The organism is Chryseobacterium sp. RU33C, assembly GCF_900156015.1.
GTDB lineage: Bacteria > Bacteroidota > Bacteroidia > Flavobacteriales > Weeksellaceae > Chryseobacterium > Chryseobacterium candidae.
Genome location: NZ_FTMT01000006.1, coordinates 1 through 57,671 on the forward strand (window position 1 = coordinate 1; position 57,671 = coordinate 57,671).

The 57,671-nt window shown below is 38.0% G+C and carries 40 protein-coding genes and 1 pseudogene (1 of these 41 running past the window's edge); 19 read left to right on the forward strand and 22 right to left on the reverse strand.

Annotation, left to right across the window (positions count from 1 at the left end):
• Positions 1 to 139: 139 nt before the first annotated feature.
• The 4 genes and pseudogenes from BW946_RS07215 to BW946_RS07230 all read right to left on the reverse strand — a co-directional run.
• Entirely contained in the window at positions 140 to 1,480 is a 1,341-nt protein-coding gene (locus BW946_RS07215) for a restriction endonuclease subunit S (protein WP_076595530.1), read from the reverse strand.
• On the reverse strand, positions 1,480 to 2,940 hold the full coding sequence (locus BW946_RS07220) for a class I SAM-dependent DNA methyltransferase (RefSeq protein WP_076595531.1): 1,461 nt from the start codon (positions 2,938 to 2,940) through the stop codon (positions 1,480 to 1,482). Before BW946_RS07220 ends, BW946_RS07215 begins: the two co-directional genes overlap by 1 nt.
• A 9-nt stretch (positions 2,941 to 2,949) precedes the next feature.
• Positions 2,950 to 6,168 carry a type I restriction-modification system endonuclease gene (hsdR, locus tag BW946_RS07225; RefSeq protein ID WP_076595532.1) on the reverse strand — a complete coding sequence of 1,073 codons (3,219 nt, stop codon included), beginning with the start codon at positions 6,166 to 6,168 and terminating at the stop codon, positions 2,950 to 2,952.
• A gap of 164 nt (positions 6,169 to 6,332) precedes the next feature.
• Positions 6,333 to 6,503, reverse strand: a pseudogene (locus tag BW946_RS07230) (Fic family protein); the annotation flags it as partial.
• A 173-nt stretch (positions 6,504 to 6,676) separates the two neighbouring features.
• On the opposite strand from BW946_RS07230, the gene BW946_RS07235 reads away from it, so the two are divergent.
• Both BW946_RS07235 and BW946_RS07240 read left to right on the forward strand, forming a co-directional pair.
• Complete coding sequence (locus tag BW946_RS07235) at positions 6,677 to 6,934, forward strand: hypothetical protein (RefSeq protein ID WP_076595533.1); 258 nt, start codon at positions 6,677 to 6,679, stop codon at positions 6,932 to 6,934.
• A 2-nt stretch (positions 6,935 to 6,936) separates the two neighbouring features.
• Entirely contained in the window at positions 6,937 to 7,569 is a 633-nt protein-coding gene (locus BW946_RS07240; RefSeq protein WP_076595534.1) for a zeta toxin family protein, read from the forward strand.
• A gap of 133 nt (positions 7,570 to 7,702) precedes the next feature.
• On the opposite strand, the gene BW946_RS07245 is transcribed toward BW946_RS07240, so the two are convergent.
• The 15 genes from BW946_RS07245 to glsA all read right to left on the reverse strand — a co-directional run bounded on the left by BW946_RS07245 (position 7,703) and on the right by glsA (position 34,526).
• Positions 7,703 to 10,459: a COG1470 family protein gene (locus tag BW946_RS07245; protein WP_139325979.1), complete on the reverse strand. Its 2,757-nt coding sequence runs from the start codon at positions 10,457 to 10,459 to the stop codon at positions 7,703 to 7,705.
• A 41-nt stretch (positions 10,460 to 10,500) separates the two neighbouring features.
• Positions 10,501 to 11,529 (reverse strand): hypothetical protein, encoded by a 1,029-nt coding sequence (locus tag BW946_RS07250; RefSeq protein WP_076595536.1) that lies wholly within the window; start codon positions 11,527 to 11,529, stop codon positions 10,501 to 10,503.
• Entirely contained in the window at positions 11,522 to 12,325 is an 804-nt protein-coding gene (locus BW946_RS07255; RefSeq protein WP_076595537.1) for a fimbrial biogenesis chaperone, read from the reverse strand. The genes BW946_RS07250 and BW946_RS07255 overlap by 8 nt, the downstream gene beginning before the upstream one ends.
• A 75-nt stretch (positions 12,326 to 12,400) precedes the next feature.
• Complete coding sequence (locus BW946_RS07260; protein WP_076595538.1) at positions 12,401 to 12,922, reverse strand: hypothetical protein; 522 nt, start codon at positions 12,920 to 12,922, stop codon at positions 12,401 to 12,403.
• 314 nt (positions 12,923 to 13,236) lie between these two features.
• Complete coding sequence (locus tag BW946_RS07265; RefSeq protein WP_076595539.1) at positions 13,237 to 13,653, reverse strand: hypothetical protein; 417 nt, start codon at positions 13,651 to 13,653, stop codon at positions 13,237 to 13,239.
• A gap of 46 nt (positions 13,654 to 13,699) precedes the next feature.
• Positions 13,700 to 14,530: a helix-turn-helix domain-containing protein gene (locus BW946_RS07270; protein WP_076595540.1), complete on the reverse strand. Its 831-nt coding sequence runs from the start codon at positions 14,528 to 14,530 to the stop codon at positions 13,700 to 13,702.
• A gap of 205 nt (positions 14,531 to 14,735) precedes the next feature.
• Positions 14,736 to 15,218: a hypothetical protein gene (locus tag BW946_RS07275; RefSeq protein ID WP_228402478.1), complete on the reverse strand. Its 483-nt coding sequence runs from the start codon at positions 15,216 to 15,218 to the stop codon at positions 14,736 to 14,738.
• Positions 15,219 to 15,280: 62 nt separating this feature from the next.
• Positions 15,281 to 16,534 carry a phthiocerol/phthiodiolone dimycocerosyl transferase family protein gene (locus tag BW946_RS07280; protein ID WP_076595542.1) on the reverse strand — a complete coding sequence of 418 codons (1,254 nt, stop codon included), beginning with the start codon at positions 16,532 to 16,534 and terminating at the stop codon, positions 15,281 to 15,283.
• The gene (locus tag BW946_RS07285) at positions 16,531 to 17,814 is read right to left on the reverse strand and encodes a condensation domain-containing protein (RefSeq protein ID WP_076595543.1); all 1,284 of its coding nucleotides are present in this window, start codon (positions 17,812 to 17,814) and stop codon (positions 16,531 to 16,533) included. Before BW946_RS07285 ends, BW946_RS07280 begins: the two co-directional genes overlap by 4 nt.
• Positions 17,815 to 17,817: 3 nt before the next feature.
• Complete coding sequence (locus tag BW946_RS07290) at positions 17,818 to 20,220, reverse strand: glycosyltransferase (RefSeq protein WP_076595544.1); 2,403 nt, start codon at positions 20,218 to 20,220, stop codon at positions 17,818 to 17,820.
• Positions 20,213 to 20,995, reverse strand: coding sequence for an alpha/beta fold hydrolase (locus BW946_RS07295; RefSeq protein WP_076595545.1), 783 nt, complete (start codon positions 20,993 to 20,995; stop codon positions 20,213 to 20,215). The genes BW946_RS07290 and BW946_RS07295 overlap by 8 nt, the downstream gene beginning before the upstream one ends.
• On the reverse strand, positions 20,986 to 21,285 hold the full coding sequence (locus BW946_RS07300; protein ID WP_034696900.1) for an acyl carrier protein: 300 nt from the start codon (positions 21,283 to 21,285) through the stop codon (positions 20,986 to 20,988). The genes BW946_RS07295 and BW946_RS07300 overlap by 10 nt, the downstream gene beginning before the upstream one ends.
• Positions 21,273 to 25,529, reverse strand: a complete 4,257-nt coding sequence (locus BW946_RS07305; protein WP_076595546.1) for a type I polyketide synthase — start codon at positions 25,527 to 25,529, stop codon at positions 21,273 to 21,275. Before BW946_RS07305 ends, BW946_RS07300 begins: the two co-directional genes overlap by 13 nt.
• Before the next feature lie 19 nt (positions 25,530 to 25,548).
• Positions 25,549 to 32,571, reverse strand: coding sequence for a type I polyketide synthase (locus BW946_RS07310; protein ID WP_076595547.1), 7,023 nt, complete (start codon positions 32,569 to 32,571; stop codon positions 25,549 to 25,551).
• Positions 32,572 to 33,512: 941 nt separating this feature from the next.
• Positions 33,513 to 34,526: a glutaminase A gene (glsA, locus tag BW946_RS07315; RefSeq protein ID WP_139325980.1), complete on the reverse strand. Its 1,014-nt coding sequence runs from the start codon at positions 34,524 to 34,526 to the stop codon at positions 33,513 to 33,515.
• A gap of 521 nt (positions 34,527 to 35,047) precedes the next feature.
• Here glsA and BW946_RS07320 point away from each other — a divergent pair.
• From BW946_RS07320 to BW946_RS07330, 3 genes are all read left to right on the forward strand, one after another.
• Positions 35,048 to 39,916, forward strand: coding sequence for a PKD domain-containing protein (locus tag BW946_RS07320; protein WP_076595548.1), 4,869 nt, complete (start codon positions 35,048 to 35,050; stop codon positions 39,914 to 39,916).
• 70 nt (positions 39,917 to 39,986) lie between these two features.
• On the forward strand, positions 39,987 to 41,852 hold the full coding sequence (locus BW946_RS07325) for a T9SS type A sorting domain-containing protein (protein WP_076595549.1): 1,866 nt from the start codon (positions 39,987 to 39,989) through the stop codon (positions 41,850 to 41,852).
• 150 nt (positions 41,853 to 42,002) lie between these two features.
• Positions 42,003 to 42,701, forward strand: coding sequence for a DUF1826 domain-containing protein (locus BW946_RS07330; RefSeq protein ID WP_076595550.1), 699 nt, complete (start codon positions 42,003 to 42,005; stop codon positions 42,699 to 42,701).
• Between the two features lie 95 nt (positions 42,702 to 42,796).
• On the opposite strand, the gene BW946_RS07335 is transcribed toward BW946_RS07330, so the two are convergent.
• From BW946_RS07335 to BW946_RS07345, 3 genes are all read right to left on the reverse strand, one after another.
• Entirely contained in the window at positions 42,797 to 44,056 is a 1,260-nt protein-coding gene (locus tag BW946_RS07335) for a hypothetical protein (protein ID WP_076595551.1), read from the reverse strand.
• Between the two features lie 166 nt (positions 44,057 to 44,222).
• Entirely contained in the window at positions 44,223 to 45,608 is a 1,386-nt protein-coding gene (gene mnmE / locus BW946_RS07340; RefSeq protein ID WP_076595552.1) for a tRNA uridine-5-carboxymethylaminomethyl(34) synthesis GTPase MnmE, read from the reverse strand.
• 402 nt (positions 45,609 to 46,010) lie between these two features.
• Complete coding sequence (locus tag BW946_RS07345) at positions 46,011 to 46,481, reverse strand: Lrp/AsnC family transcriptional regulator (RefSeq protein ID WP_076595553.1); 471 nt, start codon at positions 46,479 to 46,481, stop codon at positions 46,011 to 46,013.
• 142 nt (positions 46,482 to 46,623) lie between these two features.
• On the opposite strand from BW946_RS07345, the gene BW946_RS07350 reads away from it, so the two are divergent.
• The 14 genes from BW946_RS07350 to BW946_RS07415 form a co-directional block, all read left to right on the forward strand.
• Positions 46,624 to 48,012: an MFS transporter gene (locus BW946_RS07350; RefSeq protein WP_076595554.1), complete on the forward strand. Its 1,389-nt coding sequence runs from the start codon at positions 46,624 to 46,626 to the stop codon at positions 48,010 to 48,012.
• Between the two features lie 121 nt (positions 48,013 to 48,133).
• Complete coding sequence (locus BW946_RS07355; RefSeq protein WP_228402480.1) at positions 48,134 to 48,742, forward strand: metallophosphoesterase; 609 nt, start codon at positions 48,134 to 48,136, stop codon at positions 48,740 to 48,742.
• A 471-nt stretch (positions 48,743 to 49,213) separates the two neighbouring features.
• Positions 49,214 to 51,397 (forward strand): outer membrane beta-barrel protein, encoded by a 2,184-nt coding sequence (locus tag BW946_RS07360; RefSeq protein WP_076595555.1) that lies wholly within the window; start codon positions 49,214 to 49,216, stop codon positions 51,395 to 51,397.
• Positions 51,398 to 51,657: 260 nt separating this feature from the next.
• Positions 51,658 to 53,133 carry a hypothetical protein gene (locus BW946_RS07365; protein WP_076595556.1) on the forward strand — a complete coding sequence of 492 codons (1,476 nt, stop codon included), beginning with the start codon at positions 51,658 to 51,660 and terminating at the stop codon, positions 53,131 to 53,133.
• Between the two features lie 106 nt (positions 53,134 to 53,239).
• A complete protein-coding gene (locus BW946_RS07370) occupies positions 53,240 to 53,548 on the forward strand; it encodes a hypothetical protein (protein ID WP_076595557.1) in 309 nt (102 codons plus the stop codon).
• Positions 53,549 to 53,621: 73 nt separating this feature from the next.
• Complete coding sequence (locus BW946_RS07375) at positions 53,622 to 53,915, forward strand: hypothetical protein (protein ID WP_076595558.1); 294 nt, start codon at positions 53,622 to 53,624, stop codon at positions 53,913 to 53,915.
• 19 nt (positions 53,916 to 53,934) lie between these two features.
• A complete protein-coding gene (locus BW946_RS07380; protein ID WP_076595559.1) occupies positions 53,935 to 54,228 on the forward strand; it encodes a hypothetical protein in 294 nt (97 codons plus the stop codon).
• Between the two features lie 25 nt (positions 54,229 to 54,253).
• Positions 54,254 to 54,547, forward strand: coding sequence for a hypothetical protein (locus BW946_RS07385; protein WP_076595560.1), 294 nt, complete (start codon positions 54,254 to 54,256; stop codon positions 54,545 to 54,547).
• Between the two features lie 68 nt (positions 54,548 to 54,615).
• Positions 54,616 to 54,921, forward strand: coding sequence for a hypothetical protein (locus BW946_RS07390; RefSeq protein WP_076595561.1), 306 nt, complete (start codon positions 54,616 to 54,618; stop codon positions 54,919 to 54,921).
• 8 nt (positions 54,922 to 54,929) lie between these two features.
• On the forward strand, positions 54,930 to 55,313 hold the full coding sequence (locus BW946_RS07395) for a hypothetical protein (RefSeq protein WP_076595562.1): 384 nt from the start codon (positions 54,930 to 54,932) through the stop codon (positions 55,311 to 55,313).
• Positions 55,314 to 55,316: 3 nt separating this feature from the next.
• Complete coding sequence (locus BW946_RS07400) at positions 55,317 to 55,679, forward strand: DCC1-like thiol-disulfide oxidoreductase family protein (protein WP_076595563.1); 363 nt, start codon at positions 55,317 to 55,319, stop codon at positions 55,677 to 55,679.
• A gap of 24 nt (positions 55,680 to 55,703) precedes the next feature.
• Positions 55,704 to 56,360, forward strand: a complete 657-nt coding sequence (locus tag BW946_RS07405) for a hypothetical protein (protein WP_076595564.1) — start codon at positions 55,704 to 55,706, stop codon at positions 56,358 to 56,360.
• Positions 56,320 to 57,255 (forward strand): HTTM domain-containing protein, encoded by a 936-nt coding sequence (locus BW946_RS07410; protein WP_139325981.1) that lies wholly within the window; start codon positions 56,320 to 56,322, stop codon positions 57,253 to 57,255. The genes BW946_RS07405 and BW946_RS07410 overlap by 41 nt, the downstream gene beginning before the upstream one ends.
• A gap of 47 nt (positions 57,256 to 57,302) precedes the next feature.
• Positions 57,303 to 57,671, forward strand: partial view of an outer membrane beta-barrel protein gene (locus tag BW946_RS07415; RefSeq protein WP_076595566.1) — the beginning only. Its footprint extends 1,719 nt past the window's final position; only the first 369 of its 2,088 coding nucleotides appear in the window; its start codon is at positions 57,303 to 57,305; its stop codon lies beyond the right edge, outside the window.

Genomic DNA, 57,671 nt, shown 5'->3' on the forward strand with positions numbered 1-57,671 from the left:
AAAAGTTATTTCCGAAAATTATTTTTGAGCTTTAGAGGGCTCAAAAATTTTTCAGAATAACTTTTTAACTTACACAGTTAGTGAAACACTACCTTAAAATATAAAAAGGTTCAGCATGTGCTGAACCTTTTTTATGTTTTTATTTCTTCTTTACTTCTTTTTTCAGTTTTAGAATTTCTTCTAAAAGGTCTTTTGCATCCCCATCTGTTGGGAGCTGAGGAACTAATTCTCCTTTGAAAGCTTTGTGCAAAATGGCCTGTGGGAGGCTGTCTATTTTTTCTTTTAAAGTTTTATAGCGTTTTTCTATAGTATCTGCTTTGGCAAAGAGACTTTCTACAAGATAAACAATTTCTTGTTGTTCATTAAGACTAGGTAAATTTACTAATTCATCTCTCATTTTTTTTATACCAAATGCTGGTTGAGAGGTAGCTTTAGTTTTTTCCAAAACATTCCTCATAAAAAGAGGACTGTCTAGGTATAAGAAAATAAAGTGAGGATTTATTTCATTTTCATGTGGCTGTATTAATATAACATTTGCAGATAAGCAAAAATCTTGTGTGTCTGGTATTTTTATTGGCTTTCCTATTGTTCCTATTTTACCAAAAATAAAATCACCATTTTTAAGTTTATAACGATTAATGTGTTCTTGTAATACTTTATTATCTACTTTCCTTGCATTAAGAAAATCAATTTTGTGATTAACGTCTATATCTCCAATTCCAATGTAAGGAACCCCATTAATTACTTCTGGTGGTGTCCTGTGACTAGGATGTGGATCCACTATTTTGCAAACTTCTTGAAGTTTTACTAATTTCCATTTAGGTTGCTTATTTGACTCATGGAAATGTTCCGATAGAGTTCCATTTACAGCTTGTTCTAAAATCTGTTGGCGAAAATCTTTAAGTAATTGAGGAATACGCTCCAATGCTTTTTTCATTGCTTCATGTTGTGCAAATAAAGCATCTAACTTTGCTACAATACGTTCTTGTTCTGGTAATGGAGGAAGAGGGAATTTCAGATTTCTAAAATCTGTTTTATTAAATTTTAATTGAGCAGTTCCAGTTACTATATTATTAATCTCACTTTTTCCATGAGGAGATTCTAAATAGTATTTAATGAATTTTACATTTATTTTATTTTTACTTCTTAATCTAATTCCATTTGGACCTAAGCTCATTGGTTTATTTAATTTAGGCACTATATAGCATATTCCAGGATTACCAACATTTGAAATGAATAAATCTCCTGGTTCTATTCTACTTTTATTTAGAAATAAATATGAACTTTCATCAATATATTTTAAATCTTTACTAAAATTAGTATTGAAGTCTTTTAATCTTATAAGTATTGCAAAATTTTCAGAATCAAAAGTTCTTACATTATCACTTAACGTTTTAAAGCTACCATTGGCAACATAATCTGTTATGTCAGAAACTAAATTAGATTCTATTTTAACCCAATTTTTAGGTAGTACTTCCATTAGCTTAGTTCTCTTATCAAATTTTCCAATTCTTTTTGAATTGCATTAAGCTCTTTTAATGCATTATTGGCAATATCCAATGGTTCGCCTATATCAGATGATTTAGTCAAACTTTCATCGGCAATTAATCCTAAATCTAAAGAATCATTTTTCTTTGCAATTTCTTCACGAGAAATGCATTGCCAACGTTCGTCTTTTATCTGCTTCCTTTTTTCTTCATCTATTGCTCCTTCATATTCTTTTACTACGTTTTCAGCAGTTAATCCTCCTGTATAAGCTGTAATAAAATCTTCAAATGCTTTTTCTGTAAAAGGTGTTCTTTTTCCAAAGCTTGGCATATTGGTTCTCATATCATAGAACCATACATTCTTGGTGTTTCCTTCTTCTTTCTTTCCTCTTGTAAAGAATAGAACATTGGTTTTAACCCCTGCGGCATAGAAAATACCTGTTGGTAAACGTAAAATAGTATGCAGATTACATTTTTCCATAAGGTCTTTTCGGATGCGTTGTCCGTCACCATCTTCAAATAGAACGTTATCTGGGAGTACTACCGCAGCACGACCTGTTCCATCTGTAATAAGACTCCTGTAAATATGTTGTAAGAAATTAAGCTGTTTGTTACTGGATATATATTTTAAGTCTGTTCTGGTAGGTTTTTCTCCTCCTTTCTTCGTGCCAAATGGAGGGTTGGCTAGTACACCATTAAAACCTTTTAGATTCTCACCTAAGTTTGTTAATGTATCTCCTAAAATGATTTCACTTTCCATTCCATGTAATCGTGAATTCATTAATGCTAAACGGTGTGCATCGCCAACAAGTTCCACACCTGAAAATGCTTTTTTATATTGAAATTCACGTTTATCACTATCTAAATGAAAATAATTATCTGTTTTTTCTTTCAAATAATGGTCAGCAGAAATCATAAAACCAAAGGTTCCGCAGGCAGGATCATTCCATCTTTCGCCTAATTTTGGAGCCATTAGTTTTACCATTACATTAATTAATGGACGTGGAGTAAAATATTGCCCGGCACCACTTTTCTTCTCACCTGCATTTTTCTCCAACAGACTTTCGTAGATATCTCCCATGACATCACGGTCAGATTCTTCATACCAATCAAGCTTATCAATAGCCTGAACTAGAGTATTAAAGTTTACAGGCTTAGTAAGCGTAGTAGAAGCATTAGTATAGATATCTTTGATAGATGGACTGTCTGTTTTACTGCTTACATTAGCTAGAAAATCACGGTATAATCTAAAAGCTTCTACATTATCTGTTTCCTCTACAAATTTATTCCATCTGTACTCTTCAGGGATTTGATCTGAAAATCCTTTTACCTCAGATAGTTTAAGGAAAAGGATAAATGTAAGTTCATTAAGATATTGGTGGTACGTTACGCCGTCATCGCGCAACACATTACATAAGTTCCAAAGTTTATTGGCTATTTCCTGTGCGCTCATTTTACATCTCTATGCTGAATACAATTCATTATTCAGCTCTGTTATCAATTCTTCTAATTCGTTGTTAAATATCTTATTTAGCCTTGTAAAACCTCCCTCATCTACAAAAGGTCTTAAGTCTAAGTCCTGTTTTGTAAGAATGGTTTCTGCCATCAACTGCTTTTCAAAACGGTCTATCCATCTTAATTGCACAGCAGTCCACTGATGTTTTGATTTTAACTTGCTAATGGCCTTCTGAACACGTTCCTGAGGGGTTATGAGGTCAATTCCCATAGAAAGTGTTCTGATATAAGCTATAATATCGGCCGCAATATCCACATTTTTTGTGGATTTCCAAGCAGTATTCAGAGAAGTTTCATTAAAACCTTTTTCATCCAAAAGTAACTTTAATTCTTTTAATGACTTACGGTCTAGCTCCTGAGGTTTGTTGCAAATGATATTGATTGCTGTAATCGTATTGCTGTTTTCCTGAAGAAATTTTTTGAATCCTTCTATATAATCTTCAGGTTTATCTGCATTTCCATATCCACGGGTAACTTCCATTACAGAATCTTCGTGTGTAGAAACAAATTGAGAATATTTCTTGTATACTTTTGTATCAAGATAATTCCAAAGTGAGCTTAATTGCTCTACTGTATTTTTTATTTCAGAGCTTGTTGTATTTTTCAAAGATTGTATTAATCCTTCAATGGTATTTCCATCTGTATGATAAGAAATATGCTCTTTTTGTTCAGCAGTTAGGTTTCTTGACTTTCTTTGCAATTTTGCAATAATTTGCTCAACCTGTTTATATAAACGCTGCTCATCAGAAATTCTCTCAGTTTCTTCTACCAGTTGTTGGAAGCTATAAGAAGGATTTCCTACTGTTTGTATCTGGGTATAATCTTTTAATGCTTCGTATAACCGAACTGCATCAAATATTTTAAATGATTCTTTTCCTATTTCACGGCAAAGACGTGTGGCTCTTCCCAGCATTTGTTCGTACAATATACGGGAACGTACACGACGCATAAATACAACATTACATATCGAAGGAACATCAATTCCGGTAGTTAATAAATCTACCGTAACTACAATATTAGGATATCTTTCGTTCTTAAAATCTCTGGTTAGTTGTGCATTGTCATAAACACTACCCGTAATTTTCTGAATAGCTTTTTCATGAACATCAACGCCAATTTTTTCAAACTCTTCACCCAGCATATTGATTATGGTATCTGCATGACTGTCTCTTGCTGCGAAGATGATTGTTTTTTCATTACCTTCAGGATCTAAATGTTTAACAAGTTCCTGAAGTACAGTTCTGTTGAAATTATCATTAAGAACTTGTTTATTGAAATGCTCTACATCAAATTTCAATTCATCTTCCAGTTCATCCAAATCTGTTATTTCTCCGGTTTCACCATTATATACCTGAGGTTTTTCTCCCTTTTCCCATGTAATTCCTTCGGTATTAAGAAGAGTTTTAATATTAAATGGTGGTTCATGATCTACCAGGTTACCATCTATCACAGCTCTTCGATAAGAATAATTATAAACAGATTCTCCAAAAATTTCTGTTGTGTGAAGGGCTGGCGTTGCAGTCATACCAATTTTAAAGGCATCAAAATAATCCAGAACTTTGCGGTACTGTGCTACATAGTCATCTTCATTTCGGATTCCAAAATCATCCTCATTCATCTCTTTATCCAATTGATAACCACGGTGTGCTTCATCAACAATAATACAATCATAAGTGTCCACAGTTAATGGCTCTCCTTCATTATAGAAGAGTCTTTTTACCATACTCTGAACGGTGGCAAAATGGAGACGGGATTCTGAGTCCGGAATGGTTGTCCCGAGGTCATCAAACTGATAAATTCCACCAAAAGACTGTTGAGCTTCAACTTTATTTTCTTTAATACTGTCACGTGCCTGAGTTGCCAAAAGCTTTCTATCTGTTAAAAATAGAATTCTTTTAAATCTGTTGGCTTTTATTAGTCTATATATTAAACCATTAATAGTTCTGGTTTTTCCTGTTCCTGTAGCCATGACAAGCAAGGCTCTTTTATCAAAAGGAGATTCAATTATTTTATTCTCCACTGATTGTATGGCTTCTATCTGATAATCACGCAGATTTAAACCACTTGGGGAGGTTAGATATTCATAATCACTTTCTAAAAGTTTTTCGTTTGCTTCTTCAGAATCTCTAGTATATAGTTTTTTTAGACCTTCCGGTGAGTACCATCCTTTTAAAGCATACGGACGATTGGTAGACTTTCTTATATCCTGAAACCAAATTCCACTTTTAGTTTTCAGTTGTTCTAAATATTTTTTCCCGTTTGTAGAATACAGAAATGGAACTTTATAAGTATCCCACTGCCCCAATAAAGTAATTTCAGCTTGCGGATGGATATTTTCTGAGTATACTTTAGACTGCCGAAGGTTGGTAGAAATATCAGTATTATATTTCTTAGCCTCAACTAAACCGTAGAGTTCAGTACCAATAAATAAAGCATAATCTGCATACTTTCCTCCGCATGGCCATTCTGCAATTGCTTTATTTTTTCCTTTTTCGGGTAATGTTTTTTTATTCTTGTAATTAATATTTTCTGTATCACATTCCCATCCGGCAGCTCTCAACTGAACGTCTATCAGTTGGATTCTTGTATCAAGCTCGCTTAGATTAATCTTATCAGCATAAAATTGAGCTTTCTCTCTTCTCTTTTTTATACCACTTTCTGAAACATTCAGTGATTGAATTTTTACTTCATATTTTTTTAATTGAATGGTTAATTCATCAACTTTACCTGTTAACGATGCTATTTCCTCATCAGATTTATTGGGCGGTAATTCATAGACAAGGTTTTCAATGGTATCTTCTTCGTAAGTCTCAAAAAACCATTTAGCCAGGCTAAATATTTTTTTTAAAATAAATAAAGCTTCATCAGATTTATTAGAACCATCATGAGAGGCTCTGTTACCTGATTTTCTAACTACATGGAAGATATCAGTTATTGTATCAGGTAAGATCTCGTGATTATTTAGATACTGTATAGCATCGTGTTGACTTAAATGAGAGATATCTTCTGATTCAAAACCAGCAATTAAACCAATCAATTTTTCACAAAATAATCTTGATTTTGATATTGATGAACTGGCATCTATATGATATAAAGTTTCTGCTAATCTTGCACAATTAAAAAGCTCAGGATAAAGATCCTTTAGAAATAAAAATTTTGATGGCATTAGGTGTCTTTAATAGTATAGGTTATCGTCTTTTAAAAAATCACTTGTAAAAGACAAACTTACTAAAAACCTGCTATAAATAAAACAGTATCCGCTTGATACCCTAAATAGATACTTCTTTTCTAAAATTTATTACAATTAGATTATAAGTATAAATTTTATATGACTGTATTCCCCTCAATTTCCAATGAAGCCTGAATGGTTTTGATTCTGTTCTTTTTCCTTAATTCAGTGACAGGTTTATAAAGATGTGATGCATTGATTTCTCCTATCTTCTCAGAAATAGAAGCCACTAAGAATAAAATGGTGTCTGTAATGGTATAGGGAGGTTTCATATTCTTGATAGTATCATATGATACTATCAAAGATAGGGATTTATATGAGAACCGGATAGATATTTTGAAAATAAACTAGTGATTGAAGTCTAAAAAGACAGTTTGGTTGGTCTACACATTCTTAGAACCATTTATTGTATAATTCAAATTTTATTTGTAAATTCGAGAGTATTATGAAAGTAAAATTCCCACCTAATAACAGTAAAGTTCTTGTAAAAAAATTACGTGAACAAAAACTTCGTGCAGGGCAACCTTTTATGATCAATACAAAGGAATTAGGAACTAAAGAATGTTATCTTGAATATCCTGATGGAACTATCGTAGTAGTTTCAGCTCAACAATCAAAAACGGATATTAATATTCTGAGAAGGCTTTCTGATAATGAAGCAAAAGGTTTGCGAAAAAAATTGAGTTTTGCCGAACTTGTATAAAAATGCCCAATCTATATATTATCACTGGGTCTAATGGAGCAGGAAAGTCGAGTTTAGGTACAGCCTATATTCCTGAATCATTACGAGAAGACGTTTTTGACGGAGATAAGCTATTGATGATAAAGAAGAAGGAGTTTTGGGATAGTGGAATTAAATCATCTAAAGAATGTACCCGGCGGGCTGCAGAAATTGTACACACAACTTTTGAGAACCTAACAGATTCAGCACTTGCTAATCAAGTGAATTTTGCTTATGAGGGGCATTTTACCAACGAAGCAACATGGGATGTTCCAAGAAGATTTAAAAATTTTGGATATAATATTCATCTTATTTTCTTTGGATTAACAGATACAAATATTTCCGAATTAAGAGTAATTACAAGATCAAAGGAAGGTGGGCATTATGTTGATCCGGCGACAATTGCTGCTAATTTTTATGGTAATCTTGAAAAACTAGATATTCATTTTCATATGTTTGATACTGTAGATATTTATGATACCTCAGGACTTGAGCATATTGAATTAGTAAAGATAGAAAATGGCATTCCTGCAATCTCTGTTGAAGTTTCTGATCTTCCGGATTGGTTTACAAATAATTTACCTAACATTACAAACCTAATCAAGGAAACTTTATAATAGTTAAAATCTCTACTCAATTTTTATTGGTATTTAAGTATCCATTTCTTAATCTTTTAGTTAATTTATACATAGATACTGCTGTGAAAGTTCATAATAATGTAAGTAAATGGTGAGTTATATTCCGATTACTTTAACTCCCAAACTTCTTCACCCTGATCACCTTTTCCCTCACCTTAATCACAAAAGGTTCCAGTTTTACTATTTTCCCGGCTTCCACTTTGAAGGTATCTGTAGAGCGTTCGCAATAGGTGTTGGAAGGCAGAGAGTTTTTGTTCAGTTCAATTCTGTAATTTCCGGAGGGCAGGAAGGAGGCAAATTCCCCGTTGTCATCGGTGATGATGTGCTGTACTAACTGTTCGTTGCGGTAAATATTGAAGAGTACCCCTCCGGTTTTGGGTGTGAAATCTACTGCGGTTTTGGAATCAAAATCATAGGTTACTTTTCCTTGGGTAGTTCCGTTTTGATGAAGAGGAATCTCAAAAGAGTAGTGGTGTTTGTCTACCGTAAATTCGGTTTCATCATAATACCAGCCTTGCTGGATCACCTGTTTCAGGGCATACTTTCCGTAAGGAATGGAGCGATAACTGATAGAACCTGAAGGGTCGGTTTTAAATGAAATATTGTTGAGCATAATCAGGTAGCCTGCCGCTTCTTTGTCGCCTTCATCATAGATATTATTTTCATTCAGGTCATAATAAACAAAGGCTTTGATATTGCCTTTTTTACCCGGATCCAGCGTGCTGTTTCTAAGATTGACGGTTACACCGACTTCAACGGTCAACAGATTATTGGTGAAACTTCCAGCAGTATAGCTGAAGTAGGAAGAGTTCAGGTACAGGGCATACTTTTCCCTTGAGTACTTCAGGTTCATAAAGCCGGAAGGTGATTTTCCATACAGAACATCATCCGTATAAGAAACCCCTGAGGTGACATTCAGCTGACGGTTGAAGAAGTTTTTATTCACAAAAGCAGAAAGGGACAGCTTTTCGTAGGGAATGCTTTGGTTCATCATTTTTGAAAAAGCATATTCGGAAAGGAAATAACTTCCGTGCTGATAGATCCCGTTCACGGTAAGCCATTTGTAGCTGTAAGTTCCGCTTACTTTCATCTGGAACTGCTGTTTGTCGTTGTCCGGATGTTGAACCAATCCTGTCTCCATGCTTAAGATGGAGGTATGTTGCTTATCAGGACTCAGCCAGGTAAGGTATTCCGTAAAACGCTGTGCTTTCAGCTGTTTCGTGTTTTCGTAGGGCTGTGCGTTGAAGAAATTATTATAAGAGTTGGAGTTTTCTTCCTGATACTGATAGCCAAGTCCCATCCCGAAATTCCCTTTCTTAGGGAAGTTGATTCCTGTATCCAGTCTTATATTGCTTGAATTCAGGGTGTTGTTGTAAAAGTAAAATTTAGGGGAAAAGTTGGAAGCCATGATGTTGGCATATACATAATGGTCTTTGAAGACCATTGCAGAGAAATTCTGCTGGATCTGCAGGATTCCCCTTCGGTTTCCGGGATAATAATCTGTGCTGTAGAAATAATTTCCGTTCAGATTCACCTTTTTGATCATTCCGGAATATTGTGATTCCAAAGCCAGGGAAGGCTTCGTGGGCTGGTTGTTTTCGTAGAAACTCAGTCCGCCATATAACTTGGTATTCGTTTTCCAGTCTTTGCCGAAGGCATACTGAAGGTCTGTTCCGGCTACATGATGTCTGGCTTTTTCGTAAGGATCATCCCTGAAAATATACGTTCCGGAGATATTACGGGAAGCATTTTGAGCCCCAAGAGTTCCTCTGGTGTAAAATCCATAGCCATACTTCAGAAAAGAATTTCTTTCGATGAGGCTGTACGTCTGGTCTACAAAACCAGCTTCAATTTTCTTGTTTTTATCCGAAGAAGTGTAGGCATATTCCAGTCCTCTTCCAAACATAGAGAGTTCCAGTAATTTATTGATATTTCCGATCGTGAATTCGCTGTTTTCCCTGTGATAGGTAAGATAGGTGTTGTTCACAATAGGATCGCTCTGATTCGTCATGGTATAGATATTTCCCCGGATGAAAATATATCCTGAAGGAAGATTGAAGCCTCCCGAACCTACCAATTGATACATATCCAGGTTTTCTCCGGCATGGCGGTAACTTGCCGTGATGGTATTCCTCGTAAAGTTGGAAAAAGCAGTGGATTCCATATCCTCATAACGCTGTACCGAAGAAACATTCTGGATAGAGACACTGGTATTGCCGAATATTTCTCTGTCCGGCTCTCTGAAGCCTGCAATAGTAACGGAAATCTGAGGACTGCGGGATCTGATTCCGGAAGGCAGAAAACGGAAGACAAACACAGAGTCTTTCTGTACACCAATACTTCCTTTTTTTTCTATAAAAGCATTTCCCTGCTCAGCTTCCGGAATTTTAAAGACTACCGTTACATTCTGCTTTCTGTTCCCAAGGTTGGAAACCCTTGCCCTTACTTCTACTGAATCCGTAGGCTTATTCACATAAATCAGTGGGTTTTCTGCCGTGATGCGCATGGCATTGTTTTCAGTAACCGTGTGCAGTATTTCTTTTTCTGTAGTTGTTTTATTCTGAAGGTCCGAAATACGGAAACCCAGACGGGATTCTCCCGAAACGGCATTATTGCTGACCAGTATTTTTACAGGTAAGAAAAGGTGTTCACCAGGCTTCATTTCAACCTGAAGATTGTTTCCTGAAATATTTCTGAAACCTTGAGGAATCGTGATGTTCAGCTTTCCTTTGAAATCATTTGTGCTTTGATTGTCAAGGACGATGATCAGATCCAGTATCCCTGTTTTATCTGTTCTGGATTCATTCCGGATATCAAGACTTACTCCGGAGCTGCTTTGTGCCGGAATCCATATCTGAAACGAAATCAAAAAAATGAAAAAGATTTTTTTGAACAGGTCTTGAAGCATGGTTATTGGGGGATAATCTCGTATTGAAGGGTGGTGGAATATTCTTCCGATTTGGCATTAATCAGCCTTTCATCATTGGCTTTGGTGGAATATCTGATATCATAATATAGACTGGAATTTCCGGTGGAACCTCCTGTAGCGATAAGCTGGGGAGAAGCACTCAGTAAGATGGGATATACATTGCCTGTGTTCCCTGAAACGGGGGTGAGATTAAGTTTTACGGTTTCCAAAGGAATAAAATTTCCGGCAGGAGAACTGAACTGCCCCTGAAGAGAACGTAATTTGATCTGATAATTGGTATTGCTTTTTACAATCAGTCCATTAGAATAGATGACACTTACTCCGTTAACATAATCAGATATGCTCCTGAATTCCAGTGAACCGTTGACTGCTTTTGCAGAAAACTGAAGCGACATTTCGGGTACATCGGTCGGAGTTCCGCTGAGCGTTCCGATGTGAATCTGAAAATTATGATCAGCTCTGCCAATAATATTGTTGTACTGGTCATACGCCGTAAACTGTACCGGAGCGTTAAATCTGGTCCAGGAAGGGTAGTTTCCCAGATAAGATCCTCCCATAACGGTCAGGCTGTATTTTACCTGCAGGTTATAATAGCCGTTGGGCTGTGGTGGCTGATTGTACAGCGCTGCATTGGATTGTGGAATTAAAAAAACTTCCTGGTTGGCCTGAAGAAAAGTATTTAACGGCATTCCGATCTGAGGAATGGTGGGCACAGGTCCCGGATAAGCCTGTCCTGAAGTGGAAACCGGCTGAAATGATATTTTGTTGGCAGGCATCGTATAATTCCCGTCCGTAGAGGTGATAGGCTGTTTCAGCCTCATGGATATTTTCCAGTAAGGAATATTAAACGCTCCATTACCAGCCAGGGTAAAAGTATAAGCGTCAGGATTGGTATTTCCGCTGTAAGAATTCATCTGCAGGTAACTGTTCACCCATGAGTTGTAATTGATCTGTGAGAAGCAGTTCAGGGAAATCAACAGCAAGAAACAGAAGAATGTTTTACTATTCATAGCTGAAACTTAATTCTCCTAATTCCAGATTGTTGTTGTCTCCGTAATCAATCATTACAGAAGCGGTATACTTTCCTTTTTCAAGGCCTGCCGGAAGCGGGATATCCATTTCCCTTTTGTTTCCGGGCATAGTATAAAAGATAACAGGGTCCAGTGACACTTTTTTTCCGGTTTGGGTATTCACAAAGTCAGTGTATATTTTTCCGTCACCCCATACATCTCCCTGGTTGTCAAAAAAGAGGTTGACTGTATTGGTTGTTTTTCCGTATACCAGATTCTGGATTTCAAGTTTTTTAGTTTTGGCGGCAGGCATCTTGTGGAATAATTTGATTCCTGAACGGATGCTTACTTTGATGTTGGCGCCTTTATGATCCACATCATCTACCGGATTCATCTGGCTTACATACAGAACAGCCGTATGTGCAGCCAATTGGTCTGAAAGCACATTAGGAACTGTAATGGTTACCTCAATATCTTTTTTTTCTCCCGGAGCCAGCGTGAAGTAATTATCTTCTTTTTTTACTGAAACCCAACTTGCGCAGGAAGAGGGAAGGGTATTGGCAGGATATGTTACATTCTCACCTTTGCCGTCATATTCCCAGTCTCCAAGGCTTATGGCAAGATCCAGAGAATTTTTGGCACTTACATTGGTTACCGTTATGGTCTGGGTATTGCTGTTTCCGTTCCCCGATTCAAAATACAGTCTTGGCGGCGAAACCGAAACTCCTGTTTGCGCATATCCGTAAAAAGAGGATAGGAAAAGAAGACTGAAAAGGAGAAGAGAAAGTCTGCTCATGACGGAGATTAGTTTTTAAGTGTTGATAAAGTGTTGTGGTAGGTACAACACTTTATCATTACATAATGATAGCTATTATTGAGAAATAATGGTATACGTAAGTTGAGTAGTGTATACTGTAGGATCCTGTCCGGCAATATAATTGTTCAGGTAAGTGTTACCTCCGGCTCCTGTGTATTCAATGTTAATTTTTTTGTCTACCCCTCCGGCAGAAGAAGTTACCAAAGTTGCTTCGTTAGTTGATAACTGTACATTCTGAGCATATTGAGCACCGTTTACAGCGTCAGAACCTGCGCTTGCTTTAATCTGGATGCTGTTAGCCTGGATGTTTTTACCTCCATACTCTAATACATCATTACCACCTTTTACTTTTACCTGAAATCCTCCTGTACTGTAAATACTTAAGTGATCTGCGTTTACAGAAGTTACACCGTTTGCGTAGTCATCTTTAGTTACGTAGTCTAAGTTAACGATTTTCTGAGCGTTGTTAACGACAAGAGTCTGGATGGGCTTAAGTCTAACATTCAGTGTTACATTTTGTGCTTTTAATGTAGAGAATCCTACGATAGCGAAAGATGCTAAAATAAATTTTTTCATAAGGTTAAAGACGTTTTTTTGTATTAATTATTTTAAAATTGCGGATGCAAAGGTAAATACAAAGAACATCAGGATCTTTGTGAAAAAATACTTATTATTTGTGAATTTTTACAGAGAAATAAGCGCACATGTATAAATTCTTTTTATGAATAATTACATAAAAAGTATCATTTAAATGCTGATAAAATCACCATAAAGTAAAAAAAATGCTTTATTGATATTAAACATTAATTTTACTTAATATAAAGGGAATGAATAAATTACAAGATTGTTATTCAGTGCATAATTATTTTTTTAAGGCTTTGCTTGATTTTTTACTGAGAAATTAGAGTTAGTATTAAAAAATTTTGCTCATAGTTGGTGTTGGAGCTTAAATTTTTTATTGCATCTTCTAACTCATGATCGATAATATATCTCTTTTGCACCACTCCTTTGTGATGGCTGATAAGATGATATTCTTCAGATCTTTCTCTGTTGGTATCGGTATTACCGATTGTACCTAAATATTCATCATACTGTGCATTAAGCTGAAACCCTGACGGACTTGAGATCATTACAGACTGAACCTCCCGGAAGGAAGACTCATTCCCCTCGTCCGAAAATCCTGTACCCACAGCAAGCATCTGCACCGGATAAAGCCTTACATTAAGTCTTAAACCGTCTGCTGCCTGTGCAAAAGATTTTGTAAAAGCAAAATATAACAAAATGAATAAAATGTACTTTGCAAGCATATAACCTATATTTTTCCCCAAAAGGTTACTTATGTAAATATACAAATTATTTCATTTCGGAGGGATTTTTTCCCGTATGTTTTTTTATAAAATTGGTAAAATTTCCTTCATTGCTGAAACCCAGGTCATAAGATATCTCAGAGATTGTGGAGTTTGAGAAACTCAGAGCTTTTTTGCATTCGATAATGATCTTTTCAATGATGATATGTTTGGCTGTTTTGCCAAGTACATACTCTGTCATCTCAGTGAGTTTCCTTGGTGAGATATTAAGTTCTTCTGCATAGTATGCTACTTTCTTTGCCTTTTTGTAGTCTCTTTGCAGCAGAACTTTGAAGCGGTTCACATAATACATATAATCAAATTTGATATCCTTTTTGATTTCTTCAGTGGGAATATGTAAAAGGGCGTCCAGCATCAGTCTTTCTATGGCATTATGGGCAGCAGAGATATACAGGCTTTCATCTTTTTTCCGGAAAGTTTCCATACGTTCCAGGAATATCACTCTCATCTGTTCTGCATCGAGGAAAGGAGCTATAAATATGTCGGAATTATAATTATAAAAAAGCTGGGAATTGATAAAAAGGCTGTCTTTGGTTGATCTTTCATAAAAACTGGATGAAAATGCAATGGAATAGACATCTGATCTTTTGGTTTCCCCGAAAACGATTTTCTTTTGCGGGCCTACGAAGGCAATATTTCCCCCTTTTAATGGGTAGGGAACATTATCTATCGTTAACTGGATATCTTCCAGAATAATATAGATACAAAAATATTCCAAGGTATTGAATTCTCTTTTGTTGTTATTTCTATTGATAAGGTAATCTAAACGATTGATACTGAATCCTATATTTTTTAACTGATCCGTTATTTTGTACATACATTGTGGGTCATTCTGTTCAAGAAAAATTCTTGCAAATTTTCCATATAAATATAAAAAATTTACCAAATATTAAGTTTCAGAGAAAAAAATTAATTAAATCTGTGCATAAAAATGATCTGTAACCTCATGATCATCCGGATATGGTTATTTTTTTTATTTTTAATTAAATGATATCCAGTATTGTAGCAGTTTTTATTTAAAATTATGGGTTTATATCTGCTGGTACTGGTGTTACTTTGCACATCCATCTTCTTAATCTCCATACTGGTAAATACACAAAAATCACAGATAATATTCCCGCCAGTATTCCCACTACCACAGCCATTGCTGTTGCATCCAGTTTATAATCCTTTGAGAAATTATACTGTCCTATATAGAGGATTGATAATACCAATAATCCGGTAATCAAACCGTGTAAAATGCTTAGTTTGGTCATCAGTTTTTTGATATTCAACTGTTCGTCCACCGTAAACTCTATGGCTTCCTGGCTGGCGGCATCCGTTACTCTTTTTATGATATCAATAGTAAGAACTACCGGAAGGAAGACCGCCATCGGCAGGGTAAGGCGGGCCAGGTTTTGAGTTCCCGAAAAGAAATGCGTGTAGCCCAATTCTTTGAAACTGGCATAGGCAATAATGAAATTAAAAAATACATTCGGAAGGACATAGTAAATTGTACGCTTCATGAGAAAGCGTTTGAGGGTGGTTTTCTTTATAGGTCTGGGTTTCGGAGGCTTTATTTTAAATTTCATAGAGAGAGGGTCAATAGCTCGATGGCTTTATCTTTGATCAGATGAGCTTCTTCTTTGGGAAGAAAGTTTTCATTGGACATGAAAGTGAAGTCCATCTGTTGGTTGTATGTACTGGTGACTAAAGTATTTGAATTCAGCCATGGGAAAGCTACGGTAGGACTAAAGACTGTTTCCAGACTGAAATTTTTGTAATCATTAGAGATATTTACCTTTCCCATATTGGATAAGGTGATATCATGTCCGCCTTCACTGGATTTCAGCATATTGATCATACGCCCCACAACAGGATGCATGTGCTCACCCATCCACAGAAGTTCACGGGCTTCCATCTTGTTGATTTTCTCAGTAAGATCCTTTTTGATCTCTTTGGCATTGCTCATAACATCCTTGCTGTTTTTTTTCACAGAAAGTTCTACTGTAGGAGCAAAAGCAAATAAATGATCTTCTTTAATCTCCGGAATAAAATGCCGCACATCTACAGGACTGATCACTTTGCCTTTGGCACGGTCTCCCTGAACTTCACGAAAGGCCTGCATCACCGAGGAGCACAACAAAGCATGCACAGAAATTCCGTTAGCTTTACATTTTTCAGTGATCAGTTTGGTGTCCTCTGAAGTCATTTTCCAGTGAATCGCATAATTTTTTCCCTGGTTTCTCTTTTTACTTTTTCTTTGGATGGAAAAGAATATTTTAGCAAATAGCAGGTAAAGGCTGGCTTTGTATTTTTTTATTCCAGTGTTAAAATCTGAAGGCAGGAAATCATCAACAGATTCAAAAGCAACATAAGGAATTAATGGAGCATATGGATTGTCCAGCAAGCTTAAAAGTTCACGAATTAAGGTTACTCCGGTTGTTCCGTCTGAAATACAGTGGGGGATGATCCAAAGAATTTCAGAAGTATCCTGTCCCTTTACCCATACTACTTCGGCCAATGGCTTTTTGGGCGTTTCAAAAAGTTTAAACCATCCTTTTTCAGATTCTTTAAACCAGTCTTCATCTGTTTTACGCTCAACAATACGAAGGGGAATAGGTTCAATATCTCTTTGTCCCATAAAAAAAGGATAGCATCCAATGTTATGATCAATATTCGTTCTCAGAATAGGATGCTTCTGCTGGATTCTTACTAAAGCAGCTTTAAAATTTTGTTCAGGAATTTTTCCCTTGATTCTTGCCGTGTAAATACAGTTTAAGGGCGTTTCCGGATCTACATACATGATCCTTTCCACCATCATTAAAGGTCTTTTGATCATGATACTGCCATTTGTTTTAGTTGTGAATGAATAGTCTGTATTACCTCATCACGGACAGCTAATGCATCGGTGTAAGGTAAATATCCTTCGCTTCCCATGAATGAAAAATCCATTTCACCACGGTAGGTTGAGGTCACCATCGTAGTTGTATTTCCTAAAGGTCCTATTACTGTAGGGCTGAAAATAGTATCTACACTGAAAGCTTTATACTGATGAGGAATCTTAATACGTCCCAGATTGGAAAACATACAGTCGTTGGAAGATTTCCCGTTCTTTAAAAGCCTGGTGAAATTATTCAGTGCATCGTGCCCGGATTCCATCACCATCATCGTGATATAAGGATTCAGTTTTGAGGTCTTCTGTTCCACAGATTTCTGCATCGCACGAAGGTTATCTGAAAAACTCAGTTTTTCATCGGAAGAAACCACTATCATTAATCCAAAAGCAAAAATATGATCTTCTTTAATCTGCCTGGCGAAACGTCTGATATCTACCGGGCAGGAAACTTTATTGAAAGATTTTTCTCCTCTTACTTTTTTAAATGCCTGCAATACTGCTGCACTCAAAAATGTATTGACGGTTACTTTCTGAGATTTGCAGTAATCAATTAATTGTTTGCTCACGGTTTCATCCAGTTTCCAGTGGATCAGATAGTCATTCTGTCTTTCCACGGCTTTCCTACCTACGGGAATGCATTTGATGGCAGTAGCAGCCAGCCTTCCGATAAATCTGGCTTTCATTTTCTGCCGGCGGCTGTTCAGAATACTGGCCGGAACTACATCTTCGATGCCTAAAATTGGTTTTTCTACCCCGATTTCAGCAGCAGGATTGTCCAGTACCTTCAGGAATTCATGTGAAAAAGCCATGGCAGAGCCACCATCGCATAAACAATGGTGGAACGCAAACAGCATATCAGAAACGTTTTCACCCTTGATCCAGATAAACCGGATCAGGGGCAATTTTTCGTAATTAAAGTTGGTGTTCCATTCTTTTCTGGATTCTTCCTGCCACTGATCTTCACTTTGTCTGGTGATGATTCTTACAGGGATAGAAGCAGGTTTTTCAGGAACATTGAACCAGGGAATATTTTTTTCGTCATAACTGATCAATGCTCTCAGCCATGGATGTTTATTTTGGATTCGTGCCAGAGCCTGCTGGATCTCTTTTAATGTAAAAGAACCTCTCAGCCGGAACGCAATAACAACGTTGAAGGGTTCTGTTCCGTCTCCCAGCAACATGCGCTCACCAAATAACAGTCTTCTTTTTATAGGTGGATTCATAGGCTATACGGAAGCTAATGTTGAATGTTCCTGTACAAAGTTTTCTAACAGTTCTACCGCTTTATCGTTACCTCCTGCAAGGGTAAATGTGTTTCTTACTTCCTGGGCAGCAGCTCTGTATTTCGGATTTTCTAATAATTCAAAAACCGTTTCACGAAGGGCATCTACACGCAGTCTCTTGTATTGGATACTGATTCCGCAGCCTGCCTGTTCGATCAGTTTTGCAATATGGAAATGATCGTAAGCGATAGGAGTGATCAACATCGGTAATCCATTTCTGAAAGTGTCATTAACGGTATTGAAACCACCGTGGCAGATCACCATGTCCATTCGCTGCATCACCGCAGACTGAGGAACGAAGCTGTTCACGATGAAGTTATCCGGCCATTCTTCAAAAATTTCCGGTGGAGTAGCGGCAATTACGGTAACCGGCTGGTCTTTAAATGCAGCGATGATTTTTTCAAAGAACGCTTTTCTGATATCTACCAGCAGTGTTCCCAACGATACAAATATCTTTGGAGTGGTAGAAGCATTCAGTTTATCCCAATCGAATGGAGCATCGTTGGGACGACCTTTTACCGGGCCTACAAATTTCATATGAGGCGGAACGGTTTCAAAACCAGCGAAAGCCTGTGAAGTAAACACCATATTCAGTTTATGAGAATGGATATAAATGCCTTCCTCATGAATGCCCACTTCTTTTTGAAGATCTTTGATTAAGTTCTGTTGCCATTCCCAGATTTTAGGGGCACTTTTTTCCGTGTCTCCCATCACATCCGGAGGAACCGGAGTTGTCGTTACACAAGGAATATGATGTTTATGAGCGAAAAGAGCACCTCCGAAAGTGATACAGTCGTTTACAATCACATCCGGCATCCAGCTTTCAGTAAGTTTCGTTAATCCCGGCATCATCATTTTAGCGAAAGGAACATAGGTTTCTTCCAGTGCCAGTTTCATTACTTCAGGTCCGGAACATGCGGGTCCGTCATCCTGTCTTTTTAAAATCCGGGCGATTTCCTCCTGGTATGGAATAAGATCTTCTTCAGGATAGAAGTAAGAACCTCCTTCGGGAATATGTTTGCTGTCTAAAGGCGTAATTCCAAACCATTTTACTTCGTGTCCACGGGCAATTAAACTGGCTCCTACACTTAAAGTAGGACTCACGTGTCCGAAAAACGGAGGAACTACAAATAAAAATTTAGACGGTTTTTCAGGTTTTGAAGCTCTTGATAAAGCCTGTTCCAATAAATTGGCTGCTGTAGCTGAACCTCCGGCTTCCACAAAAGACTGACCAACTTTTTGGGCGGCTTCGCGGTAGCCTGGAGTATTTAATATCTGTTGTACAGCTTCTCTCAGGTGGTTGGCTTTAAATCGGTTAAAATTAAGACGTTCACCCGCTTCTGTACGCACCACACGTCCTGCAACGTGCGACTGATCATACGCAATCGGAATCACAACCAAAGGAATTCCGTTGGATAATGTTTCAGAAACGGTATTATGACCGCCATGGCAAACTACGCCGTCAAGATGAGGCAGCAAATCCAGTTGCGGAACCTGCTGATACACCATAAAGTTATCCGGCCACTGCTCAAAAAGCTGCGGATCTGAAACGACTACAACAGTCAGATCTTCATCTTTAAAGGCATCAATGACCTTTTGGAAAAATGCTTTTTTATGATCATGATCGAAGGTTGTTCCGATACTTACTAAAATCTTTTTGTTGTCAGCACTTTTTAATCGGTCCCAATCAAAATCACATGAGATACGTCTTTCCGTAAGAACCGGACCTGTGAACTGATATTGAGAAGGCAGATCATCCATTTCCCCAAAGAAATAATTAGAGGTCAGAACAAGTGTCAGCAAGTCTGAAGTTGCCAGGGAACGTTCTTCATGGAAACCCAATTCTTTCTGTAAATCTAGGATCTGATTCACTTCCCATTCGTGTACTTTTGGAAGCTCATTCATAATTTTGATGGCTGCCGGAGCGGTAACAGAAGTGGCATAAGGAATACCAAGAGTTTTGGCTGCAACCGGAGCTGCAAATAACTGATGATCCCCGATAATCAAATCGGGCTGCTCTATTTTTAATAAAGAAACAATTCCATTATAGCAATGTCTGTTCAGCGGGATAAGGACCTCTTCATACAGGAACTTAACGCTGTCTATACCATACACTACTTTTTTGGAGATAATATCGAGATATTGTTCACTTTCTTTCTTTTCTTCGTCGGTCTGATCGTATTGGATCAGTAATAATTTTCCTCCCTCGGGAAGTTTAGCCTCTAAAGTCGGGTCAAGGCTGATCCAGGCTACTTCATGTCCTCTTTCCAGCAGCGTAGCACCGATGCTTAGAGTAGGGTTGACATGTCCTGTCAATGGTGGAACTATAAATGCAAATTTAGCCATGGTTTTGTGTTAAAATTTTAGATAAGAATTGAGTGATCGTTTCAGCGATGAGCTGAGGTTCCTGGATAGGAATATTGTGATCGCCCGGAATTAATTCAAGTTCAGACTGGCTGATTTGAGATTGCAGCCATTCACCTGTAGGTCTGCAGTTGGAATCAGCTCCATAAAGCAATAAAGTGGAAGTTTCCAATCCCTTGAAGTCAGCTTCACCAAGGAAATGTTTTTCCCTGATCATATCTGCTTTAATGGTGGTTTGATTAAACAGAAATTCATACATACGATGGTTCTTTTCCATTTGTCTTTTACCCATCTGTACTTTGGTGGTGTCTGTAAAATTGGCTACGTAATGCTCCAGAAATTCTTTGCTGTATTCATCAATGATGTTACGGGCTTTTTCATCCTGAGGATCCGGAGCTTCCATCACCACGAGCTGATTGACGCGGTAAGGATATTCTAAAGCTGTTTTCAACGCAATAAGACCTCCAAAACTATAGCCTACAAGGTGTACTTTTTCCAGTTGAAGGTGATCTATTAAACCTATCAAATCGGATGACATGTTGTCAAGATCGTACCCATCCGGAAAGCGTTCACTCATACCGTGACTCTTCAGATCGTACATCACCACATGGAAATGCTTTGTCAGCACAGGGGCAATATTAAAATAATAAATGGAAAGGTTGCTGAACATACCGTGGATGAGTACCACGGTTTGTTCAGCTCCTTTATTGAGTTCCTGTATATGAACTTGTCTGTTATTGACAGTGATTATTGGCATTCGTAGATATAATTGATGATCATACTAAGGTCAAGATTAATCAGCTGGTCAAGATCCATAGATGATAACCAACCCGTAAAGTCGATCTGATCGCCAAAATGCGCCTTGATCTTTTCAGAGAAAGAGACAATTTCAATGCTGTCCATTTCAAGATCTCTGGTGAATGAACTTTCAGGAGTAATATCCATCTCTTCTACAAATTCAGCACCTATCACTTCAGTAATAAAACCTTTTAATAAAGTAAAAAGTTCTTCGTGGTTCATTTTTAATGTTGCGTTTACAGTGTCCATCCGATAATATAATTTTTATGTTTAATAGTTTTGATTTCAATGTTGTTGATCCACAGGTGATCGTCTTTTATCATTTCGACTTCGAAGGCTTTAGGATTTCCTTTCAGTCCTGTTCCTAAGAACTTTCCGTAAGCTTCTTTGGCTACCCAGAAACGGGTGGTCCATTCCGCCTGGTCCCTGTCTTTTAATAAGGTTAATTCTTTGTCGGTAAATACCATGTCGTAGAATCCTGAACTGCGTTCTTCCATCAGTTCCATATCGATTCCTACAGATTTTCCATATCTCGCGATTCCCACGGCTTCTTTTCCTTTGTGAGCCAATGAAATATGAATGTCTTCTGTAAAATCACTGATGAGGTAAGGTTTGCCCACTTCATCGGAACGGATTTCAAAGGTGATCGGGAAGCAGGAATGGTTTTTTTTCTGACGAAGGAGATTTCTTACGGCATCTTTCACCGCTACACGGCTTACCATCCAGTTTTTCTTTTTGTTGGGTAGTAACTGCTGATGATGCTGTTTTTCCGTTTGGTTGAAATATCTTTTCAGGATAAAATCCCATGAAGCGACTCTGGTATAGGCCTGATGGAAAAAGAAAACTTCAGGAGCAATTTCTTCCGAAAGACGGTTGTGCAGCGGTGACATGGAAACATTCCATAATGGAGCATCTATTTCCAGTCTTCTGTTTTGCCATCCGGTAATGGCGCACCATACTTTTCCGTCTCTTTTCAGGATGATATCTGCAATGGCGAATTCATCATTAAGCTCGGTCAGCATGCAGGTACATTCAAAAATACCTTCCTGATCATGCATATCTCCGAAGAATTCAATATCTCTGATTTTTACAGGAAATGCAATACGGTCTTTCACTAAAGTAAGCTGAAGCCAAAGTCCGAATAACTGTCCTGCATTGTCCAGTAAAGAACCTTTGCCGCCGTTTCCTTTTATTTTTCCGATGATTCCTTTGTCTCCAACGGCTGAAACTTCAGTGATTCCCTGGTATTTTTCTCCATGGAACATGTGCATGTCATAGATTTCTTCAGGAGTTCTTTCAATAGGCAAAAGATTACCGATGGAAAGATTGAAATCAGGCGTTGGAACAAGAGCTGATTTTAAGACTACTTCTGCGTTCGCAAAGTTTTCAATATCGAGATAAGCGTGATTCGGTGAACGCCATTCTCCTTTTACGGTTTTTTCAAACGGTTTGGCAACGTTCATCCATTGGAATACGCTTACATTCATGATTTTATGAACCTGTGTTCCCGGAATTTCCGCTTCTGCAATTTCTGCAAGCTGTTCAAAGATCATCGTCATCGGAATGACCGGCTCCATATCTGCTACATGAGCCCATCCTTTAGGCTGTCTCAATAAGCTGTGATCGATCAGGTAAGGATGACTTTCCAGCGTTACGTATAAGTCTTTTGAGAAGGTTGTACTTCTTGGTGCTTTTGGAGCAACATGTGTTATTGAAGCTGCCGGACGTTGGATGGTGATCTCCGGACGGTTTTGGAATAAAGTCAATACTTCTTCCTGCATGCGGATCATATCGGCAACGTTATCCTGGAATGCCTGTACGAGCGGGTGGCCGCTTTTTGCAGCAATAGCTGAAGCCGTTGCTGTATATTGTTTTGGCGTATCCAATGACTGAGCCAACGCTTTTACTTCTTTAAAATTCCGGATGATAGGTGAACCTAATTCCAGTTTAATGCCTTTTCCTGATGGTCTTTTCGAATGATTCTGAATCTCTAAAAAGTCAAGGGCGATTGTTTTCCCTTCTACAAACAAGGAAGCCACTACACGTTGTAACTGAGCCAGTGCAGAACGGGTAGGAACGCTGGAAGCGATGGTGCTGAAATCTTTTCCTTTTAAAGTATCATCAATAAATCCAATCAGACCGCCAGTTCCGACTTGAATAAAGACTTTTGCACCTTCTTCGTATAGTTTATCTGTCAGTTCACGGAAACGAACAGGTTCAACCAAGTGTTCGGCACTCAGTTTTCTGATCGCTGCCTGATCTGTAGGATAAGGTTCTAGTGTTGTGGCAGACCACAATGGAATTTTTGTCTGCTGGAACTGTGCTTTTTCCATTCCTGCAAGGATCACATCCAGTTTATCAGCGATAAAAGGAGAGTGGAATCCTGACTGGAACGGCAGTACCTGATGGAAGATCTGTTTTGCTTTTAACAAAGGCACCAATTCATCCAAAGCTGCATTGCTTCCGCAAAGAATCACCTGATTAGGACAGTTGTCATTGGAAACATAAAGGTTTGAAATTTCAGCAATAAAAGGTTTTATCACCTCAATTCCGGCTCCTATGGCAATGAATTTGGAGTCTTTTAATTCAAAAGTTTCAGGGTGAAGGACATCAATTAAGGCTTTTACAGAGTTGGCTTCTGCTAATTCTGAAGAATAACCGGCTAACCATTCTCCTAAACTGTGTCCTGCATTCATATCCGGGATAATTCCCAGTTTTTTCAGTGAATTATCAAGGATACTGCAATTGTTGAAAACGTTTAAAGCATCGGTTAAAAGACCTTCACCTTCCGTTTCAATAGGAGCTGTAAGCCCAAAATAACGGCTTACCGTTTCTACTTCACCTTTTGCCAGTCCATCTAAACCAGGAAATACAAAGGCTACTTTACCGCCATCTTTTAATAACGGAGCAGAGGTGTACCAGATATCCTGTTTGTTTTTCCACGTGATATTTTTGGAAACAATTTTAATGGCTTTTTCTATTCTGGCAGGTATCGGATCGAATATCGCAACCCTAAAATCTCCTTCACCAATAGTTGTTTCATTATTTTGTAATGCTGAAAGCAATTCTTCATGGGTAGGTCTTGCCAAGATTAGTACATGATCTTTTTTCGGCATATCATAGCCTTCCAGAACAACGTGAGCATTGATTCCTCCAAATCCGAAAGCATTCACTGCGGCTACTTTTGGAAGTCCTGTTTTTGACCAGTTTCTGGCTTCCTGTACAGGTTCAAACCTTGTGTTCTGCATCTCCGAGGTTGGATTTTCACAATACAAGGTCGGTGGTAAAGTATCATGATGTAAGGCTAAACAGGTTTTAATTAATCCTGCAATTCCGGCTGCAGGCATAGCATGCCCGATATTGGATTTCACAGATCCGATACCCGCAGCCGGAGCTGCTTCTTCTTTCCCGAAGAATTGGGCTAAGGTCTGAAGTTCTGTTTTATCTCCCAGCGGCGTTCCTGTGCCATGAGCTTCAAGATATCCCACTTTGTTTTTATCTAAACCAGCATTGATCCATGCTTGTTCTAAAGCTTTTAACTGACCTTTTACGGATGGGCTCATCACGCTGGTTCCGGTACCATCACTGCTTACACCAACTCCTTTGATTACCGCATAGATTTTATCCTGATCACGAACGGCATCTTCCAGTCTTTTTAACACGACGAAACCACAGCCTTCACCGATCAATAGGCCGTCAGCATCCATACTGAACGGTTTGATCTGCTGTTGGCGGGACATGGCTCCCAGCTGGGCAAAAATACTCCAGAAAGCAGCATTCTGGCCTGTGTGTACGCCTCCTGCGATCATGATATCGGAACGGCCTCTCTGAAGTTCCTGTACAGCATGATCTACAGCAATCAAAGCAGAGGCACAAGCGGCATCTACAGTGAATGCAGCGCCTCCTAAATTGAAGCGGTTCGCGACAAGAGAGGCTGCAAGATTGGGTATTAATCCCATTGCGGTATCAGCTGCGAAACGTCCTTTACGTTGTTGGAAAGCGTGTTTTACTTTTTCAATATCCACAGAAGAAACCTGAGGCAGCAATTCCTGTAACAACGAAGAAATCTGTTCTCCTGTTCTTACAATTTCGATGGCACGGGTAGCACCCGGACCAGTATAGTTTCCTTTACCAATGATGATTCCCGTTTTTTCAAGGGAAGTATTCTTTTGAAATACGCCTGCATCTTCCAGTGCTTTCTGTACCAGATCAAGGGTAAGCAGATGATCAGGTTCCGTTCCTTCAACGGCTAATGGCAAAATACCAAATGCGGTAGGATCGAAAGTATAGTCAGGGATAAATCCTCCACGCTGACAGTAAAAACGGTCAACGGGACTTGTGGCATCACTGAAATGAACCGGATCTATCCGATCAGCCGGAGCCAGCTCGGTAGAATCGACTTTATTGACAATATTCTGCCAAAAAGTGTTGGCATCCTGTGCCCCGGGAAAGACGCAGGATAGGCCAATTACAGCTACATCTGTTTTTTTCATATTGAATTTATACAGCGTTTTACCAATTATTTCCTGACATGATCAGCACCTGGCTTTCCGTTCCGTATTTGATTTCGTTAAGGAAGATTTCTTTTCCTTCATCCAATGGGATCATAGAAATACCTCTGCGTTCGTATTCCGATTCAAGAGTGGAAGAAACCATTCCGGCTCCTTTCCAGGGTCCCCAGTTGATCGAGATTACTTTTCCTTTTAATCTTTTGTTTAAAGCATTGGCGTAATCATCCAGTACACTGTTGGCCGCAGCATAATCTGTCTGGCCTTTGTTGCCGTATACAGAAGCAATACTTGAGAACAGAACTACAAACTGGCAGTCTGAACGAAGCTGTTCTGCCAATACACGAAGTGGTTTCACTTTGGTGTCAAATACACGTCCGAAAGAGCTTGTTGTCTTTTGTTTGAATAATTTATCTTCTAAAAGACCTGCTCCATGAATCACTCCATCCAGACGGTTGTATTTTTCATAAATACTGCTGATCAGATTGCTTAAACCTTCTTCGTCACAAAGATCCAGTGATTGGTAAATGATGGTATTTCCAAGCTCTTCCATATCACGGATCGTACGCAGGATCTGATTGTTTTTGAAAATCTTCGTTGTTTCTTTTTCTATTTCTGCAGGAGAAGTGAATTGACCTGACTTGATCAGGAAACCTCTGATTTCTTCTTTGGTTTTCATTCCCTCAAAATCTTTCGCAGAAATATCATTTCTTGGATCAGCTGATCTTCCTACCAGAATATAAGTACAAGGATACGCCTGAGACATGTGTTTTACCAATTCGGCAGTGATTCCCTGTGCGCCTCCCAATACCAATACCACAGATTTTTGATCTAATTGGATATGAGCTTCATTCAAGCTTGTTGATAATGGAGAAGGAATGATGTCTACCTGGTGTCTCTGATCGTTTTTATAAATCACCTCAGCAGGTTTATCATTGGTAAGGATTTCTTTCAACGTAATTTCAGCAATCTGATCTACTTCCTGAGGCGTACTAAGGCTGATTAATCTACAAGTTGTATTATCAAATTCTCTTGCTAAACTTTTGAAAAGTCCCGGATATCCCTGATGATGACGTAATATGCTTGCATCTGTAATTTCCTGAAGGTGTGCTGGAATATCTGAAATAAGATATACCCATTTTGCTTTATCAAAATCCAGTTTTTTGATCAGATCTACATGATCAATAATGCTTGGTTTATCAGTTGCTGAGAATAGATCCAGCATAATTAATCCGTCAATATGGGAAAGATCTTTTTCAGTATCTATTAACTCTACAATAGCTCCATGCTTTTCTAATGCATCTTTGATGGCTGAGGTTTGTTGGTTGTCATCTTGTGTAATGGCAAAACGTTTTCCCTGCAATATTTCAGTATTTTGTACTTTAGAAGCATCGGTAGGAGTGATGTCAAAACGAAGACGTGACAATACATTTTGAGTTGGCTCTGCGGTATTTTCTGCTTTCCCTTCCAGAGCTGCTTCGTTGGTTTCCCCATTCATTTCGCTGATCCAGCTTGCCAGACCACGAAGAGTTTTAATGGCCGCCAGTTTTTCCATCACATCATCAGCCTGTTCAAGGTTTTGACCAAATCCGATCTTAGTTTTAAGATCACCGATGATTTCCATCCGTTTAATGGAATCTATGCTTAAATCAGCTTCCAGATCAAGATCAATTCCTAACATTTCTTTTGGATATCCTGTTTTTTCGCTAACGATATTCAGGATTGCATTTTGAAGGTCTTCAAGAGAGAATGCCGGCTGAGTTTGTGATTTTGAAACTGCAGGTTCAGCTGCTGATCCATTTTTTTCTGAGGAAGCGGTAGTATCTGCTCCTGAGAATTCAGTAAGCCATGAAACAAGACCACTTAAAGTTTTTATTCCGGCAAGCTGCTCCATAACGGTGTCTTCACTGGTATTTCCATTGCCCAGAGTTCCCAGTTCGTTACGAAGTGTTCCGATGATCTCAACTCTTTTGATAGAGTCGATACTTAAATCCGCTTCCAGGTCCATTTCCATACCCAGCATTTCCTGAGGGTATCCTGTTTTGTCACTTACTACCTGTAATAATAAGGATTTGATATCTCTTGACGGAGCTTGCTTTACAGGAGCTGCAGCTACGGGTTGCTGATGAACAGGCTGAACCGGAATCGTAGATATAGGCTGGTGTGCAGCAGCTGGTGCTGGTGAATGGTATACAGGAGCAGGGAATGCCTGAGGATTCTGTCCCATAAAGGAAAGCATCACATCACGCTGTGCCTCTATCATTAATTTCATACTGTTTAAATATTCCTGCAGCATACGTTCAGCGGTAGACTGAGCTTCAGTTGCTGGTGTCTGTGGTTGATGGGTAAAATTGTTCATGGGAATAGGGTTTATAAGTGGCAACGCACCATTGGATGGCAGATTACCGGTAGTTGGGTGGGCTGTCTGCCCGTTAACACGCCAGATAGCAGGGCTTTTCTTGTAAAGCTCAGGTTGGTTAAGATCGATAATCGTAACACTTCTGCCGTCAAAAAGTTTATCAATATTAAAGCTTCTGCCAGTTCCTAAATATTGTGCCAGCATGCAAAGCAGATGACTGAATTTATTACGGCTGTTGTCTTCAACATATAGGGTAAGCTGATCTTTTTCAAGACAGGATTTGGTCAATCCGGTAAGTACTTTTCCTGGTCCTACTTCAATGAATATTCTTGCACCGTCGTTATACATGGCCTGAAGCTGTTCTACAAATCTTACAGGCTGTACCAGATGGTCGGTAAGTCTTTCTTTTATTTCTACCGGATTCGTAGGATATACTTCCGCTGTGGTATTGGACCATACAGGAATCTGCATTTCACTGAAAGGAATATCTTTCAATACTTCAGCGTATAATTCTTTGGATTTGGCTAATAACGGACTGTGGAATGCACAGGCAACTTCCAGTTTTTTAGCAGAGATTCCTTCCTGTTTAAGTACTTCCAGTAAGGTATTGATAGCTTTCGTACTTCCGGCAATTACGCATTGAGTCGGAGCGTTGAAATTCACAGGATAGCATCCTTCCACTTTAGCAATAATAGGTTGTAAACGTTCTGCCGTAACACTTGCCGCCAGCATTGATCCCGGATCTCCGCCTTCTACTGAATCTAAAATAGACTGAGCTCTCTGAACGCTTAAGCCAACAAGTTGATCTTCTCCAAACACTCCTGCAAAACATAAAGCTGGTATTTCACCATAGCTATGACCTGCCAGCATATCAGGAACGATGCCCAATGATTCTAAGAATTTTGCCAGTGCAAGGTCTACAATTCCTAAAAGCGGTTGTGCTAAACGCGTATCTTTAATGTTTTCTTTTTGTTGTTTTAAATCAGCTTCATTAAAGGTTTTTGATGGGAAAACTACTTTTTCAAGTTCAGGATACTCATCAATAATCTTACGCATGGCTGGGAAAACAACAAATAAGTCACGGGCCATATTGATTCTCTGACTGCCTTGTCCGGGGAATGTGAATGCTACTTTACCTTCTTTTTTATTCACGGTAAAAGTGTCTTTTGTCTCAATTCCCAGCAATACAAGTTCAAGCTTCATCATCAGGTCTTCGGCAGTGTCTGCAACAATACTGAACTGAATTGGCTTCTCTGAACTGATGCTTAAACTGTAAGCAATATCTTTTAATGGAATACCATCGTTAATTTCTAATAATACTTTAACCTGACTTGCCTGTCCTTTCGCTTCTTTATAGGTATCTCCGCGGAACACAAACAATTCTGAAGGCCACGACTGCATGGCAATGGAATTATCCTGCTTAGGATGGTTGGCAATTACCGTATGAAAATTTGTTCCTCCAAATCCGAAAGCACTGATTCCTGCATAACGGTTTTTCTCCGCCCATAATCCGCTTTCTGCATGAAAGGCAAACGGACTTGTTTCAGCATTATAATAAGCATTAGGCTGCTGAAGATGAAGGGTAGGCGGCTTTACACCGTGATATACCGCAAGCGAAGCTTTGATTAATCCTGCTAATCCTGCCGCACATTTGGTATGCCCGATCTGTGTTTTCACAGAACCTAGATGAGTCTGTCCCGGTAAAGCTCCTGAACGGCTGAACAAATTGGTCAAAGCACTTAATTCGGTTTTGTCACCTACTACTGTTCCTGTACCGTGAGCTTCTACAAGACCAACGGAAGCAGGACTGATCCCAGCCTGGGAATAAGCACGCTCTAAGGCTCTTACCTGGCCTATTTTTCTAGGAGCGGTCAAACCTAACGCTTTTCCGTCACTGGATCCTCCAACTCCTTTGATTACTGAGTAAATACGATCTCCATCCCTTACAGCATCTTCATATCTTTTTAAAACAAGGATGGCAATACCTTCTCCAAGAGCGATACCGTCTGCATCACCATCGAATGTAGCACATCTCCCTTTTCTGGATAAGGCATGCGTGCTGGAGAACATCAGGTAATCATTAATTCCGTTGTGTAAATCTGCACCTCCGGCAAGAACCATATCAGATTTTCCTAATACAAGTTCCTGGCAAGCCAGATCAATAGCGGCCAAAGAAGAAGCACAGGCTGCGTCTACTGTGAAGTTTCTTCCGCCCAAATCCAGACGGTTCGTAATCCTACCTGCGATCACATTGGCCAAAATACCTGGAAAAGAATCCTCGGTGGTATGTGGAAAGGCTTCTTTTACTTCTTCGTGAAGCTCTCCGAAGACCTGTTTATAATATCCTCTGAAACTATAGCTGTTGGCAAGGTCATTACCTCCTTCAGCACCTATAATAACAGAAATGTTTTCTCTGTTGATGTGCTTTTCGCCATAACCGGCATCTTCCATTGCACGTTTTGCAACCAATAAGGTTAAAAGCTGTGTAGGCTCAATAGCAGCAAGCGATTGTGGTGGAATACCAAATGCCAATGGATCGAAATCAATTTTTGGAATGAATCCTCCCCATTTGGAATGAGATACATCCGATTCGTTGGAATCAGGCTTATAATAAAGGTCTTTATTCCATCTTTCATCCGGTACTTCGGTAACACTGTCTTTTCCTAAAATGATATTTCTCCAGTATTCATCAAGGTTTTTAGCACCAGGAAAAATACATTCCATCCCTACGATGGCGATATCAAGAGGTTTTTCCGTAGAAACCGGTTCTTCCGGTAATACTGCATCCTGAATATGTTCGTAATTGTCTACCACACTTTGATGAAGGGCTGCCAATGAGATCACACGATTCTGCATGGTGGCTACCTGTCCGATCATATACATTCCTAAGTCCAGTTGGTCATCTTTAGGAATATTGACCAATTTGTCGCCCTGACGTTCTATTCCTTTAGCGGCAATACGTAAACGGCCTACATTTAATTTTTCAAGCTGTTCCCATACCTGCTTTTTGTCCATTCCGGCGGCAAGCAGTTTTGCTTTTTCTGTATTGAAGTGGTGAGCAAAAGCTGTATTTAAACAACGGGTTTCATGTCCTGGAGCTGTTTCCAGTAAAACGGTATCTTTCGCCTGCATTGCCTGAGCCTGAAATTCTTCCTGAATAGCTCCGGTTTCTACCGCTTCATGTGTATACAGATAGGCAGTACCCATCAATACCCCGATTTTCACTCCTCTTGCGGCCAATGGTGCAGCCATAATAGAAACGAATGCGGTTGAAAAGGCGTTATGAATTCCTCCTGCAAAAAAGACACTGATGTTTTCAGGATGATCTTCTTTTAAAATACGGTCAATTTGTTTTTCCCAGAGAACTGTACTGGACAAAGGACCTACGTGACCTCCACACTCACGTCCTTCAAAAATAAAGTTTTTCGCGCCTTCTTTGAGGAAAATATCCAGAAGGGCAGGGGAAGGAACGTGTAAGAATGATTTTATTCCTGCTTTTTCAAATACTTTAGCCTGTGCGGGTCTTCCTCCGGCAATCAAAACTACAGGAGGTTTTGCTTCTAATATATATGATGTCTGTTCATCTCTTAATTCCTGTGGAGCAAATCCTAAAATTCCTACACCCCATGTTTTTTCACCAGCCAGCTTTTTGGTATCCATTACCAAAGATTTTGCAGATTCTCCTTTCAATAAGGATAAAGCAACAAAGGGTAAGGCTCCGGCATCTGCTACTGCATTGGCAAATGAAGGAACATCACTTACACGGGTCATTGGACCTTGAGCGATAGGGTAGTTCAGACCCAATTCCTGAGCTAAAGAGTTGTTTTTATCAATTACTTTCAGTGCCTTTGCCTGCTTCAGGTGTCCATACATGGCTTCTTTGAAACCGAAAATCAGTTTTCTCAGGGTTTTGAAGTCTTCATACAGATCTGTTGCTAATGAAATATCTTGTCCCATTGGGATGTAACATGTACTGAGGTCTAGACCTGTAAAGTATTGTCTCAGATCTTCGGCAGTTGCATTCTCAGGTAAAACCGGTGAATTGGGTCTTACCAGTACACGATGGTTAGCAATCACTTTAGTTTCTGTACCATTCAGTTTTGAGCAGATTTCTTTCAGGTCCTGAGGGACCGAACTTTCCGGAAACAGAGCCAGTTGGCTGTCCAGTACAATTCCTGTTGCTCCCAAAGCTTTTGCTGCTGCTGCGGTATGGATGCCTATTCCTCCCTGTACCCACACCGGAATGCTCTGGATTTCTTTGATCACACGCTGGAATAATACAAATGTGGATTCATAGCCTACTAATCCACCCGCTTCATTTCCTTTGATAATGATTCCTTCTGCTCCTGACTGTTCAGCCTGTGTGGCCTCTTCCAAACTGGTTACCTGAAAAATAACAGGTATATTGAGTGGCTTAGACATTCCGAACGGAAGGATCGCAAATCTTACTTTTTCAGGAATTTGAAGAGTGGTGAAATCATCGTTAGAAAAATAAATACCATAGGATGGTACGTCTATCTGATCAAGTTGATGTAACGCTTCCTGGGCTTTCGTTAGCTCATTTCCTAAACTTAGTACGGGCAATGCACCTGCCTGGTGCAGTCGGGATACAAGGTTAACGTCCGGCTTTTCAAAAGGCGTCAGTCCAATAATGGTTAATTTTTTCATGGCGTGTTAATTGAATTATTGAATGATAGCAAGAGTTTAATAACAGAATGCAAGGTCTTTGCATAGTAAGACCATTACTTTTTGTTAGGATATAATAAAATTGGTTTTTATCAAATCGCTAAAAATTAATATTGTTTTATGATAATTATTTAATGATCTGTCAGTTACAGATAGATTTTGGGTTATAGTAATTATATCTGGCTTTTCAAAGGATAATAGCCAGATTTTGGTCAGGTTTTTCATAGCATTTACGGTATAGAAATGATTAATGATATCTCATTGCAAAAAAGCTTATATTATATGTATAAATAGCAATTTGAGGTGATGAGAAAATAAAAATAATGAAACTGTAATATATCTTTAATCATAAATGTTATTTGATAACAATTTTTTAATGTAAAAATATCTGTTGTTCAAATGCTATTAAAGTATATTTATTGTTTCCTTATTCTTAGAAACATTGCCGGTACAATCTTATATTTTTTAACTATAAATAGTTATAGTTAAAAAAATGTTAGTCAAATATAGGAATAAAAAATAAAATATTTCAAAAACAAGAGAATTGTTTTCAGGTATATTACAAAAAGATAATATACCCTAGATAAGGTTCAAAAATGTAAAAAATACCTTTGTGAATCTGATAAAATTAAAAAGCTAATTTAATTAAAATTAATCAATATATTGTGATTTAATTTGAATTATTTATGAACTTTTTATATCTTTTTGATAAATAAACAGATAGATATTTTTAATAATAATTTAAATATCTTTCCGAAATTCATAAAAAAAACAGTAAGTATCTGATATGCTTACTGTTTTTGTATGTGTTGATTGTTGATGTTTTTTTTGACTAATAAGCCATTTTACGGATGTATTGTGTCGTTTTTATTGATTTGAATAGCTGATAAACGATCTGCTTACTAATAGGTTTACTGAAAATATTAAAATATAGTTAATCCGTACTGCTTTGCCAGATCTAATATCATATGATACCCGGCCAGAGAATTTCCATGTTGATCTAAAGCAGGGCTGAATACCCCGATTCCTATTTTTCCCGGAACACTTACCGTAATTCCGCCCCCGACACCGGATTTGCTTGGCAAGCCCACTGTTCTTGAATATTCACCGCTGAACTCATACATTCCGGCTGTCAGCATTTGTGATTCTACTAATTTTGCTGTATCTGCGTTTTTATAAGTGGCATCTCCGTCGAATCTAACGCACTGGTTGGCAAAGAAGTAACCTATTTTTGCGAGGTCTTCAGCGGTAAGTTCAATGGAACACTGCTTGAAATAATTGTCCAGCTGGTCTTCGTTTCCGGAAATAAGTCCGCTGTTTTTCATGATGTAAAACATACCACGGTTTCGGTGGCCTGTTGATTTTTCAGATTCGTAAACTGATTTGTTATAATCTAGGGATGGATTTTTGGTAATGTATCTTACCATATCCAGTATTTTAAGGAATGGCTTTTCGCCATCCCCGGAGATTAGTGAAGTGGTAAGAATTGCTCCGGCATTCATCATTGGATTAAGCGGCTTTCCCGTAGTCTCAAGGTTTGAAAAGTGGTTGAAGGGTTTATCTGAGCCGAAATATCCCATTTTGTCGAAAATATGAGCTTCTCCTTTTTCGTTTACTGCTACCATTAATGATATGATTTTGGAAATACTCTGCATGGTGAATTTTTTATTAACATCACCGGCATTGAATACTTTTCCATTTTTATCAACTACTGAAAAAGCTATTGCCTTAGCATCCATTTTCCCTAGCTCAGGAATGTAATCTGCTACTTTTCCCTGAGTATAATACGTTCTGTTTTTTTCCAGAATGGTACTTAATGTTTTTTCTGAAAGGCTTGAGATATCTGCTGCTTTCTGTGCATAAAGGATTGTGTTTAAGGAAAGAAAAGCTGCAGTACAGATTCCTTTTGCGGAGAGTAAAAAGCTGTTGTTTTTCATATAGGATGTGTTGAAATATAATGTTTATGATAATCCTCAGGAAACAAAGATAAATTATTTTAATCTTGTCGGCAATTCTCATGATTTTTCTTGCAGATTATGATAAGAATGGGTGATACTTATAGGAGAAGACTGCATTGTTGAAAACACTAGAGATTTTTAAGAAGAAGTGGATAAAAAGTTTGCTGTTTTTATTTTTTTTAATGTGATTAATTTTAATATTAATCGTCAATTTTAAGTATAAAAATAATTTAATTTGATTTTTGGTTGTTGATTTTGGTTTTTAATAGGTCAAAATGTATGATTTTATTCTGTTGAAATCAGGTTGTTGCTCTCAAATTGAGCAAAGACAAGGATTTTTTTCCATAACTAATAGGTTGGTGAAATAACATATAATCATGAATTAATCTATATTGTTGGAATTCAATTGTGAAATAATGTTGTTTTTTCACGATTAAATGATTTTTGTATTGTTATTTTTATTAATTTGACAAAAAATTAATAACACTTTTTTAATAACTATGAAAAACAACACCTATTTTGGTAGGCAGCACATCTTCAGATGGCTCCTGCTATGTTGGCTTCTGGTACCTTGGGTACTACAAGCACAAGCTCGAATTACATGGACCGCCCAGGTTGGATGCCAGGAATTCCGCGGCGAAAAAGACGGTCAGATCCCTGACAACGGAATCGCCTATTCCTACATCAATTCATCCCAATGTCTCCGTGTCTGTGAACAATCAACGGTAAAATATGAGATTCAGGGACCGAATGTTTCCAATGTGCAATGGACTGTTTCGGGAGGTACTGCAGCTATTTCAGGACCCTCGAACACCGTGGCCAATGTAAGCTGGGGAGCAGCAGGTAACGGATCTTTACAGGCCGTCATCACCTATAATGACGGAACAGTGGAAACACAGACTATTTGTATTGAAAAGATTAACAGGCCAATTGCTAAATTTGAAATGTTAAATCTTGCCGATACCGTATGTAAGAATACGACAATCTATTTCGATAACCTTTCTGAACAGAACGGCGGGTCGGATATTGTTAATTATTTCTGGGACTTTGGAGATGGTACAACTTCTACCGCTTTTGAGCCTTCTCATTTGTATGCTAATCCAGGAAACTATACTATTCAGTTGACGGTAACGAACAAGTGTGGCTGCCAGGATAGAATTAAAAAACAAATCAAGGTATTAAAAGCAGATCCTGTACAGATCAACTGTGCTTCCGTAGTATGTGAAGGCAGTACTGAAAAATATAATGTACAGGATGGATGCAACAAAGGACAATGGAAAGTTATCGGAGGATCAATTGTTAACAATAACGGTAACGAAATCGAAGTTTTTTGGGATCAGGTTGATCCGCTTGACGGCTTCGGATATGTAATGTACATGTCAGAATGTGCTTGTCCTGAGTGGACGACAATTAAAATTCCTGTTGTTTTAAAAAATGCAAAAATTAAAGGACAGGAAGTGATATGTACTGGCAGACAGTATACCTATTCAATTCCTCAGTGGCCTACAACGAGCGTTCAGTGGAATGTGACAGGTCCGGCAGGAGGTCAGCTGACGAACACCCAGCAGAGAAATGAAATTGTTTTCAGAGCAAATCAGCCAGGTACTTATCACCTTACGGCAAATTATTTCAATACTTTATTGACATGTGAAGGACAGGCTTCTATAGATATCGTAGTAGAAGCACCAGTATTGGTAAGTGGTGGTGTGGATGAAATCTGTGCAGGAACTAGCCAGGGATTTACAGCAGTTCCTAATGTACCGGTGATCTGGAAGGTGACAACGGGAACATCTACTTATACTTCTCCACCAATGACAGGAATATTCAACTACAACTTTGCAACAGCGGGAACGTATACTGTGACGGCTACCAAGCAAGGAGGAGGTTGTGAAAGTAATGGAAGAATTATTAAGGTATTACCAATTCCACAGGCACCTAACGGAACCATTTCCGGAGAAACAAAAGTATGTCCCGGAAAACCTTATGTTTATACCATCAGTTCAGTAGATCCTGGTATGGTACCGGTTTGGAATGTTACCAACGGAACCATTCAGGGAAGTAATGCAGGACCTTCTGTTACGGTTATATTTAATGCCGGTGCTACATCATATACAGTATCTGCACAGAACAAATCTATCAGCAGTGCCGCATGTCTTTCAGCTCCGAAATCGTTTAATGTAACGAAGTTGGACCTTAATACTATTGGTATTAATGCTAATTCAGGACCTTTCTGCCCGAGTAGTACCCAAACATTCAGTGCTAATCTGAATGGTATTGTTCCGGATTTTATGGAATGGTCATTTGCAAGTTCCAATTTCGGAAGTGTAGTGGGAGGACAGGGTACAGCTAATATCACTGTAAACTTCAACGAGATTTCTTCAACAGATACTACTGATCTGATTCTGAAAGTAGTAAAATGCGGAGTGACAAAAATCATCACGATGCCGGTATCTTTAATAAAGCTTCCGGTAGTAAGCTTTACCAATGTTGGTGGAATTTGTTTGGGTTCAAATCTTACTTTTACAGTAAATCAGGGAACCATTACTTCGGCGACAAGTGTGACTTTCACATTTCCTGGTGGAACGTATACTACAGCATTTAATCCTGCCGGAATTTACAGCTTCCCGAATAACGGATATATCCAGAACAATTCAGGAAACAATGTTTCTCAAACGGTTGTTGTAACTTATACAGGTACTAATGGATGTAATTATAAGCCTACGGCAAGTGCTAACTTTATTGTATATCCTGAAACTATTATTACTGTTTCTCCGGTATATAATATTGCAGTTTGTGATCCTGCCACGATGACACCGTATACTATTACGGCTAACAGTTCTACAGGACTTACAAATATCTTGTCTTGGCAATGGTATAAAAATAATAGTATGATACCAGGAGCAACTACCAACTCATATACCATCTCAGGAGCAGGTGCTTTTGGAACGTACAGAGTGCAGGCTGTAGATATTAACGGTTGTGTGGTTTCTTCACAGAACATTAATGTGACTCAGTCTTGCCCGAGCAGTGGAAGTTGTACGGCAAACCCTCAGATTAACTTCGTCCCGGCATGGTCTGCTTGTAACACGATTACTGTTTCAGGTTTAACATACAACGGAACTCCGGATGAGATCCAATGGTTGTCAGATACTGTACTTACTTTAGTTTCCGGTCAGGGAACGGCTTCACCGGTATATCAGACTAATCTTGCAGGCGCGCACATTGTTTTTGTACGTCTGAGATATGGTTCATGCTGGTACAGTAAAGGGGTAGAAGTGAGAAAGAACTATGAGCCTAAATTCAATATCAGTACAGTTTGTAACGGAAGCGGATATACAGTAACGCTTTTCAATACCTCTACGATATTTGAAATCAATCCTGCGTCTATAACCTATACATTTACTTCGCCGGGACAGCCTGCTCAAACAGGACAATCGGCAACGTATAATCTTGCGCCGGGTACTTATACCTTTACAATGACAGTGTCTGCACCAGGGAAACCAACGTGTACCACTACACAGACAATTACATTAGCTCCTGTTCCTGATACCACCTTCCTGGTTCCAGGCTGGCTATGTACACGTTCACCTGTTACGTTCAGTCCTATAAACTATGTTCCGGGAAATACATATACCTGGATCTTTGATGGTACCTCTTACGTTACAACAGGACCAGATGCTACAATAACATATAATACTGCAGGAACAAAAACCATTCAGCTGAAAATTAAAACTCCTATGGGATGTGAATATAGTTCTGGTGTAATTGGTGTTAATGTAAAAGAGGCGACTCTGGATGGTGATATGGCGCCTCCTGCTTTGGTAGCTTGTATTGGAAGTGCTCCTAATATCGTATTTACCAGTACGCTTGGATCTCCTAACCAATATATCTGGATGAATGGTTCTCAGGCTGTACCAGGTGCACCAAACTCTCCGGTATTTACTCCAACACAATCTGGTAACTACTGGCCGGTGCTGGTATCATCAGACGGATGCAGAACAAGTATTATGAGTACTAAAGCCATACCTGTAACGCTTAAAAACCCTCCATATGTTAATATAGCAGGAACAGCTAATATCTGTGAAGGATCATCAGCAGTACTTACTGGTATTGTAACGGATAATACATTGGAATATCAATGGAAAAAAGGAAATTCAGTAGTCGTACCATGGACTTCTGCTCCTTATCCGATTGCTCTAAGTACAGGACCATTATCTGCAGGTACTTATGTGTATACACTGGAAGTTAGAACTCCGGGTACTTCAGGATGTACAAGCAGTAAAAGCTTTACAGTTACTGTAAATAGCCCTCCGGCACCAGTTTCGGTAACTTATAATATGGTAAGCTGCCAGCCTTATCAGGTTGTGTTAACAGCATCAGGACCGTCTGCAGGAGTGTATAACTGGAGCAACGGAATGACAGGTCAGTCTATCACAGTATACGAAGGTGGTGCTTATCAGGTTATTTACACTGCACCAAGCGGATGTAAAGTGGTGGGTAATACGCAGGTACCATTAAGTCTTGAAAGCCTTATGTGGGTATTCCCGACAGGATGTTATGATGAATGTCTCAGAAAGAATTATGTTTTAGGACCAAAAGGAGTCTTTGATCATCATGACTGGCAGCTGTTCGGAAACAGTATCCAGAGTGGAAACAATGATTATATTTATCCTTTATATATTGGTGCTGCAGGAACCTATCAGTTACAGATTGATCATCTTGGATGTCAGTTTACTTCCGGAACCATGAATTACTATCCAGGTAAAGAATGTGGATTCGAAACAGAATGTAAACTGGAAGCAAGTATCAAAGACATGAAATGGGTTGGAGATCACTATAATGTGTATGGTATTATCCACAATGGCGGAAGCCAGCCGATCAGCCTTACCGTTTCCAGTCTTAATGGATTTGGAATTTATCTTCCATCCATTATTACGATTCCGGCAGGCGGAGTGTATGATATGAACGCTAATCCATTGGCATTCTATCCAAACTCAGGCTTCCAGGGTGCTGATGAGATTTTATTCTCCAATGAAACATGTAAGTTTACTACCAAAGCGGTAGATCCTAACTGGATGGGTATGAAAAATGCAGGAAGAAGTGTGATGGCAACTTCAGTTTCTTCTCTGAAAATGACCCCAAATCCTGCGAAAGAAAAAGTGAAAATCTCGTATAATACGGGCAATGAAAAATTACTGGCAAAACAGGTTACGGTTTTTGATGCCATGGGCAATGTCAAATTCCGTAAGGAACTGAAAACGGCTTCCGGAGAGGTAGACGTGGAAGTTACCAGCTGGCTGCAGGGTGTTTATATTGTTATTGTACAAACGGGAGACACCTCATTACAAGGAAAACTAATTAAAAATTAGTAGCTTATCAAGCAGTGTTCTCTCCGGAGAACACTGTTTTTTATAGTATGTGATAATTAAATGAATTTTTATGATACAATTTAAAAACAAACTTTGGGCACTCCTTCTCATACTACCGGGATTATCTTTTAGTCAGGCTTATCAATGGCAATGGGGAAAACAGGCAGGAGGATTAACAGGTTCGGCAGATCCGGGCTTTCATTATGTCTTTGATGAATCCATAAGGGATATTGTAGTGGACAAAAACAATAACACTTATTATCTTGCAACGATGCGCGAACAGGGACAAAACCTGAATGGTACTTCTGTAACCAATTACGGGCTGAGTGATCTTTTTCTGTTCTCTGCTGATTGTGCGGGAAATATAAGATGGTCCAGACCCATAGGTGGTTCAGGAGACGGAGAAAATGCATGGCATATTAAAGTGGATAACAACGGAGGATTATACGTGATGGCAACCCTTTATAACAATTCTTATGTAGGAGATCCTGATGCGGTTCCTGTACATTTTGATGATACTCATACACAGCCCCTGTATACTTATTATGACCAAACAATAGAGCCTGCCCATAAAGCAGCTTTTCTGTTAAAATATAATACTTCGGATGGTACACTGGCGTGGAGCAAATCTTTACAGGGAGATGTTAACTATTTCTCCCGTATGTGCGATGTTCAGATGATGTATATGGATTCTTCCAAAAATATTCACGCTGTAATGGGATTCAGAGCTGGAACCCATTTAAACGGATTAATTACCGTACCTTCCACCTTTACGTCAACCTATCAGTATTATGCGGTTAAGTTCAATTATGATAATGGAAATATGACCCCGGCGTCTCCTTTGCTTCTTCCTATCACAGGAAATGCAATAAATATTGTTGGAAGAGAGGGAAAAGTGAATGTTGTATACGATGAAAGCTTGAATCGTTATTATATTGCCGGTAAAAGAATGGATCCCGGATTCAGTAATCTGGTTGATCTTTCCTATAATAATGTTCCTTTTACGAAAGCTGCTTATGTATTTGCTTTTGACGGTACTACAGGGGCTGAGGTATGGAGAAAAGAACTTAATAATGGTACAACAAGTACGGATGACGAAATTCATTCTATTATAAAAGACCCGGTGACTTCAGATATTTATATTTCCGGACGTTATTACAACGGAATAACGGTGCCTGCTACTTTCGGAAGTTATACTTTTCCTCTGAGAAGCTATGTGGAGGCCGTTCCGTTTGTTATGAAAATGAATGCTTCAGGTGCAGTACAGTGGGCAAGAACTCCGGAAGCAATGTCTGGTCTTCAGTTTGGCTATCGTTTTACCAAAGGAACAATTGCCATTAATGGAAACGAGATAGCATTCGCCAAAGGAAGTTGGTCTGATGTCTGGGGCAGCTATGCAATGGTACGTCCTGATGGAGACAGATCAGATCCTTTATTGGTGAGACTTAACAAAGATACCGGAGATGTTTTGGGAACAGGAGAGATTCGCAGTAACTTTTATGTTATCGATGAATTTACGGCGGTTGCAGCAGATAATGACGGTAACTATGTAGTGGGAGGCTTTTTTCATGATCAGTTATTTACAGATGCCAATGATAATGTCAATACAATGGCTGTTAATGTAGCAGGAGGGAAATCTCAATCTTTTTTTACAAAATTTGCTAAATCAGCGTGCACCCAGATGTCAGTAGAAGAAACTGCTGCTCAGTCCGGAATGCAATTATACCCTAATCCGGTTCAGGATGTACTTACCATCAGGAGCAAAGAGCCTTTGGTTTCTTATGAAATCTTTGGAGCAGCCGGGCAGCTGGTAAAACAGGGAACTTTGAATATGATGCAGGAACAGATCGTATTATCTTCTCTTCAAACAGGAGTATATTACATCAAACTTCAAACAAAATCTTCTACAGTAACGGAAAAAATACTAAAGAAGTAACAAAAACAAAACTGAAAATTAATATCCTTATATATAAACGGCATTCTTTGCAAAGGATGCTGTTTTTTTGTAGAGTTCATCTGATGTAATTGAAAAATCTATTCCGTATTTTTGTAAAGAATTAAGCAGCGAAATTGTTTATTCCAACATATGAGCAAAACGTTTTCCGGCCATCATCAAGTAGGTATGGTTGCTTCCTTTTCTGAACTTGTGAATACCCATTTTCAAGGCACTGTGAATGCAGTCTGCTGGCATAGAAATTTAGTGGGTGACTTTAAAGAAATTGCCACAAAGCTTCAGCTGAAAGATGATATTACAGAAGTTTCCGGCGAAGATCTCTTAGCATTGGAATTGTCGGAAGAGGGGAGTATGGCGAGAGAAATTATCCTGAATGACCTGCAGTTATTAACAGATTTCGGAGCATCTCCGGTTCTTAATTTGCTTAAATGTTATGAGCGCGATGAGGAACTCGGTTTTATTTCAACAGATGTGTACTCCTATCATGTTGACCGTTCACCTGTAGGAACAGACACTTTTCTTTGTACTTATCATGGAACAGCGAGTGATATTATACCCAATGATCAGGTGGAACAGAAAATTTTAATTCCTGAAATCCGGGAACAGCTCAGAAAATTACATGACGGTACTGAAGAAGAATTTGAAGACTTCCTGAAAGAGTATTTCTTTGATCTGCATTATCAGCCTAAACCCAATGCAGAGCCTGTCAATTTAGGGGTTGGCCATCTTTGGCGCATTGCAGTAGATCATCCTGATCAGAAGGCTTTACCTTGTGTTCACAGAGCACCTGTTGAAAATGATGGAGAGTTCAGGCTGCTGTTGATTTGTTAAATTATCATTGGGTCTTGGGAAGAAACCCAAAAATCCAGCATCATTCTGATACCGGATTTTTATACTGGATAAATAAAGTTAAATAGTCGGCTGTTTTACCATTTAATTTTTATTTTTGGAACTACTTTTTTTATTTCATTGGCTACATTAGTTCCTGCTTTCCCCAGTTCATTGCTTATGTTTCTGACCACTTTCACAGCTTCATGATTTTTTCCGGGGCCGTACTGTAAATCGTGAACTGTAGTGTTCCATGTTTTGACGATATCGTTATTGGGACCAAACTGACCTTTTAAGGCATCTCCGATCTGATTTAATCCTTTAACGATCGTATTATTTTTTCCAAAACATCCATTATCACCACCCACTCCGTTTGTCAGGCATTTATTTAACTCCCGGTAGGTGAGCTGGCCGCCTGCACAACCTGCAAATGCATAAGGCTGGCCTCCGGTACTTACCGCACACTCAACGGCTATTTGGGCTTCAGTGTTCAGATTTAGCTTACTTGCTCCATAACACACGGCAGTTCCCATAAAGGATACTTTTCCGTTGTTGGCCTGATCTTTAAAGCAGGATACCAGTTGTTTTAATTCAGGGTCATTTATTTTATCAGCAAAACAAAGCGGATACATTTCGTAATTACCACCATATTCTTTATAACATTTCATCATATCCTGAGTAATTTGTTTTTCTTTTGTACCGCCTAATACACTCAGCATGCAAAGGCTCTGTTCTTCTGTTGTTTTTGAATTTTTTGCACACTTATAAATTTCAAGCTCTTTCTGGCCTGCCATATTAGACACCATACAGTCACCAAATTTCAGCTGATTTAATGATCCGTCAAAATTCAGGGAATTCTTATAGCAGTTTACTGCAGTCTGTTCACTTGTCATCATTACATCTCCAAAAGGTTTTTGCTCATCCACAATTTGTGTGGGTATTGGTCTTAGTCCGTCAGCAGTCTGAATTCCTGTCTGGTTATCATAAGTGGGCTTTGGCAGATGCATAACTGGCCGTGGAGGAATAGGAATATTGGAATAACCAACTATCCGGTATCCATATCTGTAATCTAATTCTATGATATTATTGCTGAAATCCAGGAAAAAAGCTTTTTGATAAGGTACCGCTGACGGCAAACGTAAATAATTAATTCCGGTTTGATCATATACGGCTTGCCCGGCATTTCCCGGATTGCCATTCTGAACAATCATTCCCGTATTAAACATAGTAAAAGACTGGCCATAAGCAGTCAGGAACATCTGGCCAATAGGGTAAGCCTGTGCAAACAGGCCGGAGCATACGCTGATAAGTGAAATGAATACACTTAAAAAGGATAATTTTTTAATAATTGTTTTCATGGCGTTATTTTTTCATAAAATTACCCCGTAAACGAATACTAAAAAATTACCCTTTTTCGCTATTTTTTTAAGTTGAAGAGCCTTAATAAATAAAAAAACAGCCTTGGAAAGGACTGTTTGTGTGTTTTTGGATTTGATTTTTTTAAAAGTGATAAGGAAATTGGTTCTATTTCCCGATACAAAACTTGGAAAAAATATTTCCCAGCACTTCATCATTGGTCACCTCTCCGGAGATTTCGCCAAGATGTTCCAGGGCATTTCGAAGCTCATAAGCCAGTAACTCTGTGGAGATCTGGAAAGAAATAGCTTCTTTCACTTTATGAACGGCATCCATTGACTTTTTTAAGGCTTCAAAGTGACGTTGGTTGGTGATCACAACATTATTTTCTTCAGTTTTTAAATGCTCCACATAGGAGGAAAGCTCATTTTTAAGATCCTGAATATTTTGATTTTCAACTGCTGAGATTTTGATGAAATCAAATTCGTGAGAAATAGCTTCTCTGAAAATATTTTCTACCATTTCGTATTGGGTAGGAATCACTTCATCAATTTTTGTCGCACAGATAATCAGCTTAAGATCTTCTCGTAACAAGGATTGAATCATCTCAATATCCTCAGAAAAATCCTCAGTAGCAGCATCCGCCAGATACACAAGAATATTGGCATTTTCTACCTTTTCTTTAGCTTTTTTTACCCCGATCGCTTCAATTTCATCCATGGTTTCACGAAGTCCGGCAGTGTCAATTAATCGGAAGGCATTACCTTTAATATGAAGAACTTCCTCAATCGTATCTCTCGTTGTTCCCGCAATATTACTCACAATCGCCCTTTCTTCCTTCAAAAGCGAATTCAGCAGCGTAGATTTTCCGGCATTCGGTTTTCCGATGATAGCAACGGCTGTTCCGTTTTTAATGGCATTTCCGTATTGGAAACTTTCAATCAGAGAGTTTAATTTGGCTTCAATTTTATCCAATAATCCGCTTAGGGCACTTCTGTCTGCAAATTCCACGTCTTCTTCAGCGAAATCAAGTTCCAGTTCAATTAAAGAAACGAAATTTAAAAGATCAGTTCTTAATACTGATATTTCATTGGTAATTCCTCCCTTCAGTTGATTGATCGCTACCTTTCTCGAAGCTTCATTTTCAGATGCAATGACATCGGCAATTGCTTCTGCCTGAGAAAGATCAATTCTGCCGTTGATAAAGGCACGAAGGGTAAATTCTCCCGCTTTGGCCATTCTAGCTCCGTTTTTGATCAGGGTTTCAAGAATACGTTTTCCAATATGCGGGGATCCGTGAAAAGCAATCTCCACAGAGTTCTCAGTGGTGAAACTTTTCGGTGCCAGGAAGATGGAAAGCATTACTTCATCAATAGCTTCTTCCTCATCCATAAAATAACCGTAATGAATGGTATGGGATTTTTGTTTTTCCAGATTTTTTGCCGGAAAACTTTTCTGAACTACAGATAAAGCTTCATTTCCTGAAACCCGGATGATGCCTAAAGCACCTATTCCATTGGCAGTAGCCAGTGCACATATCGTATCGTTATTCATGCTGCAAATTTACGGTTTTTAATGTAAATTTTCATTCAGGTCTTTTATTCAGATTATCTATTGCCTTATTCAGTTTAAAACAAGGAAGATTTGAAATCTGCCATGTTTTAAATGTTGGTACATAGTAAGTGTGCTTGCTGTGTTAGCAAATAAAGAATAAACAGCTACTGAAAACGCCATGTTAAATTTAAAATATATAAAATAATTCTGTTGAATGTAAATCGCATTTCAATGTAAAAATCTTTATCCGGGGATGATGTGCTGTGATACAGTGATTAAAACACTGACGGTATTTGAGGGATCAGTCTGGAATTACTGGCAATAGATGATAAGAGATTAATACAAAAGATTGGGTTTACAATAAAAAGCAGCTGTATGAATAGGCGCAGCTGCTTTTGCTGCTTAAATAATCTGCGCGCTTTCTTTGATACTGTTCATCACAAAAATACTTTTAGTTTGCCCTATTCCCTCGATTTCTGATAATTTGTTGACGAAAAACTCATGAAATTCATCCATATTGGGAGCCAGGATCTTTAGCATAAAATCAAAATCTCCACTGATATTGTAAAATTCTACAACTTCCTTCAGTTTACCAACTTCCTCAATAAATTTTCCCGCTGTTTTTTTATTATGAACATTTAAAGCAATCATACAGATCACCATCATCCCTTTATTGACCTTTTTGCGGTCAACCACAGCCGTGTATTCTTTAATGATTCCTTGCTTTTCCATACGTTTGATACGTTCGTGAGTAGGCGTAGGACTCAAATTGATTCTTGCTGAAATATCGCGGACACTCATCTTCGCATCTTTCTGAAGCAGGCGGAGAATGGAGAGGTCTTTTTCATCAGGAATATAATTTTCTGCTGCCATTTTGTTCTGTTTTTATAGGTTTTATCTGGTGTTTTAGGTTTTTTGTTCTTTTAATTATTTAATATATTAAATATTGTTCCAAATTTATGATAAAATTTCCAAATACGTTCTGTTAATTTTAATTTTGCAGGAAATTTAAAACATGGATACAAGGAAGAATTTAGTATTAATTTTAGCATCGGTAGGAACATTTGTAGAGGCTTTGGATATTGCCATTATTAATTTAACAATTCCTTCTATCCAGCAGCAGTTTCAGATTGGAGCCGAGACTGTTCAGTGGCTGCAGACACTCTATGTATTGTTCTTTGGAGGATTTCTGATCATCGGTGGAAAACTTTCAGACCAGATGGGAAGAAAGAAAATGTTTTTATGGGGAGCTCTGATTTTTATGCTCACTTCATTGGGGGCAGGATTGTCCCCGAATTTTGAAGTACTGGCAATATTCCGTGCTTTACAGGGATTGGGAGCTGCATTGGTAATGCCTTCTGCATTGTCTATCGTTACCAATACCTTCAGAGGAGAACAGGAGAGAAACCGGGCCATCGGAATTTTCAGTTCATTTGCTGCTATTGGTTCGGGAAGCGGTCTTTCGGTAGGAGGGATTATCAGTACATACCTGAGCTGGCATTGGGTCTTTCTGATTAATGTTCCCATTCTTTTAATCACATTGGTATTATCGTATTATTATCTGCCGGCAGATGATAAAAATGAAGCCGCTCAGAAAACAGATATCATATCCGGGATATTGATGGTATTTGGACTTTTAAGTCTGACTTACGGTACGCATGAATTGGTTCATATTAAAGAACAGCCTTTCCTGATAGCGGGTTCTTTGGTTTTAGCATTGGTACTGCTTGTTATGGTATACTACCGTTTACAATCTGTAGCAGAGCCTTTGGTAGATTTAAAATTGTTTAAACATCAATCCTTAGTAGTTTCCAATGCTGTATTCTTTACCTTGGGAGCATTTTTTATCGGATTTTTATTCCTTATTTCACTGATGCTTCAGAAAGATATGGGATTTAGTGCTGCTTCTGCAGGATTAATGCTTGTTCCGTTCAGTATCGTATCGGCTTTAACGGCTAAATTTATTCTACCACATGTATCAAAACGTCTGAACTCTTCTCAAATGGGTGTTTTAGGATGGTCGTTTATGCTAGCGGGAGGATTGCTGCTTTTGATTTCTGTTTACGCGGGACATCCGCTAACGATAGTTTTATTGGGAGCTGCATGTATTTCCGGAGTTGGAATGACATTTTGTTTTACCGCACTTTCAGTAATGGGGATCCAGGATGTTGAACCTGCGCATTACGGACTGGCATCAAGTTTAAGCTCTACAAGTTACTTTTTGGGAGCAGGAATTGGATTGTCATTCATGACGTTAATGAGTCAGATCTTTCCTTCAGAACTATCAGTGGGAAGCCTGAATCTGATTATTTTGATCAGTTACGCTCTGCTGGCTCTCGGAATGTTATTCTTTTTTATAATAAAAAGCCTGAAAGTGAAGCAGGCAGAAGTTGCTGTTTTATAATAAACGGTCTTAAAAATATACAAACTATATGACGAAAGAACCGGTGCTTAGGGATCGGTTCTTTTTTTGGCTTTTTGCGATTCTGTTTCCCTTTACTATCTTTGTTTTTTTATTTTTCATTATGAAAATACAGGTTATCAGCGATCTTCACAGGGAATTTGGAAGTACGGAATTATGTTTTGATCATTCGGATATGATTGTGCTGGCAGGTGATGTCAATTTGGGAACCAAAGGGATTGAATGGATTAAAAATGCAATTCCTGATAAACCTGTAATTTACGTTCTTGGTAATCATGAATATTATAAAGGTTCATATCCTAAAACACTCCATAAGATCAGAGAAGCTGCGCTTGATTCCAATGTTCATGTGCTGGAAAATTCATCTATAGACATTGACGGTATTCGTTTTCATGGGGCAACCCTGTGGACGGATTTTTCGATCTTCGGAAATCCTGTTCAGTACGGCATGCTTTGTCAGCCGAAGATGAATGATTATAAAATGATCAGGAGGGATCCTTCCTATTCAAAAATGAGAACACTGGATACCTTCAAAATCCACCAGTTTTCAAAACAATGGTTACAGGAAAATCTTAAAGATTCAAAAGGATTTAAAAATATAGTTATTACTCATCATGCACCCAGCATACAATCTGTTCCGGAGCATTACAGAGAAGATCCGTTAACAGCAGCGTACGCTTCTGATCTGGAAGATTTAATTACAGAATACTAGCCATTATACTGGATTCATGGGCATATTCATACCCCGTGCAGATATAAGATCGGAGAAACAGAAGTCATTTGTAATCCTCATGGCTATATTGATGAAAAATATAACGGATATGATAAGGAACTGATTATTGTTGTTGAGTAAATCAGCAAAAAGAAAAAATCCAATTATTTTCTTTTTCTTATTTTTTGAATATCAAGAGATGATTCACGCTTTTTCATGAACTGCTTATTAAAAATTAAGTATTTAGGACAAATTTTAAAGTTTTTTTTAATTGAAGATAAAAACTGTTTTTAAGAATAATTGGTATGAATATGATTTGGATTAAGTTTATTTTTTGTGGAATTTGTATCTTTTCTTAATTTATGTTTAAAATATATTTAGTTATATTGCTGGAAATTAAGTATTTATTTTATTTTTTGATGTAACGAAATTATGGAGATAGTGGTCTTATAGATAAAACTATTATCTCACATGAAAATAATATTATTTCCTATAGCAATATTAACAGGCTCATTAGCAATGGCTCAGCAGACTCCGGCTCCCGCAGCCAAAGATACTGTAAAGGGAAATGCAAAAGAAATAGAAGCTGTTACTCTGGTTGCCAGAAAGCCAACAGTAGAATCTAAAGTAGACAGAACTGTATTCAATGTAGCGAATAGTGCAATTCTGGCAGGAAATACAACATGGGATGTTCTTAGAATGACCCCTTTGGTAAGCATTGATAACAATGATGAGGTAAAAGCCGAGGGACAATTGGTTACCGTATACATCAACGACAGGAAATCTGTTTTTACAGGGAAAGAATTGAAGGAATACCTTAAAACAATTCCAGCTGATAACCTTATGAAAATTGAAGTGATTACCAGCCCGTCTTCCCGATATGAAACTTCAGGGTCCGTTATCAATATTGTTCTTAAAAAAAGGGATGATGAGGGCCTGAAAGGCAGTATTTCTCTTAACAACAGGCAGAGTACCAAGAATTCACAATACACGAATTTCAACCTGAACTACCATAAGAAAAAGTTTACCCAAACCCTTACAGGAGGATACAATAACGGAAATTATGTACAAAAAACCCAAACCTGGGATAACCGTTATGAAAAAAATAAGCTTACCCGGTTCAACCTGGAAAACTTAATGAGGAATGAAAGCCCTTCTATTTCTTCTACCTCGGAGTTTGAAATTAATGATAAAAGTAATTTCGGACTTGTATTGGAGTATTCACAAAACAGAAATCTACTTTCAGCGGAATCTGATGGGATGACTTCAAAAGATGGAGATCCGGGAGAATCTTTCCTCCAAAGCCAGAACAATTGGGGATTCAGCCGTAATCTGGGAACAAATGCTTTCTATAAATACTATGATAAAGAAAAGAACAGAATTTTAGATATTAATTTGGGAACCAATTACTCCGGTGATAACAATGATAACCTCATAGATAAACTAATTGATAAGCAGGGAGTGAAAACAGCCCAGCAGCTAGGAGTTATCAGTTCAAATCAGATGCGTAATTATTACCTGAAAGTGGATTATACACAACCTTTTGGTAAATCTGGCGGTACAATGGAAGTGGGTGGTAAAACGGAAATAAATAATCATGCAATTTCCAATAGCCTTTATGGATTCAGCATGAATAATCCTACCCCGGAATTTGCTAATCTATCCCAAAATGACAGATTCCATTATGAGGATCATCTGAGTTCTTTATATGCCAATTACAGTAAGACATTTTTCGAAAAACTGGAAACGAGAATCGGAATCCGATACGAATATATTGACTATAAAGTAAGACAGGAGGTAGCAGGTACAGAGAGGAGAGATTCTTACGGCACTTTTCTTCCCAATCTATTACTGAAATATAATTTTTCGGAGAAATTTGACTTGAGTCTTACCTATAACCGAAGCATCTGGAGACCCTGGTATTCTGAGTTTAATCCTTTCCTGATGCCTGAAATTAACGGAACGTATTCCAGAGGAAATCTTTATCTGAATCCCAACCCGAATGACCGGCTTTACCTTAAATTAGGTATTCTGAAGAAGTATTTTATTTCTGCAAGATATATGCATACCAATCAGGATTACTGGACAACTTATGTAACGGAAAACGGAAGAACGGTTTCATTACCCGGAAACTTCGATGGAAAGGTTGAAAAATATTACCTTTTTGCCAATACCAATCAGAATTTCCTGAAAAATAAACTGAATGTGAATGCCGGATTTGGATGGTATTACATTAATAATAAAGATTTTAATGAGAAAAATAAACTGGGTGCCAAAGACTATATCAGTTATTGGGGAGCTTCCGCCAATATATCTTATACGAATCTTTTTAACAAAAACATTAATGTAAGTGCATGGATGGAACTTGCCAATCAGAACAACGGAAATTCATACGCGAACAATACCAATGTCTTCCATAATATTTCAGTGACTAAAATATTCCCGAAAACTCAAATGGAGCTAAGTATGCAGCTGATGAATATTTTTAAAAGACCTTATGGTGATAACACAACGTATAGTGCGGATGGAACTTTCAGAGAGTACTCAAAATGGGACTGGTACGGTGTTTCCCTTACTTTTGTAAAACGTTTCGGAAACCAGAAAGTAAAAGAAAATACAAAAACCGACGTAGAGAAAAACGGCGGCGGAAAATAACCCAAGATTTTTCAGATACAAAAGAAGCAGGTTTCCAATTGGGAATCTGCTTTTGTATTGATAGAGAATTTGGCTGGGAAAGATGTTATTTCCATGGATGTGATTTTGTGTGCTGTCAGAATGCTGAAGATACCCCCTTATTATAAGACTGTATAAAAACTACACCATCGTGTAGTAGCGAACTACACGATGGTGTAGTCTGTTTGTTTTTCAGAATAAATAATATTGTAAAAGAAAAACAAAACAATAAATAGCTAATCATGAAAATTCAAATAACATCTATATTCAATAAAAGAAAATTACTGCTTGCCCTGAGTGTATGCTCTTTGGTATCATGTTCTGATAAGACCAATAATTATGGGATTATAAACAGCGATAAAAGCATTAATTATAAGAATGCTTTTGAATTCCTAAAGAAAAATGCTATTTTAAATTTCCATATCAATGCAGAAGGTGTTCAGGAACAAGACTCAAAATGGATTAAAGATGCTGATATCAAAGAAAATATAGAGCTTTCTTATGATAAGTCTAAGGAGTTGATTCACTCTGATGCAATTTCAGATTACAGCTTTGTCAATTTTGTACTTCCTTATAAAGTAAACTTTTCTGATGATTTTAACTGGAGACAAATGGTGCTGAAAAACTATAAACTTCCTTCAAATTATACATTAAATTCTGAAAAATCTGTAATTGAATCCGTTAATTATTTAAATAATAAACTGAAGGATGTAAAAATGCCTTATTCTGATCCTTTCCCACAGGAAGATTACTGGTCTTTTGCCCAGTTGCTGAAAGAAAATAAAGGTTCTGATATTGCAATGGTAAATCTTGCTAATTACATTAATAAAGCAAACGGGCTGCCGGTAACCATTGACTATGCTCCGGTTTGGGGCAATGTAAATGGAGGGAAGGCCTGGAATGCTTTGGTTCTTAATGAGAAAAAATCTTTTCCTTTTTCAGGAGGAACGGAAAATATAGGAAGCTTTAACCCCAGCAGAATTATTAATAGTATAAAAGACAGTCTTCATAATTCTTATACCATTACTAAAGTATACAGAAGAGGATTTGTACCGGATACCGCTTCAGTGTATTTGAAATATTACAAAACCCTTAGTAAAATGGGATTTACTTCCACCTATTCCGATATTGATGTTACGGATCAGTATACAAAGACCATCAAATATAATGTGAATGGCTTTTATAATGATAAAACGGAGCTTGGTCTGCTTTCTGTGTTCTGTTTCAACAAATGGCTTCCTGTGGCAGCCATAAGTCCGAAACATAAGCAGAAGATATTTGATAAAGTAGGAGTAGGGGCGCTTTATCTGGTTCATACTCCGGAAAGTTCGGGAAAAAAATCTCTTTTCTATGTAGACAAAACGGGGAAACTGTTATCCTTTGATAAATCTAAAAAATCGCTCATCAGTATTTCCCAGGTAGAATCTGTGGCAGAAAGAATGAAAAACCTGGCTTCTCAGCATAAAAATCCAGCGGATATCCGTTTACTGGCAGAGAATATAATCCATTCGAAGCTCCAGGATGGAGTATCATATACCCTTTACAGATTTACAGACGGCAGCTGGGAAAAGCAGGAGACGAAGTCTGTTGTAAGCAATAAACTATCATTCAAAACCTTATATCAGGATGGGATTTATCTTGCAGCAATGGAAAATGATACTCAGATAAACTCAAAAAGGCCGTTTATTCTTATCGGCGGAAAAGTAGTCTTTATCTAACTCAGAAAATTCAAAAAATAATATACCGATTTCTTTTTTCAATAAAAGGAACAGGGAAGGGTATATCTGAAAATAACCAACTGAAAACATTTTAAACATTTATTATATGAAACAATACAAAAAACTGCTCCTTGCAGGACTGGCAATTGTTCCTCTTGCTCTTTCTTCCTGGAATTCCAAGCCCTCCGAACCTGATTTTCGGAATGCTGAAAACCAACAGACATTTTCTCAACATGAAACTATAGGGGAGACCAGTGGGGTTGTCGTTCAGTCCTATGTAAACAAAAAAACAATTTTCTCCGTTACGGATAAGTTTGATCTCGGACCTTCTCAGGAAAAGGTGGTAATCACTACTAAAACCCTTGAGCCTTCAAATGTTCTTTCTATAGAGGATATTGTAAAAACATATCAGTAACATTTAGGGGCCATCACTGAAAACAAAAAAACTTTTTAAAAATAATTAATAACAATTTAAATTTTTTTTTATTATGAACAACTACAAAAAACTATTATTTGCGGGACTTGCAATTGTTCCTTTAGCTCTTTCTTCGTGGACGTCGGAAGATCAGACAGTAAACTATGGCAGCAGAGATGCCGGTTCTATTTCTACCATAGAAGTTATCGGTGAGTCTGCAGTAAGCAGCTCTGTAACCGTGAAAACTAAAAGAAAAGTACTTTCTGTATCAACTGTTGAAGAAGTAAGCGTTGCTGAAAAGAAAGCTTTGAGTACTTCTATTGAAACTGCCCGCTCTTTCAACGAAATTTTAAACGATTACAAATAACAATTTAAACTTTTTTATTATGAACAACTACAAAAAACTATTATTTGCAGGACTTGCAATTGTTCCTTTAGCTCTTTCTTCATGGACGTCAGAAGATCAGACAGTAAACTATGGCAGCAGAGATGCAGCTTCTGTTTCTACCATAGAAATTATCGGTGAATCTGCAGTAAGCAGCTCTGTAACCGTAAAAACTAAAAGGAAGGTTCTTTCTAAAGAAACAGTGGAGACTGTAAGTGTAGCGAGCGAAAAAGCAATCAGTACTTCTCTTGAAACTGCACGCTCATTTAATGAAATTCTTAACGATTATAAATAACAACTAAAAACTAAAACATTTTATCATGAACAACTACAAAAAACTATTATTAGCAGGATTGGCAATCGTTCCGTTAGCTCTTTCTTCATGGACATCAGAAGATAACTCTTTAACGTACGGAAAGGCAAACACAAATGATTTTTCTTCTATAGAAGTTATTGGTGGAACTGCTGTAAGCAGCTCTGTAACCGTAAATACTAAAAGAAAAGTACTTTCTAAAGAAACAGTGGAAACTGTAAGTGTAGCCAGTGAAAAAGCGATCAGCACTTCTATTGATCCTGTTCTTACTCTTAACAAAGTTGTAGAAAACTACAAATAATATGATTCAACCTGCACATTCAGTTGAAGCTTTCAACTGAATGTGTTTCTTAGAAAACTTTAAACCTTATGAAAAAATATATTTTAATACTACCAGCTTTATTACTGACAACGGTTTCTTTATTATCGTTTGACAAAGTATCAGACGATACAGATAAGATCAAATATGATACTCTTAGCAGAAATATGTCTTTAGAAAATGAAGTAGGAGCGTTCATCAAAAGTACGGTTATCACTAACAAAACTTTCAAAAAAGAATGTTCTGTAGACAACTGTATCAAAAGAGATGCGGTAAGCATTTTCGAAACTAAAATTGTATCTGCCATAGACGCCCCGGAAATGGATTTAGGCAGAATTGTTTCAACCTATAAATAATCATTATTATGAAAAGCCTTTATTTGTATTTATTATTAATTGTGGGTACTGTAATTTTTCTTTGTTCTTTTACCATGGAAAGAGGCAGACACATTTACCGGAATCATTGGACAATTCCTGCACAGCAGAATCTTAAGATCAAAAATTCATCAAAAGAAGATCTGGAAGTTGTTTTGTACAATCCTTCCCAGACAAGCGATCTGAAATATATGAACAGCAGTAATGAACTGAAAGTTCTTCCAAAAAACGACTCTGTAAAAACGAGAATCAATTTTGCCAATGAATTTTACGTGGTCAACACCGCTTCCAGTGAAAGTGTTTTCAGACTGAAGATCCTGAATAATAGCGGCAGAATAAAGGCTTTCATAAAAAAACAGCTTCCTAAAAATTAAATCATGAAAAAGCTCATTGTGTATTATGACAGCTGGTGCCCGCGATGCACCCGATTCATGAAGACTGTAAAAAAAATAGACTGGCTGAATCTGGTAGATTTTCGCTCTCTCAGAGAAAGAGGGCAGGCTATAAAAGGGATTGACCTGATTCTTGCTGAAAAACAAATGGCTTCTTACACCAATACCTGGGCTTATGGTTATGAATCTATTTTCAGAATATTGGCAAGGCTGCCATTGCTGTGGCCTTTACTTCCGGTTCTGTGGTTTCTGCACATTACAAAAACGGGCCAGGAAATTTACATACATTTTGCTGTAAACCGGAAGATCATCCCCATTCATTGTGACAATGACAGCTGCAATATTTAGATACTAATTTTTATACTACTTACTATGAAATACCCAAAACTCTTCTTCATATTCAGTATGGTTCATATTGCGCTAATACTGATTGTATGTACTTCAAGTACAATAGACTCCTATGAAAAATCAACCTCATATGTAGAGAATGATTTAACTGCCGCTCTGAAAGATACAAAAGAAGGCATCAGAGAATTTAATTCCGTTCCTCTTATTCAGCAGTATCAGGCTATTGCAGGGATTAATGCAGGATATGGATTCTTTGCACCCAATGTCGCCAGTTCCTATATCTTAAAGGTGTCCGTCTATGACAAAAACAGGAATCTTGTGAAAGAATCTTACTTTCCTCCATTCAAATCTAAGGAAGGACTCAACAGATACCATACTTTGCTAGGATACTTTCAGGACAGACTGACGATTCTTGAAAATAAGATGCAGAAAAAGAAATCTACAGAATTTAATGAATCTGACAAATACGGTGAATTCCTGGATATATTCATCAAAAGTATCGGAAGATATTATTATAAGGAATATAATCCTGATACCTATACCGTTTCTTGTACACTTTATCTGCACCATCACCCAATGCTGCAGGAAATAAAAACAAAAAATAAAACTAAACCAGTATTAATTAAACTCCTTGACATCGATGCTAAGCCTATTAAGAAAAACCACATTGCTTCCAACTGAATTTTATAAATTCTTCAACGAATATAAACCGGAAGATAAACTGTTCTTTGCATTTTTTAGAATTTCCATGGGATTATTCTTCTTAGTGCACTTTGTTTCCACGCTTACTGATTTTAATCTTCTTTTTACAGATCAGGGGCTGATACCACTGGAAGTTGTAGGATTTCTAGGGTCAGAAAAAATGCCGTCTTTTTTCTTTGTAATCAAATTATTAGGGACCATGAATATTTCAGAAAGTGCCGTAATAATGGGATATATCGTAATATACATTCTGACATGTGTTTCTTTAACCGTAGGGTTTATGAGCAGGCTTTCTGCCGGGATTATCCTGATCCTGCACCTGCTGATCTTCCAGTCTTCCAGTACTTTTATGTATGGGATAGATTTTTTCAAGACCATTGCTATGTTCTACTGTTTCTTGTTCCCCCTGGGAAGCTTCTATTCTCTGGATTCTAAAATATTCAAATACAATGATATTAATCCTACACCTTTCAGGAATCTTCTGAGAATACATATGTGTATTGTGTACTTTACTTCAGGATTGGATAAAGCGTTCGGAATCAACTGGTGGAACGGAGAGTCTATCTGGAAGGCATTACATTTACCAGGCTTCCAGTCTTATATATTAGATAACAGCAGTTATGATATTTTCGTAAGTTTTCCGGTTATTCCGATATTTATAGGGATTTCAACCATTATTATTGAGCTGTTCTATCCTTATTTTATGTGGAAGAAAAGCACAAGAAAGGTATTTATCTGGATGGTGGTAGCCTTACATACAGGAATTATCATCGCTATGAATCTATATTTCTTCGGAGCATTAATGATCCTTTTAAACTTAAGTGCCTTCTTAAACCTTGAGGATTCCAAAAAACCAATCGCAGCAACATCATGATTTATCTTCATCATATAACCAGCAGAGCCTTAATATTACTATCTTCAATGATAGTAATATTAACCTCCGCACAACAAAAAGACACCTTAAAAAATGAAAAGAAAATTGATGAAATTAAAATTACACGCTCTGCAGTAAAATTTAAAAACGGAAAAATCATTGTTACTCCTGCCGGTACTGCTACAGCAGAAGCAAGTAACACCTGGGAGTTCATCAAAAATTCAGGCTATGCAGATGCCTCTGAGGAAGGAACAATAAAAATTAAACAAAAATATACCACTGTATATATCAATGACAGAAAACTCCGCTTGTCAGGTATAGAACTTAAGAACTATCTTGAGTCTATCCCTGCCAAGCTGATAAAAAACATTGAAGTAATCGGAACTCCGGATTCTTCTTACCCAGCCGATGAACAG

Bases quoted from the DNA above. Each gene is read 5' to 3' on its own strand.
- BW946_RS07280 (WP_076595542.1), bottom strand. From the start codon at position 16,534: ATGATCAAAAGACCTTTAATGATGGTGGAAAGGATCATGTATGTAGAT.
- hsdR (WP_076595532.1), bottom strand. From the start codon at position 6,168: ATGCCATCAAAATTTTTATTTCTAAAGGATCTTTATCCTGAGCTTTTT.
- BW946_RS07250 (WP_076595536.1), bottom strand. From the start codon at position 11,529: ATGAATAGTAAAACATTCTTCTGTTTCTTGCTGTTGATTTCCCTGAAC.
- BW946_RS07380 (WP_076595559.1), top strand. From the start codon at position 53,935: ATGAACAACTACAAAAAACTATTATTTGCAGGACTTGCAATTGTTCCT.
- BW946_RS07290 (WP_076595544.1), bottom strand. From the start codon at position 20,220: ATGGCTAAATTTGCATTTATAGTTCCACCATTGACAGGACATGTCAAC.
- BW946_RS07300 (WP_034696900.1), bottom strand. From the start codon at position 21,285: ATGGACACTGTAAACGCAACATTAAAAATGAACCACGAAGAACTTTTT.
- BW946_RS07365 (WP_076595556.1), top strand. From the start codon at position 51,658: ATGAAAATTCAAATAACATCTATATTCAATAAAAGAAAATTACTGCTT.
- BW946_RS07275 (WP_228402478.1), bottom strand. From the start codon at position 15,218: ATGAAGCGTACAATTTACTATGTCCTTCCGAATGTATTTTTTAATTTC.
- BW946_RS07305 (WP_076595546.1), bottom strand. From the start codon at position 25,529: ATGAAAAAAACAGATGTAGCTGTAATTGGCCTATCCTGCGTCTTTCCC.
- BW946_RS07370 (WP_076595557.1), top strand. From the start codon at position 53,240: ATGAAACAATACAAAAAACTGCTCCTTGCAGGACTGGCAATTGTTCCT.
- BW946_RS07240 (WP_076595534.1), top strand. From the start codon at position 6,937: ATGCCCAATCTATATATTATCACTGGGTCTAATGGAGCAGGAAAGTCG.
- BW946_RS07410 (WP_139325981.1), top strand. From the start codon at position 56,320: ATGCTAAGCCTATTAAGAAAAACCACATTGCTTCCAACTGAATTTTAT.
- BW946_RS07260 (WP_076595538.1), bottom strand. From the start codon at position 12,922: ATGAAAAAATTTATTTTAGCATCTTTCGCTATCGTAGGATTCTCTACA.
- BW946_RS07390 (WP_076595561.1), top strand. From the start codon at position 54,616: ATGAAAAAATATATTTTAATACTACCAGCTTTATTACTGACAACGGTT.
- BW946_RS07395 (WP_076595562.1), top strand. From the start codon at position 54,930: ATGAAAAGCCTTTATTTGTATTTATTATTAATTGTGGGTACTGTAATT.
- BW946_RS07345 (WP_076595553.1), bottom strand. From the start codon at position 46,481: ATGGCAGCAGAAAATTATATTCCTGATGAAAAAGACCTCTCCATTCTC.
- BW946_RS07400 (WP_076595563.1), top strand. From the start codon at position 55,317: ATGAAAAAGCTCATTGTGTATTATGACAGCTGGTGCCCGCGATGCACC.
- BW946_RS07330 (WP_076595550.1), top strand. From the start codon at position 42,003: ATGAGCAAAACGTTTTCCGGCCATCATCAAGTAGGTATGGTTGCTTCC.
- BW946_RS07270 (WP_076595540.1), bottom strand. From the start codon at position 14,530: ATGTACAAAATAACGGATCAGTTAAAAAATATAGGATTCAGTATCAAT.
- glsA (WP_139325980.1), bottom strand. From the start codon at position 34,526: ATGAAAAACAACAGCTTTTTACTCTCCGCAAAAGGAATCTGTACTGCA.
- mnmE (WP_076595552.1), bottom strand. From the start codon at position 45,608: ATGAATAACGATACGATATGTGCACTGGCTACTGCCAATGGAATAGGT.
- BW946_RS07235 (WP_076595533.1), top strand. From the start codon at position 6,677: ATGAAAGTAAAATTCCCACCTAATAACAGTAAAGTTCTTGTAAAAAAA.
- BW946_RS07360 (WP_076595555.1), top strand. From the start codon at position 49,214: ATGAAAATAATATTATTTCCTATAGCAATATTAACAGGCTCATTAGCA.
- BW946_RS07255 (WP_076595537.1), bottom strand. From the start codon at position 12,325: ATGAGCAGACTTTCTCTTCTCCTTTTCAGTCTTCTTTTCCTATCCTCT.
- BW946_RS07405 (WP_076595564.1), top strand. From the start codon at position 55,704: ATGAAATACCCAAAACTCTTCTTCATATTCAGTATGGTTCATATTGCG.
- BW946_RS07310 (WP_076595547.1), bottom strand. From the start codon at position 32,571: ATGAAAAAATTAACCATTATTGGACTGACGCCTTTTGAAAAGCCGGAC.
- BW946_RS07220 (WP_076595531.1), bottom strand. From the start codon at position 2,940: ATGAGCGCACAGGAAATAGCCAATAAACTTTGGAACTTATGTAATGTG.
- BW946_RS07375 (WP_076595558.1), top strand. From the start codon at position 53,622: ATGAACAACTACAAAAAACTATTATTTGCGGGACTTGCAATTGTTCCT.
- BW946_RS07350 (WP_076595554.1), top strand. From the start codon at position 46,624: ATGGATACAAGGAAGAATTTAGTATTAATTTTAGCATCGGTAGGAACA.
- BW946_RS07265 (WP_076595539.1), bottom strand. From the start codon at position 13,653: ATGCTTGCAAAGTACATTTTATTCATTTTGTTATATTTTGCTTTTACA.
- BW946_RS07320 (WP_076595548.1), top strand. From the start codon at position 35,048: ATGAAAAACAACACCTATTTTGGTAGGCAGCACATCTTCAGATGGCTC.
- BW946_RS07325 (WP_076595549.1), top strand. From the start codon at position 39,987: ATGATACAATTTAAAAACAAACTTTGGGCACTCCTTCTCATACTACCG.
- BW946_RS07215 (WP_076595530.1), bottom strand. From the start codon at position 1,480: ATGGAAGTACTACCTAAAAATTGGGTTAAAATAGAATCTAATTTAGTT.
- BW946_RS07285 (WP_076595543.1), bottom strand. From the start codon at position 17,814: ATGAATCCACCTATAAAAAGAAGACTGTTATTTGGTGAGCGCATGTTG.
- BW946_RS07355 (WP_228402480.1), top strand. From the start codon at position 48,134: ATGAAAATACAGGTTATCAGCGATCTTCACAGGGAATTTGGAAGTACG.
- BW946_RS07385 (WP_076595560.1), top strand. From the start codon at position 54,254: ATGAACAACTACAAAAAACTATTATTAGCAGGATTGGCAATCGTTCCG.
- BW946_RS07295 (WP_076595545.1), bottom strand. From the start codon at position 20,995: ATGCCAATAATCACTGTCAATAACAGACAAGTTCATATACAGGAACTC.
- BW946_RS07335 (WP_076595551.1), bottom strand. From the start codon at position 44,056: ATGAAAACAATTATTAAAAAATTATCCTTTTTAAGTGTATTCATTTCA.